Source organism: Microbacterium maritypicum (assembly GCF_041529975.1).
Taxonomy (GTDB): Bacteria; Actinomycetota; Actinomycetes; order Actinomycetales; family Microbacteriaceae; genus Microbacterium.
Genome location: NZ_CP168030.1, coordinates 3549214 through 3606758 on the forward strand (window position 1 = coordinate 3549214; position 57545 = coordinate 3606758).

Genomic DNA, 57545 nt, shown 5'->3' on the forward strand with positions numbered 1-57545 from the left:
GGATGTACGCCCCCGGCACCAGGCGCAGCGTGTACTCGCCCGTGAGATAGTCGGCCTGTGCGGAACCGACGAGTCGGTCGCCCTGCCACGCTTCGACGAGGATCCCCCACACGTCGCCACTGTCGATCGATACGGTCCCGGAGATGAGGCCGGCGCGGTCCATCACGGCATCGATGGCCGTGACACGCTGGCCCGAACCCACCACGACCGGAGTCGCTTCCTCGATGGTGCGCGCGTCCTCCCAGTACTCATCCGCGTGTTCGTCGCTGAAAGAGCGGAATTCGACGACGTAGGTTCCCGGCGGGAGCGCTGCCGAATAGGTCCCGTCGCCTTCGACGGAGTGACCGGAGATGTATCCGTCGCCGTTCGTCGATCTGATCCATACCGTCGCCATGGGGACCTCCCGGCCCTCCTGCGTCACCGTGCCTTCGATGTGGCCGACCGCGTCGAGGGCCGCGTCGATGCCGGCCGCTGTCTCGGTGCCCGTCACGGAGACCGCAGTCGCCGCGTCGTACCCGTACACGTTCTGCCAGTACTCCGTGGCGAGCTGTTCCCCGTCCGGCGAGAGGAACTGCACGACGTACTCCCCCTCGCTCAGCCCTTCGATGCGGTATGAGCCGTCGCCTCCCGTCTGAGCTGCGCCGACGATCTCATGCTGGTCGAGGGCGTTCACCGTCACGCCGGCGAGTGCCGAGCCGTCGCTGGCGGTCGTCACGACACCGGAGATGGTCGCGCCGCGCTTCAACGACGCATCGATGCCGGTGACTGCCGTCCCCTCACCGATGACGACCAACGTGCCGTCGCTCCAGATGGCGGTGTCCTTCCAATACTCGCGCTGGAGGTCGGTGCCTACCGGGAAGAACGACACGAGATAGGAGCCGGGGGCCAGCCCCGTCAGGGAGTACGCACCGGACTCGTCCGTGTAGTCCTCCACCCAGGGCGTCCCCTCACCACCGGTCGACACCAGCACCCCGGCGAGCGGAGTGCCGTCGTCCTCCTGGGTGACCACGCCGCTGATCGATCCCGTCGAGACGCCCGCGGGCGCGGCGGGCGCGCTCACCGCGGGCGCGCTCACCGCGGGCACGCTGATGTCCACCGCGCCCGTTCCTTCGGCGCTCCACGTCACCGCCTCTGACACCGAGTCGCCTGAATCGGCAGCCATCGCTGATGTGGCACCGCCGAAGGCCAAGGCGAGAGCCGCGACCCCACCGATGACAGCCTGAATGAATGCGCGACGTCGCGCCATGTTCCCCACCCTCCGAAGCGAGGTGGCGCGCGGCACCGTGCCGTCGCGTTCGACCTCGAAAAGCCGCCGATCGCTCGGCAGCATCTGCCCTGAATCTACCGGCTCAGGGCAACGGAGCGGAATAGTCGATTCGCATGATCAACCCTGCGTTCGTGTTTACCCGAAGGTCCCGACCTCCGGCACGCGATCGGTCCGGCCGTAGCGGAGGAACATCACGCCGGCCTCGTCGGTGATCGGCGGCTGCAAGAGCCGCAGTACGGACGGCAGCGCGTCGTCGTCGAAGACCTTCTTGCCGGTGCCGAGCAGGATCGGATAGACCCAGAGGTTCAGCTCGTCGAAGAGCCCCTCGGCGAGCAGCGTGTGCACGAAGTCGATGCTGCCGATCACGTGCACCTTGCGATGAGCGGCCCGCAGCGCCGCGACCTCTGCCGCGAGGTCATCCCCGACCCGGCTGCTGCCCTGCCAGTCGAGCGCGAGATCGGCATCTCTCGTCGCCACATACTTCGGGACGCGGTCGAACAGCCTGCCGATGTGCCCCTCGGGGCCATCGGTGTGCTGCGGCCAGTACGACGCGAAGATGTCGTACGTCCGGCGACCGAGCAGCAGAGCATCGAGGCCCCGCATCCCGTCGTCCACCTCGGCGCCCATACCGGGTGACGGGTATCCCGCCTGCCAGCCGCTGAAGCGGAAACCACCCGACGTGTCTTCGCCGACGCCGCCCGGTCCTTGCGCGACACCGTCGAGGGTCATGAAGAGGTCGATCAGGATGCGGCCGGATGCGTCTTCGGTCTTGTCAGCGCTCATGTCAGTCAGTCAATAACAAGCGAATCTCGCCTACCAGCCCCTCTCCGATCCGCCGCTCGGGGGATGCCGGGAGGCGGTCGCCGCTCTACGGTGGAGGGATGCCTGCCCCTGCGTTCACCCGCACGCCGACCGCGCGCGAACGACGAGCCGATGTCATCCTCGCCGCCGTCATGTTCGTCGGCGCGGTGCTGAGCGCGGGGCTCTCCTCGATCGCAGAGATCTACGGCGACGAGCAGGCACCCCTGTGGTGGGCGCTCGTCTACGCCGTCGTCGCCACCGCTCCCCTGGCGTTCCGCCGCCGCTGGCCCGGGACCGCCGCCGTGATCGTGGCCGCGGCCTATTTCACGGCCGTCACCATCCGCGTCCCCGAGATCTACGTCGGCAACATCGTGATGTTCCTCACGCTGTACACGGTCGGCGCGTGGATGAACGACCGTCGTCGCGCGATGCTGGTGCGGGTCGGGATCATCGTCGGCATGTTCGTGTGGCTGATCATCACGATGTACCGCGACGCGATCAGCGAGGCCGACAAGGCCGATGTCGCCGCCGGAGCCATGTCGCCGTACGTCGCCTTCATGCTCATCCAACTGCTGCTGAACGTGCTCTACTTCGGCGGTGCCTACTACTTCGGCGAGCGCTCCTGGGCGGCAGCTGCGCAGCTGGCCGTGCTCGAGCAGCGCACCGTCGAACTGGAGCGCGAGCGCGAGGTCACCGCGGCGCAGGCCGTCGCCCTCGACCGGGTGCGCATCGCCCGCGAGCTGCACGACGTCGTCGCCCACCACGTGTCGGTGATGGGCGTGCAAGCCGGCGCCGCGCGTCTCGTGCTCGAGCGCGATCCCGCGGAAGCCGCCCGCATCCTCTCCGGCGTCGAGGGCTCGGCGCGCGACGCGATCCATGAGCTGCGCCAGTTGTTGGAGACTCTGCGCACACCGGGCGGCGAGACGACGGATGCGGCATCCACCCTTGCCCTGGACGACATCGCCGAGCTCGTGGAGGCGTCGACCGAGGCCGGGCTGCCCACGGACTACACGGTGATCGGCGAACCCGTGCCCGTGCCGTCACTGGTCGCGGTGAACCTGTACCGGATCGCCCAGGAGTCGCTCACGAACGCCCGCCGTCACGCCGGCAGCGGAGCGACCGCCGACGTCCGCGTGCGGTACGACGACGACGGCGTGGAGGTCGAGATCGTCAACACCGGGCGTACGGTCGCCCACCTCCGTCCGGGGCTCGGGCAGCTGGGGATGCGGGAGCGCGCCGCGGCATCCGGAGGCACGCTCGAGGTGACGTCTCGACCGCTGGGCGGGATGCGTGTGCGCGCCCGCGTGCCACTCCCGACACCGACCGGATCGAGCGTGCGATGAGCGAACCGATCCGCGTGCTGCTGGTCGACGACCACGCGCTGCTGCGCGCCGGCTTCCGCACCATCCTCGACACCCAGCCCGACATCACGGTGGTCGGCGAGGCCTCATCGGGAGCAGACGCCGTGGCGCAGGCATCCGCGCTCCGCCCCGACGTGATCACGATGGACGTGCAGATGCCGGACATGGACGGCATAGAGGCGACCCGTCGCATCGTCGCCGACCCCGCGGTCGAAGCCGCCATCGCGATCGTCACGACATTCGACAGGGACGACTACCTGTATCAGGCGCTGGATGCCGGAGCCAGCGGATTCCTGCTCAAGAACGCCGGCGCCGAGGATCTGATCGCCGCCGTCCGCGCTCTGGCGGCCGGCGACGGGATGCTCGCCCCCGAGGTGACCCGGCGAGTCCTCGCGCGGTTCGCCGCGACTCCCGCACCGACACGGACGGCTGTTCCGATCGACAGCGGCGCGACCCCGAAGGCCACGCTCATCGAGCCGCTCACCGACCGCGAGGCGGAGGTGCTGACACTGCTCGCCGATGCGCGGAGCAATGCCGAGATCGCGCGCGCGCTGTACATCGGCGAGGCCACGGTCAAGACGCACGTCTCCCGCATCCTGCAGAAGCTCGGTGCCCGCGATCGTGTGCAGGCCGTCGTGCTCGCGCACCGCATGGGGCTCGCGTAGGCGCCCGGTACACCGACGCTCCGCGATAACCTCGGAGCCATGCCCGAAACCGCACCCCTGTCCCGCCCGATCCTGGCGGGGGTGGTGACGGCACTCGTCGGATTCACCAGCTCGTTCGCGGTCGTGCTGACGGGTCTGGATGCGGTCGGGGCGGATGCGGCCCAAGCGGCGAGCGGACTGCTCGCCGTGAGCCTGATGATGGGCCTCGCGTGCGTCGTGCTCGCGTGGCGGTATCGGATGCCGATCACGGTCGCGTGGTCCACTCCCGGTGCCGCGTTGCTGGTGGCGACGGGCACCGTCGAGGGCGGCTGGCCGGCGGCGGTCGGGGCCTTCCTCGTGGCCGCCGCACTCATCCTGCTCACGGCACTGTGGCCGGCACTCGGAGCTCTCATCGCCCGCATCCCGCCGTCGATCGCGCAGGCGATGCTGGCCGGCGTGCTGCTCCCGCTGTGCCTGGCGCCGATCACGGGCATCGTCGCGAACCCCTGGGGCGTCATCCCGGTCGTGCTCACCTGGCTGGTGTTCGCCCGGCTCGCGCCGCGGTGGGCGGTTCCGCTCGCGTTCGTCGCGGCGGCCGTGGTCGTGGCGGTGTCGCTGATCGGCGCTTCCCTGGTGGACGGCGGGGCGCCGTTCGACCCCGCCGTCCTGCTGCCTCGCCTCGAGTTCACGGCGCCGACGTTCACGGTCGGGGCGCTGGTGGGGCTCGCGCTGCCGCTGTTCATCGTGACCATGGCCTCGCAGAACGTGCCGGGCATCGCCATCATGCGCAGCTTCGGCTACGAGGTGCCGTGGCGTCCGGCCATGCTCGTCACCGGCCTCGGCACCGCGCTCGGGGCGACGGCGGGCGGTCATGCCATCAACCTCGCAGCGATCAGCGCGGCCCTCGCCGCCTCACCGGATGCCGACCCCGACCCGAAGCGACGGTGGGTCGCCGGCGTCTCGACCGGGGCGTCGTACCTGGTGCTCGCGGTGTTCTCCGCTGCCTTCGCCGCTCTCGTGGTGCTCGCGCCCACCGCCGTGATCCCCGCGGTCGCCGGCCTCGCACTGTTCGCGGCGTTCGGCTCATCCGTGCAGCAGGCCATCGACGATCCGGGCGAGCGCATCCCCGCGGTCGTGACCTTCCTGGTCGCGGCATCCGGCATCGCCGTCTTCGGCGTCAGCGCCGCGTTCTGGGCCCTCGTCGCCGGTCTCGTCGTGCGCACGGTGCTGCACACCGGTCGTCGCTAGCCCGGGGTCACCCGCGGGGCGGACGGGGCGGACGGGGGCGGGTCCGCCACAGGGGGGATGCCCCGGGATGCCTGCGCTCCGTAGCGTGAGGGTATGACGACAGGAATGCTCGAACTCTCCGGCATCACCAAGAGCTACGGCTCTCGGCGCGTGCTCGACGATGTGTCCTTCACGGTGGCCCCCGGCCGCCTGACGGGCTTCGTCGGCGGCAACGGCGCCGGCAAGACCACCACCATGCGCATCGTCCTGGGACTGTTGTCCTCCGACGGCGGCACGGTCAACCTCGATGGCGCTCCGCTCACGACGGCGGACCGCCGCCGCTTCGGCTACATGCCCGAGGAGCGTGGCCTCTACCCGAAGATGAAGGTGCTCGAGCAGATCGTGTACCTCGCCCGCCTGCACGGCTTCGGCAAGCAGGATGCGACCGACCGGGCGACGGAGCTCCTCACCGAGCTCGGCCTCGGCGAACGACTGAACGACACGATCGAGTCGCTGTCGCTCGGCAACCAGCAGCGTGCGCAGATCGCTGCCTCGCTCGTGCACGACCCCGAGGTGCTGATCCTCGACGAGCCGTTCTCCGGCCTCGACCCGCTCGCGGTCGATGTGGTCGCCGGCGTGCTGCAGTCCAGCGCCGCGAAGGGCGCATCGATCCTGTTCTCCTCCCACCAGCTCGACGTGGTCGAGCGCCTGTGCGACGACCTCGTCATCCTCGCCGGCGGCACGATCCGCGCCTCCGGCTCGCGCGATGCGCTGCGCGCCGAGCATGCCCGTGACCGCTACGAGCTCGTCTCCGCCGGAGACGCCGGATGGCTGCGCACCGAGCCCGGTGTGACGGTCGTCGACTTCGAGGGCGGCTATGCCCTGTTCGACGCCGACGGCCCTGAGACGGCGCAGCGGGTGCTGCACTCCGCCGTGCAGCGCGGCGACGTCGCGAGCTTCGCGCCGAAGCATCCGTCCCTCGCCCAGATCTTCAAGGAGGTCATCCAGTGAGCACCCCTGCCCCCGTCCGCAGCACCAACGGCATCTGGCTCGTCGCCGAGCGCGAGATCGGATCGAAGCTGCGCAGCAAGGCCTTCCTGATCTCGACCGGCATCCTGCTGGTGCTCGCCCTCGCCGGCATCATCCTCGGTGGCTTCGCGAGCAAGAACACCGAGACGACGCCGATCGCCGCGACCGCGGAGACCGCCGCCGCCGTCTCCGCCATCCCGGGCTTCGAAGTCACCGAGGTGGCCGACCAGGCCGCCGCCGAGGAACTCGTGCGCGACGACAAGGTCGACGCCGCGGTGCTGCCCGGCGACGGGCCCTCGGGGTACACGATCATCGCGCTGCAGGATGCGCCGAGCTCGCTGGTCTCAGCACTGTCCCAGTCGCCCGACGTCGTGATCCTCGAGCCGGTCACGACGAACCCGCTCCTGCGCTACTTCATCGCGATCGCGTTCGGTCTCGTGTTCATGATGGCCGCCGCGACGTTCGGCGGCACCATCGCGCAGAGCGTCGTGGAAGAGAAGCAGACCCGCGTGGTCGAGGTGCTGCTGTCGGCGATCCCGGCGCGCACACTGCTGGCCGGCAAGGTCATCGGCAACACGGTGCTCGCGATGGGGCAGATCCTCGCCCTCGCGGCCGTCGCCACGATCGGGCTGATCGTCACCGGTCAACGCGAGGTGCTCACGACGCTCGGAGCGCCGATCATCTGGTTCGCCGTGTTCTTCCTGTTCGGCTTCATCCTGCTGGCGGCGATGTTCGCGGCCGCGGCGTCGATGGTCTCCCGCCAGGAAGACATCGGGTCGACGACCACGCCGATCACGATGCTGATCATGGCGCCGTACATCCTGGTCATCGTGTTCAACGACAACCCGCTGGTGCTGACGATCATGTCGTACGTGCCGTTCTCGGCCCCGGTCGGCATGCCGATGCGCCTGTTCGTCGGCGAAGCGCAGTGGTGGGAGCCGCTGCTGAGCCTGGTGATCCTGCTCGCGAGCTGCGTGGCCGCGATCGCCATCGGCGCGAAGATCTACGAGAACTCGCTGCTGCGCATGGGTTCGCGGGTCAAGCTCAGGGACGCACTGCGCGCCTGAGACTGCGCAACAGAGAAGCCCCCTGCTCCGCAACGCGCGGGGCAGGGGGCTTCTCTGTTGTGCGTCTCTGTTGTGCTGCGGGTCAGCCCGGGTCAGATCACGCCGTCGGCGAGCGTGGTCGGGTTGCCGAAGCGGTGGTTCGTGATCGAGACGGCCTGCTCGTGCAGGAACGGCAGCATCTCGACGCGGCCGGCACCGGTCACGGCGTGCGACCAGACCGCCACATCGGGGCTGCCGTCGAGTGCCTGATGCAGCGCTGCGGCGTCGCCGCCGACCAGACGCACGCGGTGCCACGAGTTCGCGGCCTTGGCGTAGCGCTTGGTCCAGGCCGCATCCGATTCGTGCTTCACCGTGACGCCGTGCGCGCGAAGCGCCTTCTCGACGCGCGAGGGCAGGGCCGGAGCCGACACCGTGAACGGGCTGCCGCTGCGCAGGGCGGCGGCGAGCACACGGATGCCGTCGACGAGCGGGGAGTTCTCGGCGATGCGCACGTCGATCGCGACCGGACGGTAGCGGAACAGGTTGCGCTCGACCCCGAGGCCGGACTTGTCGCTCACGGCTCCGAACTCGTCGACCCAGGCGCGCTCGTCGGATGCCGCGGCCCGCTGCAACCAGTCCGCCTCGACGGCGTCGAGCTCGGCACCCGCCGCGTCGAGCAGCGCGCCGACCGCGGGGACGACGGCAGCGCCGGGCGCGACCGCCGGAAGCTCCGCCGGGGTCCACTCGCCGAGGCCGAAGAGGTAGTTCGGCCCGCCGGCCTTGGCTCCGGCGCCGACGGCCGAGCGCTTCCAGCCGCCGAACGGCTGCCGCTGCACGATCGCGCCGGTGATGCCGCGGTTCACGTACAGGTTGCCGGCCTCGACCCGGTCGAGCCAGGTGGCGACCTCATCGGAATCGAGCGAGTGGATGCCGGCGGTCAGGCCGTAGTCGACCGCGTTCTGCAGGCGCAGGGCCTCGTCCAGGTCCTTGGCGTGCATGATGCCGAGCACCGGGCCGAAGAACTCGGTCAGGTGGAAGTAGGAGCCCTCACGCACGCCGGTCTTGACGCCAGGAGTCCACTGCTTCCCCTCGTCGTCGAGCTTGCGCGGCTTCACGAGCCAGTGCTCGCCCTTCTCCAGCTTCGTGAGCGCGGTGAGGAGCTTGCCGTTCGCGGGCTCGATGATCGGGCCCATCTGCGTAGCCGGGTCGTCGGGCAGTCCGACGCGCATCGAGGTCACGGCATCCACCAGCTGACGCTCGAACCGCTTGGAGTCGGCGACCGATCCCACGAGGATCGCCAGTGATGCGGCGGAGCACTTCTGCCCGGCGTGACCGAACGCGCTGCGGGCCACATCGGCGGCCGCGAGGTCGAGGTCGGCGGAGGGGGTGACGATGATCGCGTTCTTGCCACTGGTCTCGGCGAGCAGCGGCAGGTCGGAGCGGAACGAGCGGAACAGCTGCGCCGTCTCGTACGCACCCGTGAGGATCACACGGTCCACCGCGGGCCCGGCGACGAGGCGCGTGCCCAGGTCGCGGGAGGCGAGGTCGACGAGCGCGAGCAGGTCGCGCGGCACGCCGGCGGCCCACAGCGCCTCGACCATCACGGCACCGCAGCGCTGGGTGAGCTTGGCCGGCTTGATGATCACGGCCGATCCCGAGGCCAGACCCGCGAGCACACCACCGGCGGGGATCGCGACCGGGAAGTTCCACGGCGGCGTGACCACGGTGACCTTCGACGGCATGAACTCGGCGCCCGAGACGGTCTCGAGGTCCTTGGCGCGCTCGGCGTAGTAGTGCGCGAAGTCGATGGCCTCGCTGATCTCGGGGTCGGACTCGGCGATGGTCTTGCCCGCCTCATGGGCCATGATCTCGATGAGCTGTCCACGGCGCGCGGCGAGCTCGTCTCCGGCACGGTGCAGCACGGCGGCGCGGTCGGCGGCGGGCAGGGCGGCCCACTTCTCAGCGGCCGCGGTCGCGGCGTCGAAGATGCCGTCGAGCTCGGCATCCGTCTCGACCTTGGCGATCGCGATGGTGTCGAGGCCCAGCCTCGACCCGACCGAACGGCCGAGGATCTCGCGGCCCCACGCACGATTCGCGGCGATGGCCGGGTCGGTGTCGGCCTGGTTCTCGAAGCCCACGGTCGTGCCGGCGGGAGCTTCCGCGGTACGGTCCTGCACGCGGTGGGGTGCCGGGACGAACTCCGGCTCGTCGGTGGCGAGGGCGGCGAGCGAGCGCTCGAAGCGCTCCCGCTCCCGGGTGAGGAGCGTCGGGTTGGAGGCCAGCTCGAACACCGCCGACATGAAGTTCTCGGGGCTGGCGTTCTCCTCGAGACGGCGCACCAGGTACGCGATCGCCACGTCGAACTCGGCCGGGTTGACGACCGGTGTGTAGAGCAGCAGGCGGCCGACGTCCTTGCGGACGGCCTCGGCCTGACCCGTCGCCATGCCCAGCAGCATCTCGTATTCGACGAGCGGGTCGGCACTGTCAGGGTCAGCGACCCCGCGAGCCTGCGCGAGCAGCCAGGTGTAGGCGATGTCGAACAGGTTGTGCCCCGCGACGCCGATACGCACGGCATCCAGTCGCTCGGGGGTCATCGCCCAGTCGAGCACCCGCTTGTAGTTGGTGTCGGAGTCCTGCTTGGTGCCGTAGGTCGCGAGCGGCCAGCCGTGGATCGCCGCGTCGACCTCTTCCATCGCGAGGTTCGCGCCCTTGACGACGCGCACCTTGATCGGCGCCCCGCCCTTCGCGCGGCGGGCCGTAGCCCACTCCTGCAGGTGCTGCATGGCGCCGAGGGCGTCGGGCAGGTAGGCCTGCAGCACGATGCCGGCCTCGAGGTTCGCCAGCCCCGGCTGGTCGAGGATGCTCGTGAAGGCCGCGATCGTGAGGTCGAGGTCGCGGTACTCCTCCATGTCGAGGTTGATGAACTTGGCCTTGCCTTTGGCTTCGGCCTTCGCGGCGAGTTCGTAGAGCGGGGTCAGCTTCTCGACGACATCCGCCACGGCCTCGTCGAACGACCACATCGACAGCTGGCTCACGACGCTGGAGACCTTGATCGAGACGTAGTCGACGTCGTCGCGGGCCAGGAAGTCGCGCGTGCCCTGCAGGCGGTGCCCGGCTTCGCGCTCGCCGAGCACGGCCTCCCCGAGCAGGTTGAGGTTCAGGCGATTTCCGCTCTTGCGCAGCTTCGCGATCGCGGGCCCGAGCTTGGCCGGGGTGGCATCGAGCACGAGGTGCCCGACCATGGCCCGCAGCACGCGGCGCGAGATCGGCACGACGACACCGGGGAGCTTCGGCGCCCAGAAGCCGCCGGTCTTGATCGCGGCCCGCAGGTAGCCGGGCAGGAGGGTCGGGGTGATCTCCGAGATCTCGGCGAGCTTGCGACCCGCCACGCGCAGGTCTTCCGGACGCATCACGCCGTCGACGAAGCCGACCGTGAACGCGAGCCCGTTCGGGTCCTTGAGCACCTCCGACAGGCGCTGCGCGGCCGGCTCGACGGGGTGGGTCTCGCTCTCGACGAGCCAGCGCTGCACGAGGGCGGCGACGTCTTCGGTACGGGGAATGGTGGTGTCGGCGGCGACAGGCATCGGTGGACCTTCCAAGAGAGCGCACACCGGGGTTTCGTGTGCGGCTGGATCATTGTCCTGCCGCTCGGTAGGCTCCGTCTATCAACCGATTTGCGTGGATTCTGTTCACTCAAGCTGAACGAAGGAAACGGCCATGCTGGACGTGAACCGACTGCGGATGCTCGTGGAGCTGTCGCGCCGCGGCACGCTCTCCGCCGTGGCCGACGCGCTCTCGTACAGCAAGGCCTCGGTGTCGCAGCAGCTGAGCGCACTGGAGCGCGACGTGGGCGTGCCGCTGCTGCGTCGAGTCGGCCGCGGGGTGCAGTTCACGCCGCAGGGAAACGTGCTGGTCACGCAGGCCATCGGCATCCTCGATCAGCTCGAGCACGCCGAGGTCGCGGTCGCCGAGTCGCTCACCGAGGTGACGGGCACCGCGCGCATCGCCGTGTTCCAGTCGACCGCGCACTCCCTGCTGCCGCGCGCCCTCGATGCCCTCAAAGAGAGGCATCCGGCGCTGCGAGTCGAGGTCACCGAGTGCGACCCGGAGACCGGGCTGGTCGGAGTGTCCAGCCGCGACTTCGACCTGATCCTCGCCGAGCAGTATCCGGGGCGCACGCGCCCGATCCACGCCGACCTCGACCGGGTGGTGCTCGCCCACGACGCGATCGCCCTCGCCCGTCGACCCGGAGCACCTCGGCATGCGGATGCCCTCGCGGAGCTGTGGTCGACCCGCGACGAGCCGTGGGTGCTCGAGCCTGCCGGCACGGCATCCCGCGCCTGGGCCGAGGAGCTCTGCCGCACCGCGGGGTTCGAGCCCGACGTACGCTTCGAGATCGCCGACCTCACGGCGCACGTGCGCCTGATCCACGCCGGGCTCGCGGTCGGGCTGCTGCCCGAGCTCGTGTGGGCCGGCGACACCCCGACCGTTGACCTGGCGCCGCTTCCCCACGAGCCGCGCCGCGAGATCTTCTCCTCGGCACGGAAGGTCTCCGCCGCCGCCCCGTCCATCCGGGCGGTGCGCAGCGCGCTCGCGGACGCCGCGTCGCACAACCTGCCCGTCTAGCGGCACGCAGAACACCACAGCATTCGGGAATATGCATGCACATGCATCTGTTCTGTCCCGTGTACCCGGACGAAGGAGTCCGATCCACTCCTTCTGAAAGGCACTTCCGTGAGCACTCCCGTGATCGACCGCACCGCCCCGACCGAGCACCCCGTCCTCGACGTCCTCGCCGGCCGCTGGAGCCCCCGCGCCTTCGACGCGCAGAACTCGATCGACGAGGCCAAGCTCGCCACCGCCCTCGAGGCCGCTCGCTGGAGCCCGTCCGCCAACAACACGCAGCCGTGGCGCTTCATCGTCGCCCGCCGCGGCACCGCCCTGCACGCCCAGGTCACCGGCGCACTGATGGGCTTCAACCAGGCATGGGCCGGTAACGCCGCCGTGCTCGTGGTCGCGATCGCCGAGACGGCAGCGGCCGATGGCACCCCCATCACCCACGCCCTCTACGACCTCGGTCAGGCCGTCGCGCACTTCTCGGTGCAGGCCCACCACGACGGACTCGTCGTGCACCAGATGAGCGGCTTCGACCCGGAGGTCGTCCGGGAGTTCGCCGACCTCGAGGCCCGCTTCGTCCCCACCACGGTCTTCGCCGTCGGCGAGTTCGGTGACATCGAGGCGCTTCCCGAGGTGCTGCAGGAGCGCGAGGTCGCTCCGCGCGTGCGTCGCCCGATCAACGAGACGGTCGTCCTCAGCGCCTGACCTACGCTCTCTCTGAACGGGGCCTCCGGATTGTCCGGGGGCCCCGTTAGCGTTTCGGGATGGACTCCCTCCGCATCACCGGGGCGCGGACGAACAACCTCCGCGACGTCTCGCTCGACGTCCCCAAGAAACTGCTGACCGTCTTCACCGGCGTCTCCGGATCGGGCAAGTCGTCGCTGGTGCTCGACACGATCGCCGCCGAGGCGCAGCGGCTCGTCAACGACTCGTACTCGACCTTCATCCGTTCGCGGCTGCCGCAGATGCCGGCGCCAGACGTGCAGTCCATGGACGGTCTGACCTTCACGGTGCTGATCGACCAGCGCCGGTTCACGGGCAATGCGCGCTCGACCGTGGCGACCGCGACCGACCTGGCCTCGCTCGTGCGCCTGGTGTTCTCCCGCGTCGCCGAGCCGTCGGCCGGGTACTCCCCCGCCTATTCGTTCAACGATCCGTCCGGCATGTGCCCGACCTGCGAGGGGCTCGGCACGGTGTACGACATCGACATCGACGCCCTGATCGATCCCGAGAAGAACATCGATGAAGGGCCGGTGCGGTTCAGCCTGTTCCGTCCGGGTGTGTATCGGTGGAAGCGGTTCGCGTACTGCGGGCTGTTCGACCGCCAGAAGCCGCTGAAGGACTATACGGCCGAGGAGATGGATCAGTTCCTCTACGCCGACAAGCTCAAGCTCGACGACCCGGATCCGCGTTTCCCGCAGAGCGCCCGGTTCGACGGGGTGATCACCCGCATGCGCGACGTGTTCCTGAAGCAGCGCCCGGTGAAGATGTCGGCGCAGGTGCGCGAAGAGCTCGACCGGCTCGTGACCCACCACACCTGCCCGGACTGCCACGGCGCGCGGGTGAACGAAGCGGCGCGGGCGAGCCTCATCGACGGGCGATCGATCGTGGACTGGATGCGGATGCCGGTGGCCGAACTGCATGCGCTACTCGACGCCTTCGACGACCCTCGGGTGGCGCCGGCGGTCGAGGGCGTCCGTCATGTGCTCGATGCCCTGCTCTCCGTCGGGCTGGGCTATCTCACGCTCGACCGCGAATCCTCGACCCTGTCCGGCGGCGAGGCGCAGCGCGTCAAGATCGTGCGCCACCTCGGCAGCGCCCTGACCGACGTGACCTACGTGTTCGACGAGCCGAGCACCGGGCTGCACCCCGCCGACATCCAGCGCCTCGTCGCCCTGCTGCAGCGGCTGCGCGACGCGGGCAACACGATCCTCGTGGTCGAGCACCACCCGCAGGTGATCGCGGTCGCCGACCATGTGGTCGACCTCGGGCCGGGCGCGGGCTCCGCCGGCGGCAGTGTGCAGTTCGAGGGCACGCCCGCAGCGCTGCGCGGCAGCGACACCCTCACCGGACGAGTGCTCGCCGAGCCGTTGGCGATCCGCGAAAAGACCCGGCAGCCCTCGGGTCGCATCACCGTGAAGGATGCACGCTCGCACAACCTGCGCGGGTTCGACGTCGATGTCCCGCTCGGCGTGCTCACCGCGATCACGGGGGTCGCGGGTTCGGGCAAGAGCTCCTTCGCCACCGTGGAGCTGCCGCGCCAGCATCCGGAGTTCACGGTCGTCGGGCAAGACGCGCTGCGTGGCGGAGCGCGGTCGACGACGCTGAGCATCCTGCGCATCGCCGACACGGTGCGCGAGGTGTTCGCCGCCGCGTCGGGCCTCGACCCGTCGTGGTTCAGCTTCAACTCGCGCGGAGCCTGCCCCACCTGCCGTGGGCGCGGACACATCACGACCGAGCTCGCGTTCCTCGACGACGTCTCGCTGCCCTGCGACGCGTGCGGCGGCCTGCGTTTCAACCCGACCGCTCTCGGGGTGCAGGTCGACGGCGCCTCGATCGCCGATGTGCTGGCATCCACGCCCGCCGAGGTCAGCAGGCTGTTCTCCGCGCATCCCGATGTGGTCTCGGCCCTGGACTGGGTACAGCGCACCGGGCTGCACTACATCCCGGTCGGACGTTCGCTCGACACCCTCTCGGGAGGTGAGAAGCAGCGGCTGCTCCTCGCCCGGCATCTCAGTGATCCGCGGCGCGACTCCGCCGACCGGATCATCCTCGACGAGCCCACTTCGGGACTGCACCCCACCGACGTCGACACGATCAACACCCTCTTCGACGACCTGCTCGACGACGGTGCGACCCTGGTGGTCGTCGAACACAACCTGCGGGTGGTCGCGCGCGCGGATCATGTCATCGACATCGGCCCCGGCGCCGGATCGGACGGCGGCCGGCTGGTCTTCGCCGGCAGCCCGGCGCAGCTCGTGCGCGATGGCGACTCGCTCACCGGCCGAGCCCTCGCGACGGCCTCCCGCGCCTGATCGCAGCGCGACGACTCTCCCGAAATGAAGGAGAACTCACGCCGGGAAGGATGCTCCGCAGCATCCGCTCCTTCATTGCGTGAGTTCTCCTTCAGAACGTGAGGCCGGACTCGCAACTCATCCGCCGGTGCTGACAAGCAGTACCGCCGCCGATACACCGGCACTCTCGTGCGACAGAGCTCGCGACGGTGTCTGTCTGGTTTCTATCGTCGTATAAGCGCGGATCTACAGCGTTCGCCGGTGACGCATTCCGCACGGAGGACGAGATGACCGCATTCCCCGAGTGGACGCAGGACATGTCCCGCGTGCTGAAACACGCGACGCCCATGATGCTGGCGCAGGTCATCCCTCTCGGCACGTCGTTCATCCTGCTGGCAGTGGCTCTCGCGACAGGAAGAACCGACTTCGCCGCCATCATCGGCACGACGGCGACCATCAGCGGGCTCGGCACGCTCATCAACGTCGGCGTGGGGATCGGCACTCTGCGTGATCTGGGTCAGGCCCGCACCGATCCCGTCCGGATCGCGGATGCCATCGCCGGCAACCTTCGCCTCGCCTCGGCGGTGTCTGTCATCGTCGTCGCGATCAGCGCCGCAGCGGGCGTCGCACTCACCTATGCCTCACCCTCCGGCTCGGTCCTCGCGGTCGCACTGTGGGTGGCGCTAGTCGTGCAGCTTCCGGCGAACATCCTGTCGTCGCATACCAGCGTTCTCGCTGCCGCTTTCCAGCACCTCGGCCGCGAGAAGGACAACCTGACGATCACCCTCACCCGATCGCTGATCGGTCTGGCGCTCGGCCTGGCCGTCGTCCTGCTCATCCCGAGTCCGATCCTCGCCATCGCGCTGCAGTCGGCGCTCGCCTCGCTCATGGTCATCGCCATGCTCTGGGAACGTCGGCGGCGACTACTCCGAGCCGGAATCCGGGTTCGCATTCTCCGCGCCCCCGATTTCTCGCTTCGCCGCATCGGGGATCGAGTTCTCAACTCTCTCGACGGCGCGGTCTTCATGGTGCTCTTCATGGTCGCGCAACTGGTCGCAGCCAGCATCTCCGTCGAAGTCGCCGCACAGGTCGCCGCCGGCGTCGCGCTGTGCCGCACCATCATCATCCCGCTGAAGATGATCGGCCAGACCGCCGGAAGGATGACCCTGCAGGATCGCGCTCGGGAGCCGAGGTACCGGGTGGCGTCGTACGGCGTCGTCGGCATCTTCGTCGTCCCCCTCGCGCTGTCCCTCATCCTGCTCTCCGCGTTCAGCCTGAGCCCGGTGGGCGATCCGGTGCTGGGGCTCCTCATCGCTCTGCAGCTGCTGCTGGAGCCGTTCTCCGGATCCCTGTTCGCCTACATGAAGGTCACCTTCGGCTCCACAGCCGGACTGCTCGGGCTGATCCTCACCTATCTGGTGCTCGCACCCGCCACGCTGATCATCGGCCGGTTCGCAGCCCCGAGCGCGGTGGGCCTATGGGCCGCCCTGCTTCTCGTCAGGCTCCTCTTCAGCGTGGCGAACCTGGCTGCGCTTCGGACGCTCCTTCGCTCACAGGACACCGTGACCACCCGCCCGAAATGAAGGAGAACTCACGCCGGGAAGGATGCTCTGCAGCATCCGCTCCTTCGTAGCGTGAGTTCTCCTTCAGAACGTGCGGCGGTCGCGCGGCTCCGGAAGGGAACGACTCAGTCGTCGAGCAGCTCCGCCTCGATCACGTCGTCATCATCGTCGTCCTCGGGCGCGGGCTCGGGCGTCGTCGACGTGAGCACGAGGCCCGCACCGTCGGCACCGACATCCACCCGCACGGTGTCGCCGTCGCGCACACCGCCGGAGAGCAGTGCGGTCGCCAGCTTGTTCTGCACCTCGCTCTGGATGAGGCGGCGCAGCGGCCGCGCACCGAACATCGGGTCGTACCCGCGCTCGGCGAGCCACGACCGGGCATCCGGCGTCACGGCGAGCGTGAGTCGACGATCCTTCAGGCGGTCGTGCAGCTGGTCGACCGAGAGTTCGACGATCTGCGCGAGGTCGTCTTCACTCAGGGCCGAGAACATCACGATGTCGTCGAGACGGTTCAGGAACTCCGGACGGAACGCCTGGCGCACGAGCGCCATCACCTGCTCGCGCTTGGCCTCCGGCGACAGCACCGGATCGATGAGGATCGGCGAGCCGAGGTTCGACGTGAGGATCAGGATGACGTTCGAGAAGTCGACCGTGCGACCCTGGCCATCGGTGAGGCGACCGTCGTCGAGCACCTGCAGCAGCACGTCGAATACCTCGGGGTGCGCCTTCTCGACCTCGTCGAGCAGGATCACGCTGTACGGACGACGCCGCACGGCCTCGGTCAGCTGACCACCCTGTTCGTAGCCGATGTATCCCGGAGGGGCACCGACGAGCCGCGACACCGAGTGCTTCTCGCCGTACTCCGACATGTCGATGCGCACCATGGAGTGCTCGTCGTCGAACAGGAACTCCGCCAGCGCCTTGGCCAGCTCGGTCTTACCGACACCGGTCGGTCCGAGAAACAGGAACGACCCGGTCGGACGCCCGGGGTCGCTGATGCCGGCACGAGAGCGCCGAACAGCATCCGACACCGCCTTGACCGCATCCTTCTGTCCGATCAGGCGCTTGCCGAGCTCACTCTCGAGGTGCAGCAGCTTCTCGCTCTCACCCTGCAGCAGACGACCCACGGGGATGCCGGTCCACGCGGCGATGACCGCGGCGATGTCCTCTTCGGTGACCTGCTCGTTGACCATGCGCGGTTCGGCAGGGGTCGCGGCCTCGGCCTGCTCGGCTTCGGCGATGTCGCGCTCCAGGCGCTTGATGGTCTCGTACTCCAGCTTCGAGGCCTTGGTGTAGTCGGCGTTGCGCATGGCGAGGTCGCGCTGCGTGATCGCGTCGTCGAGCTGCTTCTTGAGCTCGCCGACCCGGTTCAGCCCCTGACGCTCACGCGCCCACCGGGCCTCCAGCTCCGCGAGTTCCTTCTCCATGCCGACGAGCTGCTCGCGCAGAGCGCCGAGGCGCTCCTTCGATGCGGCATCCTTCTCACGCTTGAGGGCCAACTCCTCCAGCTTCAGCCGGTCGACCTGACGCTTGAGCTGGTCGATCTCGACCGGCGAGGAGTCGATCTCCATCTTGAGCCGAGACATCGACTCGTCGATCAGGTCGATGGCCTTGTCGGGGAGCTGACGCGCAGGAAGGTACCGGTTCGAGAGCGCGGCAGCGGCGACGAGGGCGCTGTCCGAGATCGTGACTCCGTGGTGCGCCTCGTAGCGCCCCTTGAGCCCGCGGAGGATCGCGATGGTGTCCTCGACCGTGGGCTCGCCGACGTACACCTGCTGGAAGCGACGCTCGAGCGCGGCATCCTTCTCGATGAACTCGCGGTACTCGTTGAGCGTCGTCGCACCGATCAGCCGTAGCTCGCCGCGGGCCAGCATGGGCTTGAGCATGTTGGAGGCCGCGACCGATCCCTCGCCGCCGCCCGCGCCCATCAGCACGTGCAGCTCGTCGATGAACGTGATGACCTGACCCTCGGACTCGGTGATCTCCTTGAGGACCTGCTTCAGCCGCTCCTCGAACTGCCCGCGGTACATGGCGCCGGCCACGAGGGCGGAGATGTCGAGCGTGACCAGCTCCTTGTCCTTGAGCGACTCGGCCACGTCGCCCGCGACGATGCGCTGGGCGAGACCCTCGACGACGGCGGTCTTGCCGACGCCGGGCTCGCCGATCAGCACCGGGTTGTTCTTGGTGCGGCGGGTGAGCACCTGGCTCACGCGACGGATCTCGCTGTCGCGTCCGATCACGGGGTCGAGCTTGCCCTCGCGGGCGCGGTCGGTCAGGTTGATGCCGAACTGCTCGAGGGCGGACTGCTGGTCTTGGTTCTGGTTGCCGGTCTGCGGGGTGGTCATGCGCTCCTCCTGGAGATGCTCCTTCTGGTCGTCTCCCGCCTTCCAGATCGGGAGACGGGGTAAAAGTTGAGTCTTGTTGACTCAAGTTTAGCACTCGCCGAGATTCTCCTCCAGCCCCAGCCTCCCGTCAGCGCTCCTGCGCGACGGCGTCCCAGATCGCGGCCGCGACCGCACGTTTCGACCCGGAGGCCATGCCCGCTTCCGTCCCGCCCGGCCCGAAGATGTGCACGGTGTTCTCGGCGCTCTCGAACCCGCGCTCCCAGCCGACCTCGTTCACCACGAGCAGGTCCACGCCCTTGCTCTGCTGCTTGCGGCGAGCGCGGGCGAGGAGTTCCGCCTCATCTTCCGGGGTCTCCGCGGCGAAGGCGATGACGAGCTGCCCGGGCTTCCGCGCCGCCGCGAGTGCGGCGACGATGTCCTCGTTCTCGACCAGCTCGATGGTCGGCACTCCCCCCGCCTCCTTGGTGAGCTTGCGGTTCGAGACCTCCACCGGCCGATAGTCGGCCACGGCCGCCGCCATCACGACCACATCGGCCGCTGCGGCCTCGCGCTTCATCGCTTCGGCGAGCTCGGCGGCCGCACCGACGGAGACGACGCGGATGGACGGATGCCGCGCCTCGGCGAGCACGTCACCCGCGATGTTCGCCGCGACCAGGGTCACCTCGGCGCCACGTGCGGCGGCCTCGGCGGCGAGGGCCGCCCCCTGCCTGCCGCTGGACCGGTTGCCGAGGAAGCGTACGGGGTCGATGGGCTCGCGCGTGCCTCCGGCCGAGACGACGACCCGCATCCCGGCGAGGTCGCCGGGCGCCAGCAGCGCTTGGGCTGCCGCGAAGATCTCCTCGGGCTCCGACATCCGCCCTGGTCCGCTGTCGCCGCCCGCGAGCTCGCCGTCGGCCGGGCCGACGATGTGCACGCCGCGCTCCCGCAGCGTCGCGATGTTCGCCTGCGTGGCCCTGTTCCGCCACATCTCGGCGTGCATGGCCGGCGCGATCAGCACCGGAGCCTCGGTGGCGAGCAGGGTCGTACCAAGGAGGTCGTCGGCGAGACCGGCGGTGATCTTGGCGATCGAGTTCGCGGTCGCCGGCGCCACGATCACGAGCTCGGCGGCCTGGCCGAGTGCGACGTGCCGCACCTTGGCCACGTCGTCGTGCACGCTCGTGGTGACCGGGTGGCGACTGATCGCCTCCCACGTCGGCAGCCCGACGAAGCGCAGCGCATCCGCGGTGGGCACCACGGTCACGTCATGCCCGCCCTTCGTGAGCAGGCGCACGAGGTGCACCGTCTTGTACGCGGCGATGCCGCCCGTGACTCCGACGACGATGTTCACATCTCGATTCTGCCCCAGCATGCGCCGCCGTGGGGCCGACGTCGTCGCCCTCGACCTAGACTTGGACCCGTGTGCACGGTCGTGATCGATGTCGAGAATGCCGGTGTCGCGAGGCTCTTGGCGGTGCGTGACGAAGACCCGCAGCGGGAATGGGACGCCCTCGGCCCCTGGTGGCCGGAGCGGTATTCGGGCGTGATCGGGATCCGCGACCGGCGGGCCGGTGGGGCCTGGCTCGCCGCCAACCCCGCGGAACGGCGGCTGGCCGTGCTGCTGAACCGCGCCGACGTGCGCGACCTCCCCGATGCGCACGCCGTCTCCCGCGGATCCCTCGCACTGGAATCGGTCATGGGCCGCTCCCCCGTCGCCCCGCTCCCCATGCACGGCTTCAACCTGCTGGAGGTCGGTCCCGAAGGTGCGCGCGTGCTGTCATGGGACGGCGTCGAGCTGCGCGAGACGCCCATCGATCCGGGCACGCACATGATCGCGCACGACGACCTCGACGACGAGACGACTCCGCGGATCGAGGCCTGGCTGCCGGAGTTCCGTGCTCTGGGTCCGACGGCCGACAGCCCGGACTGGACGGCCGAATGGACCGCGCTGCTGGCGTCCTCGACCGAACTGCCCCCCGAAGACGACCGCGCGATCATCCGCGACAACCGCCCGCACGGGTACCCCACGCAGTCGCTCCTCTATGCGACGGCATCCGTCACCCCCACAGGCCTCGAGGTTCGCGATCACGCGCTCCCCACACCGGCGCACTGGAGCATCTGAGCGCACGCCCCGCGCATCACCGGGTGCAGGCGACGGATGCGCCACGCCGAGGACTGCGTAGTCATTCCGCGCCTCCCCGCGGTCTAGCATGGGAAGCCCGGCACGGAAGAGGAGGGCCCATGCCGCCGAAGTCCCGCGGTGTGACCAGCGTCGACGTCGCCCGAGCGGCAGGCGTGTCACAGACGACGGTGTCCCGCATCGTCAACGGCCATGAGGGCGTGTCGGAGCGAGTGCGCGCCAAGGTCGAGGCAGCCATCCAGCAGCTCGACTACCGCCCCAACCTCAGCGCCCGAAGCCTCGTCACCAGCCGCACCCAGACGATCGGCGTCGTGCTGGGCGACCCGCGCAACAGTTACTACGCCGAACTGCTGCACACGATCAGCGATGATCTCAACCGAGCCGGATACCGCGCTCTCATCCTCAGCGGTCGCGCCGACACCACCGAGGACCTCGCGCGGACCCTGCGGGAGACGAACGTGGACGGCGTCATCCTCACGACGACGCTGCTCTCGCCCGATGACGAGGGTCGCATCGTATCGCTCGGCGTTCCCGCGGTGACGATGGGCCCCGGCGCCGTGCCCGACAACGACTCGATCTCTCCCGACAACATCGACGGGGGTCGCATCGCGGGCCGTCACCTCGCATCCCTCGGACATCGACGCATCGGAGTGATCGCCGGCCCGCTCGGCACGACCTCCGTCCGCGACCGACACGAGGGGTTCCTCTCGGAGCTCGATGCCGCCGGGGTCGTGTTCGACCCGTCGCTGCTCGACGTCGCCGACCTCGACTACACGAGGGCGTTCGAGGCGGCGACTCGCCTGCTGCAGCTGCCGGAGCCCCCCACCGCGCTCTTCTGCCACAACGACCTCGTGGCCTTCGGCGCCCTGAACGCCGCGAAGGCGCTCGGAATCGGCGTGCCCGACGAGGTGTCGGTGCTCGGGTTCGACGATGTCGCGATGTCGTCGTGGCAGGCCTTCGATCTGACGACGGTGCGCCAGCCGATCCTCGACATGGCGCACGGCGCCGTCGAGCTGCTGCTCGCGCGTCTCGCCGCGCCCGAACAGGACGCCGCGCACGTGCTGCTGCCCTGCTCACTGGTCGAGCGTTCGACCACCAGGGCGCTCTGACCGGAGCGCCCGCTCACGCCGCCGAAGACTCGTCCGACGCGCAGGAGAACCGCGCGCGGTAGGCCGTGGGGGTGAGTCCGAGGACCCGTGCGAAGTTCTGTCGGAGCACCGCCGCCGAGCCGAAGCCGCATTCGTCGGCGATGTGGTCGAGCGGAAGGTCGGTGCGCTCCAGCATCCGCTGCGCGTGGATGATGCGCTGGCGCGCGAGCCACGCGGCGGGCGTCGCCCCGTACTCGGCCTTGAAGCGCCGGGCGAAGGTTCGCGGTGACATCAGTGCCCTGGCCGCGAGCTGATCGACACCGAGGTCGTCGCGGAGGTGCTCGACGGCCCAGTCGGCGACCGCGGCGAGCGAGTCGGTGGCGACCACGGGGATCGGACGGTCGATGAACTGCGCCTGGCCGCCGTCACGCTGCGGCGGCACCACCATGCGGCGCGCGATGCGGTTCGTGAGCTCGGCTCCCACCTCCTGGCGGAGCAGATGCAGGCAGGCATCGATCCCGGCGGCGGTGCCGGCGCTGGTGATGATCTTCCCGTCCTGCACGAAGAGCACGTCGGGGTCGATGTCGATCTGCGGGTACATGTCGGCCATCACGTGCGCGTACATCCAGTGCGTCGTCGCCCGACGTCCGTCGAGCACGCCGGCGGCGGCGAGGATGAACGACCCGCTGCAGACGCTCATCACCCAGGCGCCGCGGTCGACGGCGTGCCGGGCGACGTCGAGCAGGAGCGGATCGATGTCGCCCCAGCGCTCGCGAGGGAGCGGGCAGAACACCACGAGGTCGGCTTCGTACGCGAAGGCCAGGTCGTGCTCGACGTTGACCGAGAAGCCGATCTTCGACTGCACGACACCCGCGCGCGGGGCGACGATGCGGAAGTCGAAGTTCGGCACGCCGTCGCTGGATCGATCGAGTCCGAACGCCTCGCAGGCGACGCCGAACTCGAACGGCGCGAAGCCATCTTGGATGACGCAGGCCACTGTCTTCATACACACTCCCGATTGGCAGTTTTCATACGATGGTAGTCGATTCTGCCACTCGTGACAGTTCGGCATCGAACGTAGCGTTTCTGCCATGATACTCGTCATCGCACTCCTCGCTCTGGTCGCATGGGCGACTATCGCCACCGTCATCGAACTCCGTCGCGACGGCTACCACCCCACGCCGACGGACTGGAATCGCGTCGGCGGCCGCGACGTCCACCAGAGGGCCGAGTCCGGACACGGCTACCGCTGAACCGAGCTCGACCCCCCGGTGTATGGTCGGCTCATGATCCCGCTCGACAGCCTCGTCGCCTTCGCCGTCGCCTCCATCGTGATCATCGCCATCCCCGGTCCGAGCGTGCTGTTCGTGATCGGCCGCTCTCTCTCGCTCGGTCGCCGTGCCGGCGTGCTCAGCGTCGTCGGCAACGCCCTCGGCACCGTACCGGCCGTTCTCGCCGTGGCCTTCGGGGTCGGCGCCATCGTCGCGTCTTCCGTGGTGGCGTTCACCCTCATCAAGATCGTCGGCGCCGCCTACCTGGTCTGGCTCGGCGTACAGGCGATCCGCCACCGTCACGACCACGTCCCTGATGCGGATCGAGCGCCGGCCTCCGCCGCGAAGCTGCTGCGCCAGGGCTTCATCGTCGGTCTGACCAACCCGAAGACGATCGCGTTCTTCGTGGCCGTGCTCCCGCAGTTCGTCGTCCCGGCGGCCGGCCCGGTCTGGGCCCAGCTTCTTCTGCTCGGTCTCACCTTCCAGACGCTCGCACTGGTCTGCGACAGCGTGTGGGCCCTCGCCGCCGGAACCGCGCGCGCCTGGTTCGCCCACTCGCCGCGTCGCATGTCGACGCTCTCCGGCACCGGCGGCGTGATGATGATCGGGCTCGGCGGCACGCTGGCCCTGACCGGCGCGAAGAGCTGAATCCCCTCCCCGTGCGAATCGCGGGCGCCACGGCTACGCTCGTCGTCATGAGCGAGCCCCAGCAGCCTCCCGCGCACCTGCCCGCCGATCCGCAATACCCCGGCACGCATACGTTCCCGACCCACGCGTCCAGTGCGCCGCCATCGACCCCCGCTGCTCCCGCTGCTCCCGCTGCTCCCGCTGCTCCCACGCATCCGACCGCCGCCCCCGCGCATCCGACGGCCTACCCGACCGCTGCTGCGGCCTACCCGGCCGGGGCTTCGGGCCAGCCCGCGTCGTGGCCGGCCGCGGCGGCAGCTCCCGCCGCCCCGGCCGGCAGCGCGCTCGGGCGGACCGCCTTCGTGATCGCCGTCATCACACTCGCGGTCAATCTCATCTCCTCGATCGTGCGACTCCTGATCTACACGTCGAACTTCGGATACGGATCCGCCTACGCGATCGATGAGGCGATCGGCGTGATCTCCTTCTTCGCCTACCTCGTGGCGCTCGTGCTGGGCATCATCGCCGCGCGTCGCCCGGGTCCGCGCCTTCTCGCCGGCGTCGCGATCGGCATCGCGGGCGCCGGTGCCCTCGGGATGATCTTCAGCTGGGTCGGCATCGCGTTCCTGGGATTCGTCTGATCGCGGGCGCCCCACCTCCCCGCATCAGCGCCGGGCGAGCACCCGCTCGTAGACCTCGACCATGGCGGCCGTGCGCGATGACTGGCGGAATGCCTCGGCGACCTCGGGAACCGGCGTCGGTGCGGTGCCTGCGGCGATGTCGGATGCGGCCAACCGCAGGGTCTCCGTGAGCGCAGCGAGTCGTCGGGCCTCGAGCTCCCGGCCCGATGCGGTGGCGCCGGCATCCGGAACCGCCCACAGCCCCCCGCCGAGCTCCGCCGCGATGTCGGGGTCACAGATCACGGAGGGCGTGCCGAGCGTGGCCGCCTCGAACGGCGTCATCCCCTGGGTCTCGAAGCCGATCGACGTCTGCACGAGCGCGTCGGCGGCGGCGATCCGCTCCAGGGTCTGCGGGTAGGTCAGTCGTCCGGCGAAGCGCACGCCGTCGTGGCCGCGCACGATCTTCTCGGCCGCGGCGCGCTGCCCTCCGCCGCCGATGATCTCGAGTTCCGCGTCGATGCCGGCGGCGACGAACGCGTCGAGGAACGGCAGCAGGCGCTTCTCGGGGCTCATCCGTCCGAGCCAGAGGAAGCGGGGGCGTCCGGGCTCCCGGGCCGCCGGTCGCGCAGCGAGCGTCTGTGCGCGCAGGTCATCGTCGATGCCGTTCCAGATCACGTCGACCCGCGGGAACACGTCGTGCTGCTCGAGGCGTCGCGCGAAATGCGTCGACGGCGCGGTCACGGCGGATGCTCCGGCGGCGAGGCCGCGCAGGAACGCCCAGCCGTCGGCACCCCGCACGGGTTCGCCGATCCCGCGCATCGCGCCGCCGCGCCAGGCGTTCAACACGGCGAGCACGGGGCGGTGCAGCGGAGTGACGGCCGCGATCCCGACATCGACGCGGTTGTGCATGGTGTGCACGACCGGGACGCCGTGACGCTGGGCGTAGCGATGCCCGATGAACGCGCCCCAGAAATCGGCCTGCACATGCACCAGATCCACCGGGGGGCGACGGGTCATCGCCCTGTCGAGGAAGCGGTCGGTCGCGCGCCCCGGCCACGTCATCGAGTACTCGCGGTCGAGCGTGATCGGCGTCGAGGGGAGGTCGACGTACGCCCCGCCGTGGGTGCCCGTCGACGAGCGCGAGCCGTGCATCTTCGGCGCGACGACCGTGACGGTGTGTCCGGCGCGTTCGAGGAACTCCCGCTGGAGCCGCATCGACACCTGCGCTCCGCCGAGGGAGTCGAGGTGCTGATCGCCGAAGAAGACGATGTGCATGGCGGGCTACTCCGCCGCTGACGCGTCGCGGCGCCGTGATCCGAGGGGGACACTGTGCATGGCGGGCTACTCGCTACTCGGGCAGCGGCTCGTCGCGGTACAGCGCCTCGAAGGTGTCGAGGGTGCGGTTGATGTCGTGGATCGCGACACCGTCGAGCGACGCGCGCTGCATCCGCTCGTACTCTGCGGGTTCCGCGGTGAGCACGTCGGTCAGGCGCGCGGCGAGCTCATCGACGTTGCCCGGTTCGAACAGGTAGCCGTTCTCGCCGTCGTGCACGAGGTGCGGGAGGGCGACGGCATCCGCCGCGACGATCGGCAGCGCCGACGCCATGGCCTCCATCGTCGCGATGGACTGCAGCTCGGCGATCGACGCGATCACGAAGAGACTCGCCCGGGACAGCAGCGCCCGGAGCTCCTCGTCGGTGGTGCGCCCGTGGAACGTGACCCGGTCGGCGAGACCGAGCTGCGCGGCCAGGTGCTCCAGCTGCTTGCGCTGGTCGCCGCCGCCGACGATGTCGAACGTGGTCTCGAGCGCCGGGTCGAGCTTCGTCATCGCCTTGAGGATGACCTCGACCTGCTTCTCGGCGGTGAGTCGGCCGACGAAGACGATGCGGTTCTTGTCGCGCGGGGCGATCACCGGCGTGTACTGCGTGCGGTCGATGCCGCAGCTGACGGGGATCACACCCTCCACCTCGACGGTCTTCTCGAGGAAGTCGGCGGCGCGACGCGTCGGGGTCGTGATCGCACGAGTCAGGTCGAACGTGCGCTTGGCATCGGCCCAGGCGAACTTCAGGACCAGGTCATCGATGAACTTCGGCATGGTCGTGTGATCGAGGATGTTCTCGGCCATGACGTGGTTGGTGGCGACGACCGGGATGCCGCGCTCATGGGCGACGTAGGCGAGGCCGCGGCCGATCACGATGTGCGACTGGATGTGCACGATGTCCGGCTGCACCCGGTCGATGACCTGGCGGGCGTAGTGCTTCGAGCGCCAGGGCCACACGAACCGGAGCCAGTCGTGGGGAGCCCAGCGCACCGACGGCAGCCGGTGCAGGGTCATCGGCTCACCCTCGATGACCTCGGTGCGCGGCTGCGCGCGACGGTAGGCCTGGTTCGGGGCGACGACGTGCACGTCGTGTCCGCGCTGCACGAGACCGGCGGCGAGGCGCTCGGCGAAGCGTGCGGCGCCGTTGATGTCGGGGGCGAAAGTGTCGCAGCCGATCACGATCTTCAACGGGCGGGGCGCGGGTTCGGCGGCGGGGCCGCTCGACGGATCGATCGGATCGTCGGAGGGAGTCACAGACATGCAGCCTTACGATGTGGCGGCCAAGGGAAAGCCCTGGTCGGGCGCTGGCCACTCTACCCGAGCGCCCTGCGCGGACGGCCGAGGCGTACCGGGCATCCCTCAGCCTCAGCCGTTAGCGTGGAGCCATGCGACTGACTGCCGACGCCGATCCCCAGCTGTGGATTCCCGTGACGGACTCGCTCGGGTGGAGGGGCCGTCGACACCGCAAGGCGGCGATCCGCATGCTGCTGGGTCAGGTCAACGCCGCTGTGGGCGCGACCGAGCGCCCGGGGTCCCGGTTCGGTGCGTGGGCGATGAGCCAGGCGGCGCCGATGCTGATGAAGCGGGCGGACGGCCGCGTGCTCGTGTGGACCTGGAAGGCCGAACCGGAGCTGATCGTGGCGATGGCGACCGCGCAGGTCCTGACGCCCGACGTGCGGATCGCCCGAGCCTCGATGCCGATGGACTACGACGACACGGAGTCCTTCCCCACCCGGCTCGGTGTGGGCGAGAAGCTGCTCGTGCCGATGCCGCCCTCGCCGGCGTCGCCGCCCTTCGCGACCTACACCTGGGACACGGGTACGCATCTGGTGACGCTGACCGCGGTGTGCAGCGACAAGGAGCGGTTCGGCACGCTGGTCGGCGCGCTCGACGATCTGGCGCGCAGCATCCGTATCGCCGACGACCTCGCCGGCGGGGAGGCACCGGACGTGCTGCGACTCGATCCCGCCTGAGCAGCCCTCGAGGCGGCACGCCGCTCAGCCGAGCCCGCGCTCCGCGAGCCACTCCTTCGCCACCCCGGCGGGTGCCCGCACCAGCCAGGCATCGGTGACGATCTCGTCCAGGCGATCGCGGTCGACGGCGTGGAGGCGAACGAGCAGCCCGGGGTAGCCGTCGAAGTGCGGGATCGTGAAGAGCACGTCGGGCTCCGCGGCGAGCAGGGCCTCCTTCTCCTCGAGGTCGGCGACGCGCACGGCGAGCACCTCTCCCGCGGGCCACTCGCGCCCGTGGTCGGAGAGCTGCCGCAGGTCGGTCGCGCTAGGGCCGCGGAGCCAGGCGAACTGCCCGGTCTTGACGCGCCACGCGGCCTCGCCGGTGTGGCCGCTCACCACCTCTTCAACTCCGGGGAGCGCAAGGGCGATCGCCCGCACGTCGTCGATGCTCGCCATCCCGCCATCGTCGCGCACTCGCCCGGCGACCACAACGGGAACCGAGCCTCAGCGCACGATGCGCAGCGTCCGCACCTCGAACGGTCGCAGTCGCAGCTCGCCGCCGACCCGCGCGTCGTCGATGTCGTCTTCGATCAGGCTCACCTCGCGCACCTCACGGTGCTCAAAACCGACCGACAGCTCACCGATCGCACGCCGACCGAGTGCCTCGTACACGCGCACGATCACGTCGCCGGAGCCGTCGTCGGCCAGCTTGACCGCCGACACCACGATGCCCTCGCCTTGCGCGGACACCAGCGGCTCGACCTCGCGCGCACCGCGCACGACGCTCGGGAGCGCGTTGATGCGGATTCCCTCGGCCGTGGCGATCGCGGCGTCCGCTCCGATCACGAAGCCGACCTCGATCTCGTGGTGGCCGTGGTCGGTGTCGGGGTCGGGGAAGCGCGGGGCCCGCAGCAGCGACAGCCGCACGGTCGTCGTCACCGCGTCGTCAGACACCTCGCGCGAGGTGTCGTACCCGTAGATCGAGTCGTTGACGAGGGCGACGCCGAAATCCTGCTCGCGCACGAGCACGAAGCGGTGCATCGAGGTCTCGAACTTCGCCGCCTCCCAGCTGGTGTTCGTGTGCGTGACGCGTGACTGGTAGCCGAACTGGGTCTCGGCCTCGGTGTGCGCGGCCTGGATGTCGAGCGGGAACGCGAGCTTGAGCAGCTTCTCGGTCTCGTGCCAGTCGATCTCGTTGCGCAGCAGCACGGTGCGCGACTCGGGGTGGAGGATGATCGTCTGCTCGATCGTGGACTCCGAGAACGGACGCACGACCACGATCCGCGCGGCCCTGCCGACCATCGACGCTTCGATCGACGTGACCGCGGTGAGGTCGTCGACGCTGTTGCGGTAGTACCGGTCGATGTCCCACGCGTCCCACATGTTCGGGAAGTCCTGGTGCAGCTGGAAGAGGTTCGCGGCCTTGCCCTCGGCCACCGCCTCGCGACCGCTGGCCTTGTCGATGGCGGACACGATCAGGCCCTCGGCCGACACCAGCACGGAGACGAGCTCGTTCTCGAGTCGCCACCCGCCGTTCTCCTCGGTGAGTGAGACCGGCGCCGCGGTCGGCTCGGCGACGAACGCCGCCCCGAGCGCACGTCCGCGCCCGACCGATGTCGGCTCGAACTGCAGCTCGCGGTCGCCCTCGCCGGCGAGCGAACGGCGAGCGGCGAGGGAGATGTCCTCGGCATCCGACAGCACGTCACTCAGCACGGCGACCGCCTCCCGATGCACCCACGCGATCGAGGTGCCGGGCAGGATGTCGTGGAACTCATGCAGCAGCACGGCCTGCCACAGCCGGTCGAATTCGGCCTGCGGATACGCGGCGCCGGTGCGCACCGCATCCGTCGCGGCCCACAGCTCGGCCTCGATCAGCGCATGCTCGGCCCAGCGATGCAGCGCCTTGGTGGCGTGCTGGCTGGTGAGCGTGCCACGGTGCAGCTCGAGATACAGCTCACCGACCCAGACCGCCGGATGCGGCAGCTCGGCTTTGGCGGCATCGAAGAAGACGTCCGGGTGCTCCCACACGACCTGTGCACTGCCCTCGAGGTCGCGCAGGCGCTCGGCCTTGCCCGTCATCTCGCGGGTCGTGCCGCCGCCGCCGTCGCCCCAGCCGACCGGTGCGATCGACCGCGAGCTGAGTCGGTTCTCCTTGAACTGGCGCGAGGCCTTCGCGACCTCCATGCCGCTCAGCTGCGAGTTGTAGGTGTCCATCGACGGGAAGTGCGTGAACACCTGCGAGCCGTCGATGCCCTCCCAGAGGAAGGAGTGATGCGGGAAGACGTTCTGCTGGTTCCAGGAGATCTTCTGCGTGAAGAACCACTCGAACCCGGCACGGCGCATCAGCTGCGGCAGGGCGGGCGAGTACCCGAAGCTGTCCGGCAGCCAGACGCCCTTCGACCGGATGCCGAACTCGCGCTCGAAGAACCGCTGCCCGTGCGAGAACTGCCGCACCAGCGACTCGCCCGTCGGCATCACGGTGTCGGACTCGACCCACATGCCACCGAGCGGCAGGAAACGCCCGGCGGCGACCGCGGCCTTGACCCGCTCCCACACCTCGGGGCGATGCTCCTTGATCCAGGCGTACTGCTGCGCGCTGGACATGCCGTACTGGAACTCGGGCTGCTCCTCGATGAGCGTCGTCATCGACGAGGTGGTGCGTGCGACCTTGCGGATCGTCTCGCGCACGGGCCAGAGCCACGCGGAATCGATGTGCGCGTGGCCGACGGCCGAGATGCGGTGCGCGCTGGCCTCGGCGGGCGCGGCGAGCACGTCGGCGAGGCGGGCGCGGGCGTCGGGTGCCGTCGCCACGATGCGCTGCAGATCGAGCACGTCGAGGGCGTCGTCCATCGCCTGCAGGATGCGCATGCGGCGCGGCGACGTCGCCGGCAGCTCGGCCTGCAGCTCGAACAGCACCTCGAGGTCGAGCGACAGATCGAAGACCTCCTGCTCGAACACGGCCAGGTCCATCCGGCGCGCGCGGTAGAGGCGCTCCTTCGAGGAGGTGAGGATGTCGCCCTCCTGCGTCGGCAGGAAGGGGTGGTAGTCGAGCAGCACCGGGTTGGATGCCGCCTCGAGGTACAGCTCCACGGGCTCGTCGCCCGCGGCCGCCTCGGCGATCGGCACCCACTGGTTGCGGGGGTTGATGCTCTTCACCGGGATCGGGTCGGACCCTGCGGCGCTGCGACGGTACGCGAGCGCCTCGCACTGGAAGCCCGTCATGTTCACGTCGAATCCGAGGTCGATGAGCGCCTCGACGCGGCGTCCGGCCCATTCGGCGGGCACGCGCCCGGTGAGCTTGAACCAGGTGGTGCCCCAGGCGGGACCCCAGGGGGCTCCGACGACGCCGGGCTCGAAGGCGAGGGCGAGCCCCTCGGCCGGAGCGATCGGCTCGCCGGGCAGTTCGTGGATCGCGACGTCCAGCGGCACGGACGCCGAGTGGATGGCCGGGCGGATGCGCTCCTCGAGGACCCGCTTGACGCGGCCGACGGTGAGCGAGGTGTCGTCATGCATGGGAATCTCCGGGCTCGACGGTGAGTGCTGGTCCGCGGCGCGACAGGCGACGCCGTGTTGATGCTATCGGATTTACTAAAACGATCTAGTAACCAAGTCTAAGCGCATCGTCTGTTCTTCCGCGAGACTAAATCGATCAAGTATGGTGAGGGACTATGACCCCGGCGAAACGCGTCACCATCGCCGACATCGCGCGCATGGCAGGGGTCTCTCCCGGTGCCGTCTCCTTCGCGCTGAACGGCCGCCCCGGCGTGAGCGACGAGACCAGGCAGCGCATCCTCAGCATCGTCGAAGAGAACGGCTGGCAGCCGAGCTCGGCTGCTCGAGCGCTGGTCGGAGCGCGCGCCAACACCGTCGGCTTCGCCCTCGCCCGCCCGGCACGGTCGCTGGGATCCGAGGCGTTCTTCACCGACCTCATCGCCGGCATCGAGTCACGGCTGTCGGAGAGCAAGGTCAGCCTGCAGCTCCGCCTCGTCAGCGACATCGCCGAGGAGATGGAAGTGCACCGACAGTGGCGCTCCTCCAACCAGGTCGACGGCTTCATCTTCATCGACCCCCGCGAGGACGATCCCCGCGTCGGGCGCATCGAAGCCCTCGACGCCCGGGCCGTGATGATCGGCTCCGAGCCCTCGCCGGAGGGCTCCGTACCGAGCGTCTGGATCGGCGACGACACGGTGGCCGAGACGCTCTTCTCCTACCTGGTCGCCCTCGGGCACACCCGCATCGCCTACGTCGCCGGCCCGGCCGAACTCGAGCACACGCGCCTGCGTGCCGAGGTGCTCGGGCGCATGAGGACCGACGGCGTCGAGGGCGAGGTCATCATCACGGACTTCTCGCCCGCACGCGCATCGGCGGTCACGCGCTCGCTGCTCTCCGGTCGGCAGCAGCCGACCGCGATCGTCTACGACAACGACGTGATGGCGGTCGCAGGTCTCCGCGTCGCCCAGGAGATGGGCCGTGCCGTTCCGCGCGACGTCTCCCTCGCCTCGTTCGACGACTCCGTCATCGCCGGACTCATCAACCCGTCGATCACGGCGATGACCCGAGACACCTTCGAACTCGGCGAGCGCGCCGCCACTCTCCTGCTGCAGCAGATCGAGGCGGGAGTGAACCTGCCCAGCGTCGAGGGTCCGACGCCGGTGCTCACGGCACGCGAGAGCACCGCTCCGCCCGCGCGCCTCGCCTGAACGACCTCGTCCGGCCCGAACCGCGGTCGCGGTCAGCTCTGGACGACGGTGTTGACCGATCCGTAGGGATCGACGACGTCGGCCGACAGGTCGGGACGAATGAGGCGGCGGATGCCACGCGCATCGAGGACAACCGGGTCCTGCGCGTCACGCGACGTGACGAGGGCCGGGTCGAGGCCCGCGGCGCAGGCATCCACCCAGGCCTGGAACACCGCCCCGCCCGGGCTCAGCGCCGCCCGACTCACGGGAACCTCGCGCTCGTCCACGTCCACCACGATGGCCGTGTGCCTCACGGGCGGCACGACGCGCTGTCGCAGGTCGGGGATGATCTCGGCGAGACGCCGGCCGATGGGTTTCGCCGCGCCGTCCTGACCGATGAGCCCGAGGGTGTACTCCAGCTCGGGGAAGTCACCGAGGTCGCGGCTGACGTCATGCGAACACCACCAGGTGATGCCCCAGAGGTTCTGGGTGCGCGCGGCGGAGCGCACCGTCGCCTCCAGGAAGCCCGGCATCTCCTCGTCGGTGAGACAGTTCGAGGGGGCGCCCACCTCCTGCAGCCACACCGCCCGGTCGGGATCGGTCGCGAAGGCGCGGGAGAGCTCGATCAGGTACTCGGCGTGACGATCGGAGGCGACCGAGCGACCGCCGTAGCGCTGGGCGGTGCCGTTGAAGATCCAGGAGTGGATCGTGGTCATGGCCCCCAGGCGCGACGCATGCGCGGGCGTGAAGCCGTGGCCGTCCATGTACCAGACGGCGTCGTACTCGCTGTGGACGTGCGGGAGCCCCGGCGCCGCGGCCTCCGCCGCCGCCAGCAGGGTCGAGATCCAGCCGCCGGCTTCGTCCTGCGTGACCGGCCAGGGGGAGGGATGCGTATGCGCGGAGAACTGGTTCGTCTCGTTACCGAGCGTCAGGCCGAGGAAGTTCGGTGCGTCGCTCAACGCCCGACCGAGCCGGTCGACGAGCGCGACCTGACCCTCGAGCGCCCGTGGATCGGTGAACATGTTCTTGTCGTGCCACGTGTACAGCCACGAGGGGACGAAGTCGAAGCTCGAGAGGTGCCCCTGGACCACATCGATGCCCGCATCCATGCCGAACTCGCCGGCGATGTCGACGACGGCACGGACGTCGTCGATGGCCTTCTCCCGGATGAGCGTGCGGTTCGGCTGCAGCACGGTCCACAGCGGGAAGACTCTGACGTGATCGAGCCCGAGCTCCGCGAGAGCCGCGAAGTCCCGGCGCACGTCGTCGGGGGTGAAGTCGAGCCAGGAGTGCATCCAGTTCTTCGACGGCGTGTAGTTCGCCCCGAACCTCAGAGGAGCATCGGGGGCGCCGCGCTGCGTCATGTGTCAGACCTTTCGGACGTGCCCTTCGAGGAGGGCGGAGTTCGCACCACTATAACGCTTGAGCAACGAACGGTGCGCACTCCTGCACTTGCAGGCAATGCGTCGCCCGACGAGTGCCTTGACAGGGAGGAAATCGGATGGTTTCATCTGCTAAAGCGCTGTAGTCCGTTCCTGCGGACTTCGCGCGGATTCGCCCGCCTCGAGGAAGAAGCACGATGAAAGTTCGCACACGCATTGTCGCTCTGGCAGCATTCAGCATCGGCGTACTGGCGCTGACGAGTTGCACGGGAGGCGGCGGCACCTCCGACGCCTCGGGCCCCATCGACACATCGGGCGAGCTGAGCGGCACCATCCAGTTCCAGACGTGGTCGCTCAAGAACGAGAAGTTCACCCCGTATTTCGAGGACCTCATCGACGCGTTCGAGAAGGAGCACCCCGACGTGACGGTCGAGTGGCTCGACCAGCCGGGCGACGGCTACCAGGAGAAGATCCTGAGCCAGGCGAACGCCGACACCCTCCCCGACGTGCTGAACCTGCCGCCTGACATCGCGTACCCGCTGGTCGCCGCGGGCAAGCTGATCGACCTGGAGACCGCCGACCCCGACCTGAAGACCGCCTACAACACGGGCGCCTGGGAGGCCTACAGCCAGTACCCGGGCATGGAGGGCACGTACGGCCTGCCCTGGTACCTCTCCAGCGACGCCTCCTGGTGGAACCTCGCGCAACTCGCACCCTTCGGCGTCACCGAGGAGAACCTCCCGACCACGGTCGACGAGCTCCTCACGCTCGCGAAAGACGTGGCCACCGAATCCAACGGCAAGGTGCAGCTCCTCTCCTCGATCCCGGCCCTCGACACGTTCACGGCCGCCGGCATGGAGGTCATCGACGACGAGGGCGAGTTCGACTTCAACACCGACGAGGCCGCGGCGATCATCGAGAAGTACGCGGATGCGTACGCGGCCGGCGCGATGCCCGCGGAAGCCCTGACCGGTGACTACGGCGGAAACGCGGAGGCGTACATCCAGGAGAAGGTCGCCTTCACCACCGGCGGCACCGGCTTCACGACCGACCTGCAGAAGGACGCACCGGCGCTGCTCGAGAACACGGTGGCGACGCCGCGACTCGGTGTCGCACCGCTGTACGTGCAGGGGCTCAACGTCTCGGCGGACTCCGACAACAAGGAGGCCGCGCTCGCCTTCGCCGAGTTCGCGACGAACGAGGAGAACCAGGTGGCCTTCTCGTCTCTGGCCGTCGGCACCGCACCTGGCACGGCCGAGGGCGGAGACCAGGTCGTCGACAACATCGCCGCGACCGTCACCGACGAGAAGCAGCTGTCGGCGATCGACACCGTGTTCGGCGCGATGAAGGACGCCAAGGCGCTGCCGTTCCAGTGGACCTCCGACATGGCTACGTACATGACCCAGCAGATCGCCCTCGCGGTCAACGGCGAGGCGGACGCGAAGGCCCAGCTCGACAAGATCGTCGAGTACGCCAACGCCAACCGCGTGGACAAGTAAGCCATGCGCGCGGACACCGGCATCCCGGCCGGCAGGAAGACGATGAGATCCCACCGGTGGTTCACACCCTGGCTGCTCCTCGGGCCCGCCGTCGCCTGGGTGCTGGTGTTCGCGCTCTGGCCGTTCCTGAACACGGTCTTCCTCAGCTTCACCGACGCCAAGCCCCTGCGGACGCCCGAGTTCGTCGGCGGGGCGAACTACGAGCGCATGTTCGGCGACGAGATGTTCTGGAACGCCCTGACGACGTGCCTCATCTATGTCGTCGTGTGCGTGCCGCTGCTCACGATCCTGCCGCTGCTGTTGGCCCTGCTCGTGCAGAAGAAGCTCCCCGGCATCTCGTTCTTCCGCACCACGTTCTACTTCCCCGTGATCGCCTCGGTGGTCGTGGTCGCCCTCATCTGGACCTGGTTGTTCGACAGCCGCGGCATCATCAACCAGACGCTCGAGTTCCTCGGGCTGGTCGACAAGCCGATGGCGTTCCTCGTCGACCGCTGGCTGCTGCTCGGCTGCGCCATCCTGCTCACGGTCTGGAAGGGCCTGGGCTACTACATGGTCGTGTACCTCGCGGCACTCGGGAACGTCGGCAAGGAGCTGCACGAGGCGGCGATGCTCGACGGCGCCGGCTCCTTCCGTCGCTTCCTGTCGGTGACGATCCCCTCCGTCCGCGGCGCGATGCTCCTCATCTCGGTGCTCATCGCGGTGTCCGCCATGAGGGTGTTCGCCGAGCTCGATGTGCTCTCGAAGAGCACGGGCGGCCCGGGCGGATACGACATGTCGCTCGTGATGCTCATCCGCCAGGTCGGCTCCGGCCTCAACGGGAACATCGGATACGCGTCCGCCATCAGCGTGGCGCTGTTCCTGCTCACCCTCATCCCGCTCGTCGCGATCGCCGTCATGAATCGCGAGAAGAAGGCGAAGGTCTCCGCATGAGCACGCTCACGCCGCCCCGTTCGACAGAGGACGCCCGCCCCTCCGAGGAGCTGTCGGCGCCGACCCGCGAGCGCATGTTCCGCCGCCGCGGATCCGGCGATTTCAGCAAGCCGACCCTCGGCGGTCTGATCGGTCGATACGCCCTCCTCCTCTTCGTCCTGGTGCTCGTCATCGGGCCGTTCATCTGGCAGCTGTCGACATCCTTCAAGGGGCCCCAGGAGAACATCTACTCCTTCCCGCCCGAGCTCATCCCGCGCGAGCCGACGCTGCAGAACTACAGCAGGGTCGCCGACATCGTCCCGGTGTACCTCTACGCCTGGCACTCGCTGCTCGTCTCGGTCGGCACGGTCGTCAGCAACGTCGTCCTGGCCACGTTCGCGGGCTACGCGCTGGGCTGCATGAGGTTCCGCGGCAAGTGGATCGTGATGGCGATCCTGCTCTCCACGCTGCTCTTCCCCGGCGAGGTGACGGTGACGAGCAACTTCCTGACGATCCGCGCCCTCGGGCTGGCCGACACCCTCTGGGGCGTCTTCCTCCCCGGCGCGATCAGCGCGATGAACGTGCTCCTGATCGCCACCGCCTGCCGCATGATCCCGAAGGACGTGCTGGATGCCGCGACGGTCGACGGTGCGACCACCTGGCAGCGCATCCGCCACATCGTGTGGCCGAACATCCGCGGCATGGTCTCGGTGGTCGCGATCTTCGCATTCATCGGGGCCTGGGACGACTACCTGTGGCCGCTCATCGTGCTGTCCGACCCGTCGAAGTACACGCTGACCGTCGGCATGGCGTATCTGAACAGCAGCTTCTCGGTCGACCCGCGCTTGATCGCGGCCGGCACCATGATCGCTCTCGTGCCCATCGTCATCATGTTCTCGTTCACGCAGCGCTTCTTCTTCAAGGGCGTGCAGGAGGGCGCGATCAAGGGGTGAGCGCCGCGCATCTCACGCCGGCGGACGGGCCGGCCGATCCTCCGTCGTCCCGTCCCCGAGCGGGCGTGCTGCCCGGCCCGGTGTTCGCCTTCGCTTTCGATCCCTCTGCCGGCGAGCAGCGGGTCGACGTGCCCGGGCTCACCGACCTCGAGATCTCCCCCGACACCGTGCTGCACTGGGCGTTCTACGCCGACGGTCCCGCGGCGACACTGTCTCCGCACGCAGCCCTCGCTGTGACGGTCGATGTGCGCTTCGCCGACGGCGCACGACTGAGCGACACGTCGGCCGTGCGCGATCGCTACGACTTCCCGCTCACCGCGCAGGCGCAGTTCGCCGCCCGCTGGAGTCTGCCCGAGCAGTGGAACGCCGACACCGTCTCCCTCGTCCCCTTCGCACGCCGCAGCGGCACGGTCGAGGTCGTGCTCTGCGCCGCATCCCTCCCCGGCACCGCCGACCTCCCCGCGCGGTGCACCGGGTTCGTGCAGGTCGTGGTCGAAGCGCAGGCCCCCGCCCGTGACCTCCCACCCGTCGAACGGGTCGACACCCGGCGCGGCTCGCATTCGGGTCCACGGTTCTCCCGCGGCAACACCATCCCGGCGGTGGCGATGCCGCACGGATTCACGTTCGTCACACCGGCGACCGACGCGGAAGACGCCCGCTGGCCGTACCGGCCGTTCGTGCATGACGACCCCCAGGGGCGACGGCTCGAAGCACTGCAGTTCTCCCATCAGCCGAGCCCGTGGATCGGCGATCGCTCGGTGCTGCAGTTGATGCCGTTCCTCGGCGCGCCCACCTCGCGCCGTGCCGGACGGCGGCGTTGGATCACCCCCGGCTCCGAACGGGCGCGTCCGCACGAATACTCGGCTGATCTCGGCGACGGCCTGCAGGTCGAGATGACGGCGACGGCGCACGCAGCGGTGTTCCGAGTGCACAGCGCGGATGCCGCCGCCCCGGTCGGCTTCGTCATCGACCAGCTCACCGACGCGGGGCGTCTCTTCTGGACGGATGCCGGCGGATTCGAGGGGTGGATCCCGGAGGGGCCCGAGGACTGGGGCAACGCTCCCCGTTGCTTCTTCGCCGGGACGGTCCGGCACCCCCGCGACGATGAGCGGACACTCGATCGCGGGCCCCTCGATGACGACGGCCGCGGGCGGGTCACGGGATACGTGGGCGGACGTGGATCGCTCGAGGTGCGGATCGGCATCTCCTTCCTGTCGGTGGAGCAGGCCCGGCACGCTCTGGAGACGGAGGCTCCGCGGTCGAGCGCCTACGGAGAGCTGCGCGATGCGGCCGCCGCCTCGTGGAACCGACTGCTGGGGCGGGTGTCGATCCCACCGCTGCCGGACGCGGAGGCCCCTTATCGTGGGCTCGCCGACGAGGAGCATCGGTCCCGGATCGCGGCCGCGCTCCACCGGATGCACCTGTATCCCAACAGTGCCGCCGAGAACGCCGGGACCGCGGAGGCGCCGGTCTGGCGATTCGCCGACGTGTTCGCCGCGCGCGAGTCACACGACGAGAGCGGAGTCGCACCGGCCGTCGACGGCGAACTCGTCGTGAACAACGGATTCTGGGACACGTACCGCACCGAGTGGCCGGCTCTCGCCCTGCTCGATCCCTCCCTCGCTGGGCGGCTCCTCGACGGGCAGCTCGAGCAGTATCGCCGCGGAGGCTGGATGGCGCGATGGAGCGCACCCGGATACGTCGACAGCATGGTCGGCACCTCGAGCGACCAGATCTTCGCCGATGCCGCACGCTGGGGCGTGGACTTCGACCGCGTCACCGCGTTCGAGAGCGGATGGCGGAACGCGTGCGAGCCGGGGCCGGATGCGCGCCGCGGTCGCAAGGGCATCGCGCGGGGCCGGTTCACCGGATACATCCCCTCGGAAGTGCCGGAGGGCATGAGCTGGAGCATCGAGAACGCGGTGAGTGACGCTGCACTCGGGCGCCTCGCGGCGCAGCTCGCCACCGAGTCCGCCACGGCCGCGGACGCCGCGCGCTATCGATCCTTCGCCCGATACTTCGCGAATCGCGCCCGGTCGTATCGCACGCTGTTCGACGACGACACCGGGTTCTTCCGCGGCCGGGACGATGAGGGCGCGTTCTCCGCATCCGGGTTCGATCCGCGATCCTGGGGCGGAGACAACGTCGAGACGAACGCCTGGGGCATGTCGGTCGGCGCCGTGCACGACGGTGCGGGCCTCGCCGACCTCTACGGCGGTCCCGCCGGTCTCGGACGCCACCTCGACGCCCTGTTCGCCGAACCCGAGACCGCCGATGAACGCTTCGGCGGCGCGTACGGCACCGTCATCCATGAGCAGCGCGAGGCGAGGGCGCTGCGTTCCGGGATGTGCGCGATCTCGAACCAGCCGGCGCACCACATCCCGTTCATGTACGCGTTCAGCGACCGACCGTGGCAGTCGGCGCCGCTCGTGCACGACCTCGCCGCGCGCCTGTTCGCCGGTGCGCACATCGGCCAGGGGTTCCCGGGCGATGAGGACAACGGCGAGATGAGCGCCTGGTGGCTGTGGGCCGCGCTCGGTCTCTACCCGCTGGAACTCGCCTCGGGCCGGCTGCGGATCGGGTCGCCTCTCTTCGACGACATCCGCGTGGATCGCGGAAACGGTTCCTCCCTGCGCATCCGGTCGCGTCGAGCCACCCCCTCGGCCCACATCCTGCAGGAGGCGCGACTCGACGGGGTGCCCCTGCCCTCGGCCGACCTGCCGATCGACGCGCTCTCCGGCGACGCGGTGCTGGAACTGGAGTTCGGCCTCGACCCGGCCGCAGCGCTCGAAGCGGGCTCCTCCCTCCACGACCTCGCGATCTGGTGCCCTGACCTGACCTCCGGCGCCGGTGAGGTCGTCGCCTCCACCGACACCATCCGTCCGGATGCAGTCTTCGACGACGGTGTGCCGTCGGGGGATGCCGGTGTCGCGCTGCGTCGCGGGGAATGGGTGGGATGGCGGTTCGAGGAGCCTCGCGGCGTGACCGACGTCAGCGTGACCGTGGCGGCGACGGCGTCGTCGTCGGCCCTCCGATGGGAGGCCGAGGGGACGGACGGCCTGTGGATGCCCGTCACGATGACACACCGGGCCGAGCTGCCGGCCGACCGCACGACGCCGTTCACCCTGACAGCCCGGACCGTGACCTCGGCGCTCCGCGTGCGCGCGGTGGCCGAGGTCACGCTCCGTCAACTCGAGATCTTCGACCTGGGCTGATCCCTCCGGTCGGCCACTCCTTCTACACGGGCACCTCGTCTCGGCGAGGTACCCACGACGACTGGGCTCGTGGCGCAGCGAGACCGGAATACCGTGACAACGTGGGCCTCCGAACTCAGACTGGAGGCATGCGCTTGAACGACCCTCAGGTATGGACGCTGCTCGGTATCTTCGCGGCTGTGATGCTCGGCGGCATGACGCTCATGACGACGCAGCTCAGCCGCGTGATCCGCGTCGAGGTCGATCGCATCGACGCCACCCTCTCGGCACGTATCGACGGCCTCGACACCGCTCTCTCGGCACGTATCGACGGCCTCGACACCGCTCTCTCGACACGTATCGACGGCCTCGACACCGCTCTCTCGACACGTATCGACGGCCTCGACGCGCGCCTCGGGCGGATCGAGTCCAAGGTCGACGATCTCGACAAGGAGTTGACGAACCTGGTGATGCGGTTCTGGCGGTCTCAGTAGCCCTCCAGGCAGACGAGCGCCGGGTCAGACCGCCACGTCTCCCACCAGGTTGACCTTGATGCCCATTCCGTCGAACATCGCGGCCTTGGCGATCAGAGCCTTGTCCGCCGTCTCGGCATCCGGAGCGTAGACGAGCTGTGCGTGGTTGGCCTTGTGGCGGGCCATGAACTGGTCGCGGGAGACGCCGTGCAGCACGACGTGGGCGATCGGCCACTCCGGGTTCGTAGCGTCCTTGCGGCGCTGGGTCTCCTCGGCCGGGAGCTCGACGACCGACGCGCGGAAGATGTCCGCCTGCAGGATCCCGTCGGCGATGAACACACGCGACAGCACGATCTCGCCGGGCTTCGAGACGCCGTTGATCGTGGCTCCGCCCGCGGGGAAGAACACGTGCCCCTGCCGCCAGCCCTCGGCGTTCTGCCATCCGCCCAGGTGCGACGCCGGAACCGAGCCCGAGATCTCGTAGACCCAGACGAACTGCCCGTCGTACTCCTCGCCCCAGCGCACGTCGTGCAGGGTGTTGTCGGGCACGAGGCCCATCGCACGCCAGACGCGATCGGTGACCAGCGCGTCCACGGCGACCCCCTCGTCGGCCTCGTTGAAGTGCGGGAACGCGCGGCCGTCGTGCAGCACCCGCGAACCGTCGCGTGAGGTCACCGGCGGACGCTGAGTCGAGTTCAGGATGCCCTCGGCGAGATCGGAGGCCGGAACCAGGTCCTTCAGCCCCTGCTGGTACTGGATGCCCACCGCGTCGAGCCCGAAGTCGTCGGCGATGCGGAGCGCGGCGATGTACATCTTCAGCTGCCACTGCACCTGCTCGCGGGTGAGCTCGGTGGTGGCATCCTCGCCGTACCGGAAGGTCATGCCCGCGTCGATCAGCCAGTCATACGCGGCGTCCGCCTCGGCCTCGGTGACCTCGAGCATCTCGGCGTAGAGGGCCGACTGCGACAGGCGCTCCTTGTAGATGCCGGTCTGGTTGAGCAGCTCGTCGTCGAAGATGGCGTTGTACATGCCCATGCAGCCCTCGTCGAAGACGCCGATGATGGCCTTCTCCGCCAGGAGCTCCGCTGCGAGGGCCTCGCCCAACTGCTTCTCGGGGCTGTCGGGGAGGGCGGGGAGCACGCGCACGTGCGAGGCGTCATGGGTGATGGCGCCCGTCTCCGTCCACTCCTTGATGCCGGCCTTGAACCAGTCGTCCGAGAAGTCGACCGACCAGATCGTGGCGTAGGGCTTGTCCATCTTCGTCAGACCGGCGTTCAGGCCGAGCAGTCCGACGAGGCCGGGCCAGTCACCGGCGAAGTTCGCGACCGTGAGGATCGGCCCCTGGTGCGTGCGAAGGCCGGCGAGCACGTGGTGGGAGTACTGCCACACGGCCTCGGCGACGATGAGCGGGGCGTCGGTCGGGATGTTCTTGAAGACCTCGAGGCCCATGCGCTGGCTCGAGATGAAGCCGTGGCCCGTCTCGGGGTCGACGTCGTTGGCGCGGACGACGGCCCATCCCAGGTCGTTGAAGACGCCGGTGACGCCGGCCTCGAGCTCGACCTGCACCGGCCAGCCGCCGGTGTTGGCGGCCTCGCGCAGGTCGCCCGACGCGATCAGGTAGGCGGTCTTCGGCGCGGATGCCGGGCGGGACACGGGGGCGGGAAGTGCGTAGGTGGTCATGATTCCTCCGGGGTTGAGTGGGATGACGTGCCGCGCTGCTCGGCGGCGAGTTCGTGGACGACGCCCTTCGTTCCGTCGTACAGACGCACGTAGCGGTCGAACAGGGTGTCGTAGGCGGTGCGCAGCTCGGCGTTCGGGGTGATGCGCTCCGTGATGGGGTTCCAGTCGGTGATGAGCGGCGCCTCACCGTCGGCTGCCACGGCGACCGCGGCGAGGAAGGCGGCCCCGTAGCTCGCACCGATCGTCGTCTCCGGCACCTCCTGCACGAGACCGGTGACGTCGGAGACGATCTGCAGCCACAGTCGCCCCTGCGTACCGCCGCCGACCGCGACGATCCGGCGGATGTCGGCGCCGGCGGCCCGCATGGTCTCGACGTTGTGCCGCACGCCCAACGCGGTGGCCTCGAGCGCCGCCCGGTACAGGTCTCCCCTGGTGTGCTCGAGCGTCAGCCCGGCGATCACGCCTCGCGCGTCCGGGTCCTGGATGGGGGTGCGCTCTCCTGCGAAGTACGGGAGCATCAGCACACCCCGGGCGCCGACCCCCGATGCCTCCGCCTCGGCGAGGAGCTGCGGGTAGTCGGCACCGGTCAGCTCCTTGAGCCACGCGGTCAGCGCGCCGGAGGTCGAGAGGCCTCCGGCGAGGTTCCGGGTACCGGGGAAGGCGCCGGCCGTGGTCCACATCGACGGCGTGCGCAGCGCGGGCTCCCCCGGCGTCACCGCGCTGGTGAAGACCATGAACATCGTCGTCCCGTACATCAGCATCAGGTCGGCGGTCTCGTGCGCGCCCACGCTGACGGCCTCGGTCCAGGCGTCGATCGTGCCCGTGATGACGGGCGTCCCTGCCGGGATTCCGGTCGATTCGGCTGCCTGCAGAGTGACGGTGCCGGCGATGTCGCCGGCCCACGCGAGGCGCGGCTGCACGATCGTGGTGGCGTAGCGACCCCAGAACGGGGCGTGCCACCGCTCGCTCTCGATGTCGTAGAGCGGAGAGACCTGGCTCGCGGACTGATGGTCGAAGACGTACGCGCCGGTGAGCCGACGGACGAGCCAGGATGCGGGCATGAACAGCCGTCGGGCGCGCGCCCAGGCCGCCGGCTCCTCCTCCGCGATCCAGGCGATCTTCGGCCCGCCGGCCTGCGACGTGAGCACCGAGCCTCCGATGCGGGTGATCTCGTCCACGCCGAGCTCGGCGGTGATCCTCTCGATCTGGGCGGAAGCGCGGGTGTCGACGCCGTAGAGGATCGCGGGTCGGACCGGCTGGTCGTTCTCGTCGGCGAGCAGGATGCAGGGACCCATCCCGCTGACGCCGACGGCGACGACCTCGGCATCGGGGTGCGCGGCGAGCAGTTCGCGGGCGATGTCGACGAACTCGTCCCACCAGATCGAGGCATCCATCTCCACCCAGCCGGTGTGCGGCCGGGAGACGTCGTGCTCGCGGGCGGTGGTGGCGATGATGGTTCCGTCGGGCGCCACGAGCACGCCTTTGGTGCTCGATGTGCCGACATCCACCCCGAGGGTGCATCGCATGGTGTCCTCCTTGATCACGCCTGAGGAAAGCGTAGCTGAAATCGATTTCACGATGCAAGCAGGAGATCGTGGTTACGCATGCACCGTCCATCACCGAGGCGATGCGGGCCGAAGCCCTACGCGGAACGCCGGGCGGTCGCCTGCCGGGTCTCGCCCCGCAGCACGACCGTGCGCGCAGGGTGGGTGTCGCCGGCGATGCGCTCGAGGAGCATGCGCGCCGCCGTCACACCCATGTGGCGGGCGGGCAGCTGCACCATCGTGACGGCGGTCGGCGAGAGCGTCGTGAAGGGCAGCGACCCGACGACCGCGACCCCGACTGCCGGTGGGGTGAGTCCGTGTTCGGTGAGCACCTGGATCGCTCCGACGCCGATGAGGTTGTTTCCGGCGACGACGGCGTCCGGCGGGTCGGGCAGGGCGAGCAATTCCTCCATCGCCGCTCGCGCGCCGTCGACACGGAACGTCGCGAACCGTTGCAGCTCGTCGATGTCGGCATCGCGTCCCGCCGCTGCGAGCGCCTCTCGCCAACCCGCGGCGCGTTCGGCAGCGGTGTCGATGTCCTCCGGACCGCCGATGTAGGCGATTCGCCGGTGGCCGGCGGCGATCAGGGACTCGGTCGCCGCGACGCCCGCCTCTCGGTTCGCCATCACGACGAGATCGAGCTCGTGACGGGTGGCGCGGTCGACCGCCACCACCGGTCGGCCGGTGGAGAGGATGCTGTCGAGATCCGTCGCCTTCGACGCCGCCGCGATGATGACGCCGGACATGTGCTCGGCGATCGCGATCTGCAGGTACGTCGCCTCCTTCTCGGTCTGCGAGTCGGAGTTGCAGAGCACCACCGAGTAACCGGCCTCGGAGGCCACATCCTCGACGCCACGGGCCATCTCCGTGAAGTAGGGGTTCTCGATGTCGGGGATGACGAGGGCGATGACCTCGGACGTCTGGGTGCGCAGCGTGCGGGCGGCGCGGTTCGGCGTGAAGTTCAACTCTTCCGCCGCGGCGCGCACCGCCTCGATCTTCTCGGGCGAGACCCTGGTGCCGTTGAACACCCGCGAGACCGTCGCCGGCGAGACGCCTGCGCGCCTCGCGACGTCGTAGATCGTGGTCATTTCCCGCCCTCTGCTGCCCGGATGCTTCACCCTACCGGCCTCTCCGGACGACGCTCGCGATCCCCCATCACGAGACGTCGCGGGCATCCTCCTCGGCGGTGATCGCGATGTTCTCCTGTAGGCGTGCGAAGACGGCGTCCAGGCGCGCACGACCGTCGTCGTCGAGCGCCGGGAGCGGGGAGCGGCAGTCGCCGAGCGGCACCGACAGCTTGCCGCCGAGGTACTTGGCCGCGCCGAACACGCCGACCTCGACCATGCCCTCGACCGTGTCGTTGATGCGCACCTGCACGGCACGCGCTCCGGCGAGGTCGCCGGCGTCGAACCGTCGACGCAGCGACAGGAAGAGCTCGATCTGCAGGCTCACGGTGGTGCCGATCGCCCCGCGTGCGCCGATCGACAGCGCCGGCAGATAGAACTCGTCGAAGCCGTTGATCAGGGTCAGGTGCGGGTAGCGGCGGAGTATCCGCTCGGCCCCGTACAGGTTGCGCGAGGTGTGCTTGACGCCGATCACCTGCGGCAGCGCGAGCAGCTCGTCGAAGCCGCCCTCGGAGATGTCGCGCCCAGTGAACTGCGGGATGTTGTAGAGGATGAAGGGCAGCTCGACCGCGTCGATCACGGTGCGGAGGTGCCGCACGACATCCGCCGTCGAATAGCCGTAGTACAGCGGCGGGATCATGGAGATCGCTGCGACACCCGTGTCTTTCGCTGCGGCGGCGATGCGCACCGCCTCCCCCGTCGACATCGCGCCGACGTGGGAGACCACGGGCACGCGCCCCGCGGCAGCCGTCACCGCGGTCTCGGCCACCGCGATGCGCTCGTCCTCGGAGAGCAGCACGCCCTCGCCGGACGACCCGCAGATGTAGAGGCCCTCGACGCCGCGCCGGATGTCGGTGTCGAGCATGGTCGCGAGCGCGCCGTGATCGACGCTCTCGTCGCGGCGCATCGGGGTGACCGCCGCTGTGAACAGGCGCGCACCGAGAAGATCGCTCACCATGCGGTCCACCCGCCGTCGACCACGAGGTTGGAGCCGGTCATGTACGTCGAGGCGTCGGAGGCGAGGAAGACCAGAGCACCGTTGTACTCGTCGGCCTCGGCCATGCGGCCGATCGGCATCCGGGCGATGTAGTTCGCCTGGAACTTCGCATCCTGCGTGTCCCGGCGGACGCCCGAGGGCGTGAGCGTGTTGACGCGGATGCCCGCGCGCCCCCAGTACGTGGCGCAGTAGCGGGTGAGGTTGTAGAGCCCCGACTTCGCCGCCGAGTACGCGACCGGCTTGATGAAGGGGATGCCCGTGTCCTCGGCCTTGTAGGCGTAGATGTCCTGCACGGGCGACACCATCCCGTAGATGGATCCCACATTGACGATCGAGCCGCCGACGCCGGCATCGCGCATCCGCCGACCCGCCGCCTGCGTCACGAGGAACGTGCCGACGAGGTTGGTGTCGACGACCTCGCGGAACACGTCGACCGGGAACTCCTCGAACGGCCCGGAGACCTCCGGCGGCGCGCTGGGCTGCGTGTCGAGTCCGGCGTTGTTGACGACGACGGTCGGCACGCCCCAGGTCGCCGCGACCTGGTCGAGTCCTGCGTCCACGCTGGCCTGGTCGGTGATGTCCATCGCCACGGCGAGCAGGCGCCCATCCGGGTCGTCGATGCCGAGACGCGCGGCGGGATCGGCCACCTCGCTGCGAGAGGTCACGGCGACGCGCGCGCCCCGCTGGTGCAGCGAGCGGACGAACTCCGCTCCGATCTGGCCGAAGCCGCCGGTCACGACGACCACCTTGTCCCGCACCGAGAAGAGCGGGTCGAGTCCTTCAGACATGTATCGATACTCCAGATTGCAGGGCGGTCAGCCCTTGACGGATCCCGCGGTGAGCCCGGACACGATGCCGCGCTGCGCCCACAGGAAGAAGATGATCGCGGGCAGCGCGAAGAGCAGCGCGCACAGCATGACGATGTTCATCGGCGTGTAGAACTGCCCGAGGAACGACGACAGCCCCACGGATGCCGGCCACAGGTCGGACGACGAGATGAAGGTGTTCGCGAACATGAACTCGTTCCAGCCGTCGAAGAACGCGATGACGGCCGCGGCCGCGATGCTCGGCATGATCAGCGGCAGGACGATCGTGGTGAGGATGCGCAGGCGCGAGCAGCCGTCGATGCGGGCCGACTCCTCGATCTCGTACGGGATCTTGTCGATGCCGCTCTTGATGATGAACATGCTCACCGGCATCACGAACGCGGTGTCGGCGAGGACGAGCCCCCAGTGGCTGTTGAGCAGCCCGGCGCCGGCGAAGATCGCGTACAGCGGGACGATGATCAGCGCCTCCGGCAGCATCTGCGTGCTGAAGAAGATGAAGCCGGCGACGCCGCGGCCGTGGAACTTGTACCGGCTGAGCGCATAGGCGGCCATGGTCGCCAGCACGAGGCTGAGGATCGTGGTGCCGGCGGCGATCACGAACGAGTTGCCGAGCCAGCGCAGGATCGGGATGTCGGAGAGGAAGCCGCCCCACTGGCCGATGTTCTGCACCTCGGGGAGCAGCGGCTGGCTGCCACCGTAGAGCGAAGCTTCGGTGCCGAGCGAGGTCGCCAGCATCCAGTACACCGGGAATCCGGCGAAGACGACGAGCAGCGTGATGAGGACGGCCTTGCCGAGGCTGCCGAACTTGGCGCCGATCCCGCGGCGACGCGGAAGATCGGTGGGGATGCGCACGGTGGTCATCGCTGGCTCTCCTGACGTTCTTGGATCTGCTCGACGATGAAGTAGACGACGGTGACCAGCAGCGACAGCACCAGGCCGAGGGCGCCGATGGCCGCGGCGCGTCCGAGGTTCTGATCCTGGAACGCGGTGCGGTAGACGTTCACGACGAGCGTGTTGGTGACGTCGAGCGGTCCCCCACCGGTGATCAGGAAGATGATCTCGAAGCGTCGGATCGACCAGATCGTCATGAGCAGCGTGATGACGCGCACGGTCGGCATGATGTGGGGCAGGGTGACCGCGCGGAAGGACTGGAAGCGGGTGGCGCCGTCGACCCAGGTCGCTTCGCGGAGCTCGTGCGGCACGCTCTGCAGGGCGCTGAGCATGACCAGCATCACGAGCGGCGTGAGCTTCCAGACCGTCGCGAGCGTCACCGCGAACAGCCCGTACTTCGGATCGACGAGCCAGCCGTGCTCACCGAGGCCGAGAGCTGCGGTGGTGCGGTTCAGGATGCCCTGCTCGTTGTTGTAGATCCAGACGAAGATGAGGGCGGCGGCCACTGTCGGCACGGCCCACGGGATCGTCGCGATGGCACGGATGATGCCGCGCCCCTTGAAGGCGGTGTTGAGCAGCAGCGCTCCGGCGGTTCCGATGCCGACCGAGAAGACCACCGTGAAGAGCGTGTAGAGGAGGGTCGTGATGACGGACGACCAGAACTTGTCGCTCGACAGCAGGTACTCGTAGTTCTCCATGCCGACCGGCCGTCCCCCGGCGGGGTTGACCAGCTTGGTCGCCGTGAACGACAGCAGCACGCCGCGGATCAGGGGGAAGACCGTGAAGACCGCCAGGTACGCGATCGCCGGGAAGAGGAAGAGGTAGGCGCCGTTGCGCTCGATGAAGCGTCCGATCGCGCCGGTGTCGCGGCGTCGCCGTGGCGGCGAAGCTGAGGGCGTCGTGGGTCGCGCCTCGAGCGTGGGGGTGGCCATGGCCGGGTGTCCTTTCGCGTGTCGCGGGGATGGCCGAGGGGCGGGCGGCGGGGGTCACGCCCGCCCCTCGGGGTGCTCAGCCGAGTTCGGCTTCGAGGTTCTCCTGAACCTCGGCCAGCTTCGCCTTCACGTCGCCGCCGTTGACCCGCAGGTCTTCGACCGCGGTGAGGACCTCGCGCCAGACGACCTTGCTCTCGGTCTCGAAGCCCTCGACGAGGGTCGACTTCGAGGTCTTGGCGGCCTCGAGGAACTGCGTCGCCCACGGGTTGGCCTCGAGGAAGGCAGCGTCCGGCTCGACGTCGGTGGCCATGGCGGAGGCGCCGAGGCCGGCACGGATGGCGGTCTGGCCCTCCTCGCCGAGCACCCAGCGCACGAAGTCCTTGGCGGCCTCCTTGTTGTCGCTGTTCGCGTTGACGGCGATGATCAGCTGCGAGTTCGAGCCGGGGTTCGCGAGCGGCAGCGGAGCCGCGCCCATGTTCTGTCCGTTCACGGCGTTGTCCGGGTTGCTCGTGATGGTCGTCGCGACACCGGAGTTCTCGAACAGCATCCCGACCTGGCCCTGGCCGAACTTCGCACGGAAGGTCGACGCGTCGTCGCCGATGGGGGCGACGCCCGAGGCGAACGTCTCGAGGAATGCCTCGACGGCCTCGACGTTCTCGGCCTTGTCGATGGTCAGCTTCTTCCCGTCGCTGAGCTCGCCGCCGAATCCGTAGATCCAGTTCGCCATCTCCAGCGTCCAACCGTCGATCTCGGCGGTCTGGTGCCGGCCGGCCCAGCCGGAGATGCCCAGCTCGTCCTTGATCGTCTTCGCCGTGGTGAGGAACTCGTCGAACGTCGTCGGGACCTCCAGCCCCAGCTCGGCGAAGATGTCCTTGTTGTAGATGACGGTGCTGTAGGTCGGGCGCTCCCAGTTGAAGCCGTACTGCCCGCCGTCGAAGACTCCGGCCTCGTTCGTGTTGTTGAGCGTGTCGCCGAGCTCATCGGCGATGTCGTCGAGCGGCTCGAGCACGCCGGCGTCGACGAGCGAGGCGAACTGGCTGTCCTGGAGGACCATCACGTCGGGGCCGCCGCCGGCACCCAGCTCGGTGCTGAGCTTGTCGGCGTAGTTCGCGAACGGGATCTCGACCTTGGTCAGCTCGATGTTGTCGTCGGGGCCGGTGTAGCCCTTGACGGCGTCCCAGATGATCGGGCCCTTGCCGTCTTCGAGGAACTGCCAGTTGGAGAACGTGAGCTCTCCCCCGGCGCTTCCGGCATCCGACGAGTCGTCGCCGGCGGCGCATCCGGCCAGGGCGATGGTCGCGGCGGCGACGAGGCCGGTGATCCGCAGCGCGCGTGCGCGGCGGGACGGGTGTGCGTGGTTCGACTTCACTGTTCACTCCTTTGGGCAGCAAGTTCTATGCGACGGTGCATCCGAGTTCTCGCCGGGTCTGCGTGAAATCGGTTTCATCACCATAACTCCGCATTCACAGCGGTGTCAAGAATGAAATGGTTACGCAACCTTATCGTGTCTTCTCACCCCGGAGAACGCACGTATCCCCGCAGACGACGGATGCCGCGGGGTCGCCCCCGCGGCATCCGTGTCACTGCTCTCCGGTCAGGCGAGCCAGGCCGGTGCTCGACCGCGCAGGAATGCACCGTCGACCGAGAACCGCCCGGCGCCGGTGAACGCGAGCGCCAGCGCCGCGGCGCCGAGGACGGCGACGAACTCGTATCCGCCCTCTCCGACCCAGAGCCCGGCAGGCAGGTGCACGGCGACGAGCGCGACGATCATGTCGACCGCCAGCAGGATGCCGACCGGGCGCGTGAAGAGCCCGAGCATCAACAGCAGTCCGCCGACGAGTTCGACGAACGCGACGACCGGCGCCGCGATCTCGGGGAGGGGGATCCCCATGCCCGCGAAGCTGCCGATCGTTCCGGGGAGCGTGAACTCGAAGATCTTCTGCGCGCCGTGCGCGGCGAAGATCGCACCGACGACCACGCGCAGGACGAGGAGTCCCAGCGACGGGGCGGCGGAGGAGGCTTTGGTGTTCGTCATGAGGAGTTCTTCCTTCGTGGCAGGACACCCGCGCGCCAGGCGCGGAGCAGGGTCGTTCCCTGCTTCCACGCTAGGAAGCGCACTTTTCCATCTCCTGTGATCAGCCCCCGGCGAGGGCCCCGGTCAGCGGTGCGCGGCGACCACCTCGGCCACAGCGGTGCGCTCGGCGTCGCTCGGCTCGGCGATCGCCATCCGGCAGTAGGCGTCGACGACGTCGAGCACCCGGTACGCCTCTTTCATGCGGGCCATGTCTCCGCCGATCAGGGAGACGACATCGTCGACGGCGGCCTGGGCGGCGGCGATCGCCTCGGCGTTGCCCGATCGTCCGGCGTCGGCCAGGGCGCGGAACGGCTTGGGGGTGACGGAAGAGACCCCGGACACGACGCCCTGCGCACCGGCGTCGACGGCGGCGATGAGGTCGCGGTCGGCGCCGGTGTACAGCTCGAAGTCGGCGGGGACGACGGCGCGATACGCAGCGATCTCGTCGAGGGACAGCTCGCTGAGCTTCGCCCCCACGATATTCGGCAGCGCAGCGAGCCGCACCAGCAGTTCGGGCGAGACGGTGTTGCCGCTGCGCGCCGGGTAGATGTAGACGTAGAGGCGCCCGTCGCCGACGGCATCCGACACCGCCTGGAAGTAGTCGAAGATCGCATCCTCGGTCGACTTCAGGTAGTACGGCGTGAGGGCGGCGAATTCGGTCACACCGAGGCCCTTGGCGATCTCGACGAGCCGCACCGCCTCGAAGGTGCTGGGCTGGCCGACGTGCACGATCACGCGCATCCGGTCCTGCAGCTCCTCGACGGCGGCCGCGACGAGGGCCGTGAACTCGGCGACGTCGACGGCGGGGAACTCGCCGGTCGTGCCGAGGATGAAGGCGCCCTCGTTGCCCGATTCGCCGACGAAACGGAAGATCGCGCGCGACCCCTCGAGGTCGAGGCTGCCGTCGCGGCGGAACGCGGTCGGAACGGCGGTCAGGATGTCGTAGCGGGTCACTTCTCGGTCTCCTCGGAGTTCTTGCGGGACTTGCGGGCGCGACGCGTGGGCACGTCGACGTTGCGGACGGTGGAGGTGAGCAGGTCGGGCTGCGCGGCGAGCTCGTCGTGCGCCTTCTCGATCTGCTGGATGCTGTCGTCGTGCAGGATCGAGTCCGCGAGCGCCGCGCGCTCGGCGCGAGGTCTGCGGGCCGCACGGATCGCCGGCATCACGATCGAGAGCACGGCCAGCGCGAGCAGCACGATCGCGATGGGGCTGACGACCTCGAAGAACGGGCGCGTGGGAAGGATCGCCAGCGTGCGGGCGAGGTTCTCCTCGGCGAGCGGCCCGAGGAGGAGACCGAGCACGATGGGGCCGGCGGGAACCTGCATGCGCTTGAGCAGCACGCCGATCACGCCGAAGACGAGCATGGTGACGACCGTCGAGAGGCTGTTCGAGGTGGCGTAGGTGCCGATGATGCAGAAGATGAGGATGCCGCTCCACAGGTACGGCTGCGGCACATCGAGGAGCTTCACCATGCCCTTCATGCGGATGAGGCTCAGCACCAGCGACAGGATCGTCGCGATCAGCATGATGCCGACGATGGAGACAACGAGGTCCGGGCGGTTGGTGAACAGCGTCGGCCCGGGGGTGATGCCCCAGATGATCATCGACCCGATCATCACGGCCATGACCGAGTCGCCGGGGATGCCGAGCGCCATGGTCGTGGTGAGCGAGCCGCCGAGCGTGGCGCTGGATGCGGTGTCACTCGCGGCGACGCCCTCGATGGATCCCTTGCCGAACATCTCGGGATGCTTCGACACCTTGCGTGCACGCTCCCAGCCGATGAGTCCGGCGATGTCGCCACCCGCCGCGGGGATGAGACCGACGCCGAGTCCGACGGCGCCGCCGACCGCGGTCGCCCGCCCGCTCTGCCTCAGCTCGGCGCGGTTCGGCCACCAGCGGCCGAGGCTCGAGATCGGACGCACGGCGGACTTGCGATGCGTGAGCAGCTGGTCGAACAGTTCGGCGATGCCGAACAGTCCGATGATGACGGCGATGAAGTTCACGCCCTCGACGAGTTCGAGGACCCCGAAGGTGAAGCGCTGGTCTGCGGTCGCGGCGTAGGTGCCGACGCTGCCGAGCATGAGGCCGAAGAGTCCGGCGAGGATGCCCTTGAGCATCGACTTCGACGAGATGCCGATCATGATCGCGATGCCGAAGACCACCAGGGCGAACAGCTCGGGCGACTTGAAGTAGTCGCGGGCGAAGCTGGCGATCGGCACGGCGGCGACGGCGAAGAGCACGAGGGAGGCGAGGATGCCGACCGCCGAGACGATCGCGGAGATGGTCAGGGCGAGTCCTGCCCTCCCCTGCTTGGCCATCGGATATCCGTCGAGGGTGGTGGCGATGGATGCCGGAGTGCCGGGGGTGTTGATGAGGATCGACGGCACCCGGTCGCCGAAGTTCGCGGCGACGTAGATGGTCAGCAGCACCGCGAGGCCCTGCACGGGCTCGAGGGTCATCGTGAATCCGGCGGCGAGGGCGACGGCCATGGTCGCGGTGATGCCGGGGAAGGCTCCGACCATGAAGCCGAGCAGGAGGCCGACGAGCATGTAGAGCAGGATCGAGATGTCGAGGAGCGAGTTCAGCCCCTCCATGAGCGCGTTCACAGGGGAATCCTCAGGAGCATCCCGAACACGACGTAGACGAACGCCGTGACCGAGGCGGAGTAGATGATGAGGCTCAGCCAGCGGCGGTGGCCGTAGAGGAGCATGAGGGCGGCCATCAGCAGGGCGGCGGCGACGGGGAAGACCTCGACGCGGTAGCCGAAGAGGATGACCGAGCCCAGCGACCACAGTGCGATGAAGGCACCGGTGATCACGAGGGTGGCGATGACGCGCAGGTAGCCGCCGGGCTGGATGCGCTCGAGGTCTTCGCGGGTCGGGGCCGGGCGGGTGACCGCGACGGCGAGCAGTGCGATGGCGACGACCACCCCGGTCACTCCGATGACGAGGGGCCAGAAGCGGGCGTCGATCTGCCCGGGAGCGGCTTCGCGGCGTAGCGGGATCTGCGTCGAGAGGAAGAGGTAGCCGGAGGTGAACGCCAGGGCGACGACCGCGAAGACGACCTCGAGGGGGCGGGAGGCGGGTGCGCCCTGGTATTCGGTGTCGGGGGTGGACATCATGCTCCTTCTTTCGTCGAAGAGGAACGGCTGCGGGGCCGACCTGCGCCGGCCCCGCAGTGTTCTCAGCCGGGCCTTCTCAGCCCAGGAGGTCCTTGAACAGGTCGAACTGCTCGTCGACGAACGTGGTCCACTCGGCGGAGTCGCGGTAGACGACCAGGTTCCCGGCGTCGGCCTGGAACTTCTGGTAGCTGTCCGACTCGACGGCCTCCTTGACCGCGGCCTCGAGGGTCGACTTCACGTCGTCGGGCAGGCCCTTCGGGGCGTAGATTCCACCCCAGCCGCCGAAGATGACGTTTTCGCCGATGGCCTCTTCGACCGTCTCGACGTCTTCCGCGTCGGGGTGGCGCTCGTCGTTCATGACGGCGAGGATGCGCACCGCGTCGCCCTGCGCCAAAGCCTCGCCGAGGCCCGAGACGGCCGCGACGGTCTCACCGGATGCGGCTGCGGCGACAGCTGTCGCTCCGCCGTCGTACGGGACCGGGGTGAAATCGGCGTCGGTCGCGCTGCCGAGTCCGACGGTCGCGGCCTCCCAGATGGAGCCGGCGCCGGAGTTCGCGACGGTGACCGCACCGGCCTTCGCCTGGGTGACGAGGTCTTCGAGGTTCTCGATGCCGCTGTTCGCGCCGACCGTGACGACGCCGGGGGCGAGCATGATCTGGCCGAGCAGGTCGAAGTCGTCCGGCATCACGTTCGCACCCTGCGTGGTGTTCAGCATGGCGATCTCGACGGGCGCGAATCCGATGACGTAGCCGTCGGGATCCTGTGCGCCCACGTATTCCATCGCGAGGGCGCCGGCGGCACCGGGCATGTTCTCCGGGATGACGCTGACGTCGAGGATCTTCTCGAGCTCCGTGGCGAGCGCGCGCGACGAGAGGTCGGATCCTCCGCCGGGGTTGGCCTGGATGATGAGCCGGATGTCGTTCTCGGGGAAGGCCGAGCCGGCCTCTTCGCCCTCTTCGACCTTGGTGCAGGCCGAGACGATGAGAGCGGTGGCTGCGAGAGCGGCGATCGCGGCGGCCGCCCGGGTGATGCGCTTGCGGGGCATCTTTGCTCCTCTACGTGGGTCGACCTTGTTGTCGACCCCCTGAGGCTAGCAGTGTTGACTGTTAACAGTCAACACTGACGCAGCCTCCCGACCGACGCAGCCTCTCGATCGATGGATGCTCGCGGTCAGGCGCGGGCGGCGATCTCGGCGAGCATGCGCTCGCGGGCACCGTCGAGGTGCTCCGACAGCACCTTCGCGGCCTGGGCGGGCTTTCCACTGCGCATCACGTCCATGAGCTTGACGTGGTCGCCGGACGACTCGTGCAGGTCTTCGTCGTGGTTGATCGTGACCTCGAGCAGCGCGGTGAAGGTCGGGAGGTACTGATTCCACGCGCCTTCCAGACGGGGGTGGTCGGCGAGGGCATAGATCTGCGAGTGGAATTCGAGGTCGGCGGCGACGAAGGCCGCGTGATCACCGGCATCCGCCGCCTCGCCCATGCGCCCGACGGCGGCCGCCATCGCGGTCCATCGGGAGTCGTCTTCGACGCGCATCGCCCGGGAGAGCGCGAGCTGCTCGAGGGCGCCGCGCAGGCTGTAGAGCTGATCGACGTCGTCGTGGGTGAGCCCGACGATGTAGACGCCGCGGGGGCGCTGCACCTCGACGAGCTTCTCGAAGCTGAGCTGGGTGAGGGCGTCGCGCACCGGTCCGCGGCTGACCGAGAACTCCTCGGCCAGGGCCTCCTCGGTGATACGCGCGCCGGGGGCGAGCTCGCCGCGCACGATGCGCTGCCGCAGGACACGGGCCACCTGCGCGCCGAGGGACTCTCCACGCTTCACGGACTGCGTCATGGTGACCTCCTGTTAACTGTTGACAGGATACACACCGCGCCGCGCCCCTCGGCTTTCCCTCGTCGCCGTGTCAGGATGAGGCAACGACCGGGGAGGGGCGGAGATGTTCGACGAGCGAAGACGTCAGGAAGCGCTCGAGGAACTGGGGATCCTCGATACACCGCGCGATGAGCGCGTGGATCGGGTGGCACGACTGGCCAAGGAGATGTTCGGGGTCCCCATGGTGAGCGTCTCGCTCCTGGACCGCGACCGCCAGTGGCGCAAGTCCGAGATCGGACTCGGCGGCGATGAAGCCCCGCGGCAGGATTCCTTCTGCGACTACACCGTCCGGCAGGATCGGACCGTGATCGTCGAGGATGCGCTCACGACCGAGGTCTTCGCCGACAACCCATTCGTGGTGGGCGATCCGCACCTCCGCTTCTATGCCGGGCACCCGCTGCATGCGCCCGGCGGCGAGCCCATCGGAACTCTGTGCGTGCTCGACACCGAACCGCACACGCTGTCCGACGCCCAGCAGGGTCTGCTGCGAGACCTGGCGTTCTGGGTGCAGACGGAGCTCGCGAACGATGCCGAGCTCGACCACGCGGCCGTGATCCAGAGTGCGCTGCGTCCGCATTCGCATCCGGTCGTTCCCGGGTACACCATCGCCGGAGGTGCGGCGTCACGCGGCCGGCTTGCTGGCGACTTCTACGACCTCGGCATGCATGACGGCGCGCTGCGCGTGACCCTCGCCGACGCGATGGGCAAGGGCACAGGGCCGGCCCTCATCGCAGCGAGTGTCCGCGCTTCTCTGCGCACGGCTCCCGGACGCTCACTGGCGGCGGCGATCGCCGACGCCGACCGTCTGCTCGAGGAGGATCTTGCCGACACGGCGATGTTCGTCACAGCGGTGCACGCGGAACTCCGACCGGAGACCGGAGACCTCGAGCTGATCGACGCCGGCCACAGTCTCGCCTTCATCCTGCGCGCGGACGGCTCATGGGAGCACCTGCGCTCGACGAGCCTGCCGCTGGGAATGGGGATGGGGCTGCAGCCGCCCGAGATCCGCGAACCGCGGTTCGCCCACCTCGACCCCGGCGATGCGTTCGTGTGCTGCAGCGACGGACTGCTCGACGTGCTCGACGCCGACGACCCGTTCGCGCACGTCTACCGCGTGCTGACGACGCTAGGACCCGATGGCGCCATTCGCGAGGCTCTGCGGCTGGCCGACGACGATCGCGCCACCGACGACATCACCGTGGTCGTGGTGAGGCGTGACCGATGACCGTGCGCTTCGCAACGATCCGCATCCTCGCGGTGCTGTCGGTGGTGCTCGGCGTGAACTACGTCGCCTGGCGCTGGCTCGAGTCGGTGAACTGGTCCGCCTGGTGGATTGCGGTCCCGCTAGTTCTGGCTGAGACGTACAGCCTGATCGACACCATCCTCTTCTCCTCGACGATGTGGAAGGCCCGGACGCGGCCGACGCCGACGTCGCCGCCTGAGGGCACGGTCGACGTCTTCATCGCCACCTACGACGAACCGATCG

The 57545-nt window shown here is 69.2% G+C and carries 48 protein-coding genes (2 of these 48 only partly in view); 23 read left to right on the plus strand and 25 right to left on the minus strand.

Annotated elements, in window-relative coordinates; all coding sequences use genetic code 11:
• Together ACCO44_RS17230 and ACCO44_RS17235 are read right to left on the minus strand one after the other, a co-directional pair.
• Positions 1 to 1246, minus strand: partial view of a carboxypeptidase regulatory-like domain-containing protein gene (locus ACCO44_RS17230; protein WP_372467553.1) — the 5' portion only. Its footprint begins 578 nt before the window's first position; 1246 of the gene's 1824 nt are visible here — the first part of the coding sequence; the start codon lies at positions 1244 to 1246; the stop codon falls past the left edge of the window.
• Positions 1247 to 1402: 156 nt separating this feature from the next.
• Positions 1403 to 2050: a dihydrofolate reductase family protein gene (locus tag ACCO44_RS17235; RefSeq protein WP_372467554.1), complete on the minus strand. Its 648-nt coding sequence runs from the start codon at positions 2048 to 2050 to the stop codon at positions 1403 to 1405.
• Positions 2051 to 2148: 98 nt separating this feature from the next.
• On the opposite strand from ACCO44_RS17235, the gene ACCO44_RS17240 reads away from it, so the two are divergent.
• The 5 genes from ACCO44_RS17240 (at position 2149) to ACCO44_RS17260 (ending at position 7396) form a co-directional block, all read left to right on the plus strand.
• Positions 2149 to 3411 (plus strand): sensor histidine kinase, encoded by a 1263-nt coding sequence (locus ACCO44_RS17240; RefSeq protein ID WP_029262817.1) that lies wholly within the window; start codon positions 2149 to 2151, stop codon positions 3409 to 3411.
• Positions 3408 to 4094: a response regulator gene (locus tag ACCO44_RS17245; RefSeq protein ID WP_372467556.1), complete on the plus strand. Its 687-nt coding sequence runs from the start codon at positions 3408 to 3410 to the stop codon at positions 4092 to 4094. Before ACCO44_RS17240 ends, ACCO44_RS17245 begins: the two co-directional genes overlap by 4 nt.
• Before the next feature lie 39 nt (positions 4095 to 4133).
• Entirely contained in the window at positions 4134 to 5321 is a 1188-nt protein-coding gene (locus ACCO44_RS17250) for a benzoate/H(+) symporter BenE family transporter (protein WP_372467557.1), read from the plus strand.
• A 105-nt stretch (positions 5322 to 5426) separates the two neighbouring features.
• Positions 5427 to 6311 carry an ABC transporter ATP-binding protein gene (locus tag ACCO44_RS17255; protein ID WP_372469424.1) on the plus strand — a complete coding sequence of 295 codons (885 nt, stop codon included), beginning with the start codon at positions 5427 to 5429 and terminating at the stop codon, positions 6309 to 6311.
• Positions 6308 to 7396, plus strand: coding sequence for an ABC transporter permease (locus ACCO44_RS17260; RefSeq protein WP_372467558.1), 1089 nt, complete (start codon positions 6308 to 6310; stop codon positions 7394 to 7396). Before ACCO44_RS17255 ends, ACCO44_RS17260 begins: the two co-directional genes overlap by 4 nt.
• 92 nt (positions 7397 to 7488) lie before the next feature.
• Here ACCO44_RS17260 and ACCO44_RS17265 read toward each other — a convergent pair whose 3' ends face one another.
• Positions 7489 to 10959: a proline dehydrogenase family protein gene (locus tag ACCO44_RS17265; protein ID WP_372467559.1), complete on the minus strand. Its 3471-nt coding sequence runs from the start codon at positions 10957 to 10959 to the stop codon at positions 7489 to 7491.
• Positions 10960 to 11092: 133 nt separating this feature from the next.
• On the opposite strand from ACCO44_RS17265, the gene ACCO44_RS17270 reads away from it, so the two are divergent.
• The 4 genes from ACCO44_RS17270 to ACCO44_RS17285 all read left to right on the plus strand — a co-directional run bounded on the left by ACCO44_RS17270 (position 11093) and on the right by ACCO44_RS17285 (position 16589).
• A complete protein-coding gene (locus ACCO44_RS17270) occupies positions 11093 to 12001 on the plus strand; it encodes a LysR substrate-binding domain-containing protein (RefSeq protein WP_372467560.1) in 909 nt (302 codons plus the stop codon).
• A gap of 108 nt (positions 12002 to 12109) precedes the next feature.
• Positions 12110 to 12697, plus strand: a complete 588-nt coding sequence (locus ACCO44_RS17275) for a nitroreductase family protein (protein WP_372467561.1) — start codon at positions 12110 to 12112, stop codon at positions 12695 to 12697.
• A gap of 59 nt (positions 12698 to 12756) precedes the next feature.
• Positions 12757 to 15027 carry an ATP-binding cassette domain-containing protein gene (locus ACCO44_RS17280; protein ID WP_372467563.1) on the plus strand — a complete coding sequence of 757 codons (2271 nt, stop codon included), beginning with the start codon at positions 12757 to 12759 and terminating at the stop codon, positions 15025 to 15027.
• Positions 15028 to 15293: 266 nt separating this feature from the next.
• Positions 15294 to 16589, plus strand: a complete 1296-nt coding sequence (locus ACCO44_RS17285) for a hypothetical protein (protein ID WP_372467564.1) — start codon at positions 15294 to 15296, stop codon at positions 16587 to 16589.
• A 104-nt stretch (positions 16590 to 16693) separates the two neighbouring features.
• On the opposite strand, the gene ACCO44_RS17290 is transcribed toward ACCO44_RS17285, so the two are convergent.
• Both ACCO44_RS17290 and coaBC read right to left on the minus strand, forming a co-directional pair.
• Positions 16694 to 18913, minus strand: coding sequence for an ATP-dependent Clp protease ATP-binding subunit (locus ACCO44_RS17290; RefSeq protein ID WP_372467565.1), 2220 nt, complete (start codon positions 18911 to 18913; stop codon positions 16694 to 16696).
• 127 nt (positions 18914 to 19040) lie between these two features.
• A complete protein-coding gene (coaBC, locus tag ACCO44_RS17295) occupies positions 19041 to 20240 on the minus strand; it encodes a bifunctional phosphopantothenoylcysteine decarboxylase/phosphopantothenate--cysteine ligase CoaBC (protein WP_372467566.1) in 1200 nt (399 codons plus the stop codon).
• A 69-nt stretch (positions 20241 to 20309) separates the two neighbouring features.
• On the opposite strand from coaBC, the gene ACCO44_RS17300 reads away from it, so the two are divergent.
• Positions 20310 to 21011 (plus strand): NRDE family protein, encoded by a 702-nt coding sequence (locus ACCO44_RS17300; RefSeq protein ID WP_372467568.1) that lies wholly within the window; start codon positions 20310 to 20312, stop codon positions 21009 to 21011.
• 119 nt (positions 21012 to 21130) lie between these two features.
• Positions 21131 to 22138 carry a LacI family DNA-binding transcriptional regulator gene (locus tag ACCO44_RS17305; protein WP_105711566.1) on the plus strand — a complete coding sequence of 336 codons (1008 nt, stop codon included), beginning with the start codon at positions 21131 to 21133 and terminating at the stop codon, positions 22136 to 22138.
• 13 nt (positions 22139 to 22151) lie between these two features.
• On the opposite strand, the gene ACCO44_RS17310 is transcribed toward ACCO44_RS17305, so the two are convergent.
• Complete coding sequence (locus ACCO44_RS17310) at positions 22152 to 23123, minus strand: GlxA family transcriptional regulator (RefSeq protein ID WP_029262803.1); 972 nt, start codon at positions 23121 to 23123, stop codon at positions 22152 to 22154.
• An 85-nt stretch (positions 23124 to 23208) separates the two neighbouring features.
• Here ACCO44_RS17310 and ACCO44_RS17315 point away from each other — a divergent pair, with 85 nt between their 5' ends.
• Genes ACCO44_RS17315 through ACCO44_RS17325 form a run of 3 tightly spaced genes read left to right on the plus strand, consistent with a single transcriptional unit; the run spans position 23209 to position 24656 of the window.
• Positions 23209 to 23370 carry a hypothetical protein gene (locus ACCO44_RS17315; protein WP_181156328.1) on the plus strand — a complete coding sequence of 54 codons (162 nt, stop codon included), beginning with the start codon at positions 23209 to 23211 and terminating at the stop codon, positions 23368 to 23370.
• A gap of 33 nt (positions 23371 to 23403) precedes the next feature.
• Positions 23404 to 24036: a LysE family translocator gene (locus ACCO44_RS17320; protein ID WP_372467570.1), complete on the plus strand. Its 633-nt coding sequence runs from the start codon at positions 23404 to 23406 to the stop codon at positions 24034 to 24036.
• A 47-nt stretch (positions 24037 to 24083) separates the two neighbouring features.
• Positions 24084 to 24656: a hypothetical protein gene (locus tag ACCO44_RS17325; RefSeq protein ID WP_372467571.1), complete on the plus strand. Its 573-nt coding sequence runs from the start codon at positions 24084 to 24086 to the stop codon at positions 24654 to 24656.
• 24 nt (positions 24657 to 24680) lie between these two features.
• Here the strand turns inward: ACCO44_RS17325 and ACCO44_RS17330 are convergent, their stop codons facing one another.
• Together ACCO44_RS17330 and ACCO44_RS17335 are read right to left on the minus strand one after the other, a co-directional pair.
• A complete protein-coding gene (locus ACCO44_RS17330; protein WP_372467572.1) occupies positions 24681 to 25910 on the minus strand; it encodes a glycosyltransferase in 1230 nt (409 codons plus the stop codon).
• 73 nt (positions 25911 to 25983) lie between these two features.
• Complete coding sequence (locus tag ACCO44_RS17335; RefSeq protein WP_372467573.1) at positions 25984 to 27216, minus strand: glycosyltransferase; 1233 nt, start codon at positions 27214 to 27216, stop codon at positions 25984 to 25986.
• A 125-nt stretch (positions 27217 to 27341) separates the two neighbouring features.
• On the opposite strand from ACCO44_RS17335, the gene ACCO44_RS17340 reads away from it, so the two are divergent.
• A complete protein-coding gene (locus ACCO44_RS17340) occupies positions 27342 to 27929 on the plus strand; it encodes a hypothetical protein (protein WP_372467574.1) in 588 nt (195 codons plus the stop codon).
• A 24-nt stretch (positions 27930 to 27953) separates the two neighbouring features.
• On the opposite strand, the gene ACCO44_RS17345 is transcribed toward ACCO44_RS17340, so the two are convergent.
• Together ACCO44_RS17345 and ACCO44_RS17350 are read right to left on the minus strand one after the other, a co-directional pair.
• On the minus strand, positions 27954 to 28364 hold the full coding sequence (locus ACCO44_RS17345; RefSeq protein ID WP_372467575.1) for an MmcQ/YjbR family DNA-binding protein: 411 nt from the start codon (positions 28362 to 28364) through the stop codon (positions 27954 to 27956).
• 48 nt (positions 28365 to 28412) lie between these two features.
• Positions 28413 to 31421, minus strand: a complete 3009-nt coding sequence (locus ACCO44_RS17350) for an alpha-mannosidase (RefSeq protein WP_372467576.1) — start codon at positions 31419 to 31421, stop codon at positions 28413 to 28415.
• Between the two features lie 155 nt (positions 31422 to 31576).
• Here ACCO44_RS17350 and ACCO44_RS17355 point away from each other — a divergent pair, with 155 nt between their 5' ends.
• On the plus strand, positions 31577 to 32608 hold the full coding sequence (locus ACCO44_RS17355; RefSeq protein ID WP_105711559.1) for a LacI family DNA-binding transcriptional regulator: 1032 nt from the start codon (positions 31577 to 31579) through the stop codon (positions 32606 to 32608).
• Between the two features lie 32 nt (positions 32609 to 32640).
• On the opposite strand, the gene ACCO44_RS17360 is transcribed toward ACCO44_RS17355, so the two are convergent.
• The gene (locus ACCO44_RS17360; RefSeq protein WP_372467577.1) at positions 32641 to 33951 is read right to left on the minus strand and encodes a glycosyl hydrolase; all 1311 of its coding nucleotides are present in this window, start codon (positions 33949 to 33951) and stop codon (positions 32641 to 32643) included.
• Positions 33952 to 34166: 215 nt separating this feature from the next.
• Between ACCO44_RS17360 and ACCO44_RS17365 the strand changes: the two genes are divergently transcribed.
• From ACCO44_RS17365 to ACCO44_RS17385, 5 genes are all read left to right on the plus strand, one after another.
• Positions 34167 to 35468 carry an ABC transporter substrate-binding protein gene (locus ACCO44_RS17365; protein WP_372467578.1) on the plus strand — a complete coding sequence of 434 codons (1302 nt, stop codon included), beginning with the start codon at positions 34167 to 34169 and terminating at the stop codon, positions 35466 to 35468.
• A gap of 3 nt (positions 35469 to 35471) precedes the next feature.
• Positions 35472 to 36398, plus strand: a complete 927-nt coding sequence (locus ACCO44_RS17370) for a carbohydrate ABC transporter permease (RefSeq protein WP_372467579.1) — start codon at positions 35472 to 35474, stop codon at positions 36396 to 36398.
• Complete coding sequence (locus tag ACCO44_RS17375) at positions 36395 to 37330, plus strand: carbohydrate ABC transporter permease (RefSeq protein ID WP_105711555.1); 936 nt, start codon at positions 36395 to 36397, stop codon at positions 37328 to 37330. Before ACCO44_RS17370 ends, ACCO44_RS17375 begins: the two co-directional genes overlap by 4 nt.
• Positions 37327 to 40545: a GH92 family glycosyl hydrolase gene (locus tag ACCO44_RS17380; protein ID WP_372467580.1), complete on the plus strand. Its 3219-nt coding sequence runs from the start codon at positions 37327 to 37329 to the stop codon at positions 40543 to 40545. Before ACCO44_RS17375 ends, ACCO44_RS17380 begins: the two co-directional genes overlap by 4 nt.
• Before the next feature lie 128 nt (positions 40546 to 40673).
• Entirely contained in the window at positions 40674 to 41018 is a 345-nt protein-coding gene (locus tag ACCO44_RS17385; protein WP_372467581.1) for a hypothetical protein, read from the plus strand.
• A gap of 24 nt (positions 41019 to 41042) precedes the next feature.
• Here ACCO44_RS17385 and ACCO44_RS17390 read toward each other — a convergent pair whose 3' ends face one another.
• The 14 genes from ACCO44_RS17390 to ACCO44_RS17455 form a co-directional block, all read right to left on the minus strand.
• Positions 41043 to 42677, minus strand: coding sequence for a fucose isomerase (locus ACCO44_RS17390; RefSeq protein ID WP_372467582.1), 1635 nt, complete (start codon positions 42675 to 42677; stop codon positions 41043 to 41045).
• Positions 42674 to 44203, minus strand: a complete 1530-nt coding sequence (locus ACCO44_RS17395) for an FGGY-family carbohydrate kinase (RefSeq protein ID WP_372467583.1) — start codon at positions 44201 to 44203, stop codon at positions 42674 to 42676. The genes ACCO44_RS17390 and ACCO44_RS17395 overlap by 4 nt, the downstream gene beginning before the upstream one ends.
• A gap of 116 nt (positions 44204 to 44319) precedes the next feature.
• Positions 44320 to 45309, minus strand: a complete 990-nt coding sequence (locus ACCO44_RS17400) for a LacI family DNA-binding transcriptional regulator (protein ID WP_105711551.1) — start codon at positions 45307 to 45309, stop codon at positions 44320 to 44322.
• Positions 45310 to 45376: 67 nt separating this feature from the next.
• A complete protein-coding gene (locus ACCO44_RS17405) occupies positions 45377 to 46303 on the minus strand; it encodes a dihydrodipicolinate synthase family protein (RefSeq protein ID WP_372467584.1) in 927 nt (308 codons plus the stop codon).
• Complete coding sequence (locus ACCO44_RS17410) at positions 46297 to 47130, minus strand: SDR family oxidoreductase (RefSeq protein WP_091031888.1); 834 nt, start codon at positions 47128 to 47130, stop codon at positions 46297 to 46299. The genes ACCO44_RS17405 and ACCO44_RS17410 overlap by 7 nt, the downstream gene beginning before the upstream one ends.
• A 27-nt stretch (positions 47131 to 47157) precedes the next feature.
• Positions 47158 to 48030 (minus strand): carbohydrate ABC transporter permease, encoded by an 873-nt coding sequence (locus ACCO44_RS17415; protein ID WP_081860046.1) that lies wholly within the window; start codon positions 48028 to 48030, stop codon positions 47158 to 47160.
• Complete coding sequence (locus ACCO44_RS17420; protein ID WP_105711547.1) at positions 48027 to 48992, minus strand: carbohydrate ABC transporter permease; 966 nt, start codon at positions 48990 to 48992, stop codon at positions 48027 to 48029. Before ACCO44_RS17420 ends, ACCO44_RS17415 begins: the two co-directional genes overlap by 4 nt.
• 76 nt (positions 48993 to 49068) lie before the next feature.
• Complete coding sequence (locus ACCO44_RS17425) at positions 49069 to 50361, minus strand: ABC transporter substrate-binding protein (RefSeq protein ID WP_091031893.1); 1293 nt, start codon at positions 50359 to 50361, stop codon at positions 49069 to 49071.
• 225 nt (positions 50362 to 50586) lie between these two features.
• Complete coding sequence (locus ACCO44_RS17430) at positions 50587 to 51027, minus strand: DoxX family protein (protein ID WP_105711546.1); 441 nt, start codon at positions 51025 to 51027, stop codon at positions 50587 to 50589.
• Between the two features lie 123 nt (positions 51028 to 51150).
• The gene (locus tag ACCO44_RS17435; protein WP_372467585.1) at positions 51151 to 52020 is read right to left on the minus strand and encodes a dihydrodipicolinate synthase family protein; all 870 of its coding nucleotides are present in this window, start codon (positions 52018 to 52020) and stop codon (positions 51151 to 51153) included.
• Positions 52017 to 53672, minus strand: coding sequence for a tripartite tricarboxylate transporter permease (locus ACCO44_RS17440; protein ID WP_372467586.1), 1656 nt, complete (start codon positions 53670 to 53672; stop codon positions 52017 to 52019). The genes ACCO44_RS17435 and ACCO44_RS17440 overlap by 4 nt, the downstream gene beginning before the upstream one ends.
• Entirely contained in the window at positions 53669 to 54187 is a 519-nt protein-coding gene (locus ACCO44_RS17445) for a tripartite tricarboxylate transporter TctB family protein (RefSeq protein WP_372467587.1), read from the minus strand. The genes ACCO44_RS17440 and ACCO44_RS17445 overlap by 4 nt, the downstream gene beginning before the upstream one ends.
• A 76-nt stretch (positions 54188 to 54263) precedes the next feature.
• A complete protein-coding gene (locus ACCO44_RS17450) occupies positions 54264 to 55232 on the minus strand; it encodes a tripartite tricarboxylate transporter substrate binding protein (RefSeq protein WP_372467588.1) in 969 nt (322 codons plus the stop codon).
• Positions 55233 to 55357: 125 nt separating this feature from the next.
• Positions 55358 to 56020, minus strand: a complete 663-nt coding sequence (locus ACCO44_RS17455; protein WP_029261340.1) for a GntR family transcriptional regulator — start codon at positions 56018 to 56020, stop codon at positions 55358 to 55360.
• 103 nt (positions 56021 to 56123) lie between these two features.
• Here ACCO44_RS17455 and ACCO44_RS17460 point away from each other — a divergent pair, with 103 nt between their 5' ends.
• Both ACCO44_RS17460 and ACCO44_RS17465 read left to right on the plus strand, forming a co-directional pair.
• Positions 56124 to 57284: a PP2C family protein-serine/threonine phosphatase gene (locus tag ACCO44_RS17460; RefSeq protein WP_029261339.1), complete on the plus strand. Its 1161-nt coding sequence runs from the start codon at positions 56124 to 56126 to the stop codon at positions 57282 to 57284.
• Positions 57281 to 57545: the start of a glycosyltransferase family 2 protein gene (locus ACCO44_RS17465; RefSeq protein WP_372467589.1), read on the plus strand. The gene runs 1700 nt beyond the window's last position; 265 of the gene's 1965 nt are visible here — the first part of the coding sequence; its start codon is at positions 57281 to 57283; its stop codon lies off the right edge, out of view. The genes ACCO44_RS17460 and ACCO44_RS17465 overlap by 4 nt, the downstream gene beginning before the upstream one ends.

What these genes read in the sequence shown, in the direction of transcription:
- ACCO44_RS17375 (WP_105711555.1), top strand. Translation starts at nt 36,395, where the DNA reads ATGAGCACGCTCACGCCGCCCCGTTCGACAGAGGACGCCCGCCCCTCC.
- ACCO44_RS17400 (WP_105711551.1), bottom strand. Translation starts at nt 45,309, where the DNA reads ATGACCACGATCTACGACGTCGCGAGGCGCGCAGGCGTCTCGCCGGCG.
- ACCO44_RS17240 (WP_029262817.1), top strand. Translation starts at nt 2,149, where the DNA reads ATGCCTGCCCCTGCGTTCACCCGCACGCCGACCGCGCGCGAACGACGA.
- ACCO44_RS17390 (WP_372467582.1), bottom strand. Translation starts at nt 42,677, where the DNA reads ATGACCACCTACGCACTTCCCGCCCCCGTGTCCCGCCCGGCATCCGCG.
- ACCO44_RS17290 (WP_372467565.1), bottom strand. Translation starts at nt 18,913, where the DNA reads ATGACCACCCCGCAGACCGGCAACCAGAACCAAGACCAGCAGTCCGCC.
- ACCO44_RS17345 (WP_372467575.1), bottom strand. Translation starts at nt 28,364, where the DNA reads ATGGCGAGCATCGACGACGTGCGGGCGATCGCCCTTGCGCTCCCCGGA.
- ACCO44_RS17280 (WP_372467563.1), top strand. Translation starts at nt 12,757, where the DNA reads ATGGACTCCCTCCGCATCACCGGGGCGCGGACGAACAACCTCCGCGAC.
- ACCO44_RS17450 (WP_372467588.1), bottom strand. Translation starts at nt 55,232, where the DNA reads ATGCCCCGCAAGCGCATCACCCGGGCGGCCGCCGCGATCGCCGCTCTC.
- ACCO44_RS17395 (WP_372467583.1), bottom strand. Translation starts at nt 44,203, where the DNA reads ATGCGATGCACCCTCGGGGTGGATGTCGGCACATCGAGCACCAAAGGC.
- ACCO44_RS17385 (WP_372467581.1), top strand. Translation starts at nt 40,674, where the DNA reads ATGCGCTTGAACGACCCTCAGGTATGGACGCTGCTCGGTATCTTCGCG.
- ACCO44_RS17455 (WP_029261340.1), bottom strand. Translation starts at nt 56,020, where the DNA reads ATGACGCAGTCCGTGAAGCGTGGAGAGTCCCTCGGCGCGCAGGTGGCC.
- ACCO44_RS17405 (WP_372467584.1), bottom strand. Translation starts at nt 46,303, where the DNA reads ATGGTGAGCGATCTTCTCGGTGCGCGCCTGTTCACAGCGGCGGTCACC.
- ACCO44_RS17410 (WP_091031888.1), bottom strand. Translation starts at nt 47,130, where the DNA reads ATGTCTGAAGGACTCGACCCGCTCTTCTCGGTGCGGGACAAGGTGGTC.
- ACCO44_RS17310 (WP_029262803.1), bottom strand. Translation starts at nt 23,123, where the DNA reads ATGAAGACAGTGGCCTGCGTCATCCAAGATGGCTTCGCGCCGTTCGAG.
- ACCO44_RS17370 (WP_372467579.1), top strand. Translation starts at nt 35,472, where the DNA reads ATGCGCGCGGACACCGGCATCCCGGCCGGCAGGAAGACGATGAGATCC.
- ACCO44_RS17320 (WP_372467570.1), top strand. Translation starts at nt 23,404, where the DNA reads ATGATCCCGCTCGACAGCCTCGTCGCCTTCGCCGTCGCCTCCATCGTG.
- ACCO44_RS17415 (WP_081860046.1), bottom strand. Translation starts at nt 48,030, where the DNA reads ATGACCACCGTGCGCATCCCCACCGATCTTCCGCGTCGCCGCGGGATC.
- ACCO44_RS17270 (WP_372467560.1), top strand. Translation starts at nt 11,093, where the DNA reads ATGCTGGACGTGAACCGACTGCGGATGCTCGTGGAGCTGTCGCGCCGC.
- ACCO44_RS17325 (WP_372467571.1), top strand. Translation starts at nt 24,084, where the DNA reads ATGAGCGAGCCCCAGCAGCCTCCCGCGCACCTGCCCGCCGATCCGCAA.
- ACCO44_RS17245 (WP_372467556.1), top strand. Translation starts at nt 3,408, where the DNA reads ATGAGCGAACCGATCCGCGTGCTGCTGGTCGACGACCACGCGCTGCTG.
- ACCO44_RS17330 (WP_372467572.1), bottom strand. Translation starts at nt 25,910, where the DNA reads ATGCACATCGTCTTCTTCGGCGATCAGCACCTCGACTCCCTCGGCGGA.
- ACCO44_RS17265 (WP_372467559.1), bottom strand. Translation starts at nt 10,959, where the DNA reads ATGCCTGTCGCCGCCGACACCACCATTCCCCGTACCGAAGACGTCGCC.
- ACCO44_RS17365 (WP_372467578.1), top strand. Translation starts at nt 34,167, where the DNA reads ATGAAAGTTCGCACACGCATTGTCGCTCTGGCAGCATTCAGCATCGGC.
- ACCO44_RS17340 (WP_372467574.1), top strand. Translation starts at nt 27,342, where the DNA reads ATGCGACTGACTGCCGACGCCGATCCCCAGCTGTGGATTCCCGTGACG.
- ACCO44_RS17255 (WP_372469424.1), top strand. Translation starts at nt 5,427, where the DNA reads ATGCTCGAACTCTCCGGCATCACCAAGAGCTACGGCTCTCGGCGCGTG.
- ACCO44_RS17285 (WP_372467564.1), top strand. Translation starts at nt 15,294, where the DNA reads ATGACCGCATTCCCCGAGTGGACGCAGGACATGTCCCGCGTGCTGAAA.
- ACCO44_RS17420 (WP_105711547.1), bottom strand. Translation starts at nt 48,992, where the DNA reads ATGGCCACCCCCACGCTCGAGGCGCGACCCACGACGCCCTCAGCTTCG.
- ACCO44_RS17250 (WP_372467557.1), top strand. Translation starts at nt 4,134, where the DNA reads ATGCCCGAAACCGCACCCCTGTCCCGCCCGATCCTGGCGGGGGTGGTG.
- ACCO44_RS17305 (WP_105711566.1), top strand. Translation starts at nt 21,131, where the DNA reads ATGCCGCCGAAGTCCCGCGGTGTGACCAGCGTCGACGTCGCCCGAGCG.
- ACCO44_RS17335 (WP_372467573.1), bottom strand. Translation starts at nt 27,216, where the DNA reads ATGTCTGTGACTCCCTCCGACGATCCGATCGATCCGTCGAGCGGCCCC.
- ACCO44_RS17460 (WP_029261339.1), top strand. Translation starts at nt 56,124, where the DNA reads ATGTTCGACGAGCGAAGACGTCAGGAAGCGCTCGAGGAACTGGGGATC.
- ACCO44_RS17355 (WP_105711559.1), top strand. Translation starts at nt 31,577, where the DNA reads ATGACCCCGGCGAAACGCGTCACCATCGCCGACATCGCGCGCATGGCA.
- ACCO44_RS17430 (WP_105711546.1), bottom strand. Translation starts at nt 51,027, where the DNA reads ATGACGAACACCAAAGCCTCCTCCGCCGCCCCGTCGCTGGGACTCCTC.
- ACCO44_RS17350 (WP_372467576.1), bottom strand. Translation starts at nt 31,421, where the DNA reads ATGCATGACGACACCTCGCTCACCGTCGGCCGCGTCAAGCGGGTCCTC.
- ACCO44_RS17360 (WP_372467577.1), bottom strand. Translation starts at nt 33,951, where the DNA reads ATGACGCAGCGCGGCGCCCCCGATGCTCCTCTGAGGTTCGGGGCGAAC.
- ACCO44_RS17235 (WP_372467554.1), bottom strand. Translation starts at nt 2,050, where the DNA reads ATGAGCGCTGACAAGACCGAAGACGCATCCGGCCGCATCCTGATCGAC.
- ACCO44_RS17445 (WP_372467587.1), bottom strand. Translation starts at nt 54,187, where the DNA reads ATGATGTCCACCCCCGACACCGAATACCAGGGCGCACCCGCCTCCCGC.
- ACCO44_RS17315 (WP_181156328.1), top strand. Translation starts at nt 23,209, where the DNA reads ATGATACTCGTCATCGCACTCCTCGCTCTGGTCGCATGGGCGACTATC.